Raw genomic sequence first — 57,671 nt, forward strand, 5'->3', positions numbered from 1 at the left:
TCCATCGACTGGGCGCGCGTGATGCGCGGCATGAATTCCATCGCAAAGGCCGTCACCCCGGCCTTGGCCAGCGCCGCAACGGCGGCATCGTTGCCATAGGGATCCATGATGGCGATGACCGCAGCGCCTGACTTGTAGCTTTTCAGCTCCGCATCCGTCGGCCGGCGCACCTTCAGCACCACGTCGGCCTTGGCCACATCGCCGGCCTCGCCGATCGAAGCGCCCGCCTTGGCGAACTCCTCATCGGGAATGCGCGATCGCGTGCCGGCACCGGCCTCCACAACCACTTCAAGACCCAGGCCGGCCAGCCGTTTCACCGTATCGGGCGAAGCCGCGACACGGGGTTCGCCCGAGCCGCCCTCGGCGGGAATGAAGATGATCTGGCTCACGCTTGGCTACCCCTCCCCGGCACGCGGCGCATCTGCGCGCCTGCCGTATCGTTCACATCTTACTACAATCCACAAAATGGGCAATTTGTCCACATATCTGATTGAGGGTACTTGTCCGCCAGTTGCCGATGCCATATCGATGGCCAAACGGCGGTTCTGGAGGTGTAAATGTCCAAGATCAATGGTGCGAAGCGGCTACGCTCGCGCGAGTGGTTCGACAATCCGGACAATCCCGGCATGACGGCGCTCTACCTCGAACGCTATCTGAACTATGGGCTGACCCGCGAAGAACTGCAGTCCGGAAAGCCGCTTATCGGCATCGCCCAGACGGGCTCGGACCTGTCACCTTGCAACCGGCATCATATCGAGCTCGCCAAGCGCGTGCGCGACGGCATTGTGGCCGCCGGCGGCGTGCCGCTGGAATTCCCGGTCCACCCGATCCAGGAGACAGGCAAGCGGCCCACCGCCGCGCTCGACCGCAACCTCGCCTATCTCGCTCTCGTCGAGTTGCTTTATGGCTATCCGCTGGATGGCGTCGTGCTGACCATCGGCTGCGACAAGACCACCCCGGCGCTGCTGATGGCCGCGGCCACCGTCAACATTCCAGCCATAGCGCTGTCCGTCGGCCCGATGCTGAACGGCTGGCACAAGGGCGAACGCACCGGCTCCGGCACGGTCGTGTGGAAGTCACGCGAAAGGCTGGCGGCAGGAGAGATCGACTACGACCAGTTCATGGACATCGTCGCTTCATCGGCGCCGTCCGTCGGCTACTGCAACACGATGGGCACGGCGACGACGATGAACTCGCTGGCCGAGGCGCTCGGCATGCAGTTGCCGGGCTCCGCCGCCATTCCAGCACCCTATCGCGAGCGCGGCCAGATCGCCTACCAAACCGGCAAGCGCATCGTCGACATGGTGCGCGAGGACTTGAAACCCTCCGACATCATGACGCGGGAAGCCTTCGAGAACGCCATCGTCGTCAATTCTGCCATCGGCGGCTCGACCAATGCGCCGATCCACCTCAACGCCATCGCGCGGCATCTCGGCGTGTCGCTGACCGTCGATGACTGGCAGAAGGTCGGTCACCACGTTCCGCTGATCGTAAATCTCCAGCCGGCCGGTGAATATCTCGGCGAGGACTATCATCATGCGGGCGGTGTGCCGGCCGTGGTGGCAGAGCTGATGAAGGCCGGCTTGCTGCCGCATCCTGGAGCCATGACCGTCAACGGCCGCACGATCGGCGACAATTGCGCCGCGGCGGAGAATCTCGACGGCAAGGTCATCCGTACCGTGGCCAATCCGCTCAGGAAGGAAGCCGGCTTCATCAACCTGAAAGGCAATCTGTTCGATTCCGCAATCATGAAGACGTCGGTCATCTCGCCGGAGTTTCGCGACCGCTATCTGTCAAATCCGCGAGACCCCGATGCCTTCGAGGGCGTCGCCGTCGTCTTCGACGGTCCGGAAGACTACCACCGTCGCATTGAGGATCCGTCACTCGGCCTGAACGAGAATACCATCCTGTTCATGCGCGGAGCCGGCCCTGTCGGTTATCCGGGCGGCGCCGAAGTCGTGAACATGCAGCCGCCGGCCTACCTGCTGAAGGCGGGCATCCACTCGCTGCCCTGCATCGGCGATGGCCGTCAGTCCGGCACTTCCGGCTCTCCATCGATCCTCAACGCCTCGCCCGAGGCGGCCGTCGGTGGTGGCCTTGCGCTGCTGCGTACGGGTGACCGGGTACGCATCGACCTGCGCAAGGGGACCGCCGACATCCTCGTGTCGGACGACGAGATCAAGCGCCGTCGCGTCGACCTGCAAAACAAGGGCGGCTATGCATATCCGAAGCATCAGACACCCTGGCAGGAGATCCAGCGGTCAATGGTTGACCAGTTGTCCGAGGGAATGGTTCTGAAGCCGGCGGTGAAGTACCAGAACATCGCCGTCACCAGCGGCCTGCCGCGCGACAATCATTAGAACAGTTCCTACTCTGCGTTCAAGATCGGTGCTCGATTGGCGAAGAACTGTGACTGATCTGGAATTAGGGCCTGAAGATGCGCTATGATTTGTATTCACGCGGGCGACGGAACTCCGGATCCGGTGCCGGCTTCTGCTCTGGGGTTTGACCGGAATGGCTTATCCTTTCACCGCGGCGATCCGCGGCTTGGATGACTGGATCGCGGGACCGGCCTCCCTGCTGGATGAACTTGCGCGCGTCAAATCCGGCAGCCGCGTGGTCGCGCGGGTCGCGGACGATGGGAGCGCGCTTGAAATCGAGCCGGCGACCAGCCGAAAGCCGTCAGCACCCCTGTTGATACCGATTTCTCCAGACACGCAGGCGCCGGCCGCATTGCGCACCGCGGTGAATGGAAAGGCGGTCCATCTCGGCATCCCGGCGAGCTGGGTGATCGCGCGCCGGATCGAACTGCCGATGGAGGCTGCCAGCCACGTCGAAGGCATCGTTACGTCGCGGATGGGCGCGCTTTCGCCATTGCCTGCTTCCGATATCTATTTCGGCCACCGGGTCCTCGGGATCAGCCGTGAGGCGCGGCAGATCACCGTCGCCGTCGCAATCGTTCCGAGGTCGCGTGTCGCTGCTGCCTTGGCCTGCCTGAACGTGGCCGAGGCCCGCCAGGTCGTGATCTCGGCGCCGTTTCCGGAAGGCGATGCCGTGGAAGTATTGACACAGCGGCAACGGGTCACCGGCACGCGTGGCCGGATAAAGTTTGTCCTTGCCGGAGTTCTGGGCGTAAGCCTAGTCGCTGCAGTCACGGCTCCGGCGGTGCGGCCGATGATCCAGAACAACTATGCCGAGCGCCGCGCCGCCGTCGAGATCCGGGCCGAGAAGGCGCGCCAGGCAATCGCGCTGGCGGCGACTCCGGACAAGGCTGAAACAGCGCCTGAGCAGGAGGCGCTGAATATCAAGGACGACGCGATAAGCGCGCTGGGAGCATTGGACGACCTGGCTCAGGTTTTGCCGACGCATTCCTATGCCATTGAGGTGTCCTTCGCCAATGGCCGCATGCGTCTCTCGGGCCGGACCAAGGACGTGCCCGAAGTACTGACCGCGCTGGAATCGTCGGGTCGCTTCGAAGACAGCAAGCTGGTCGGATCGGCCCTGCGCGGCGAGGATGGCGTTACCTCGGAGTTCGAGGTCGATACCCGCCCGCTCATCCGCACGGGAGGTTCGCTGCGATGAGGACGACACCCCTGTGGCGCGACACGCGGCTTCAATCCCTGGTCGTCATGGCCCTGCTGGTCGTCGGAGCTCTTGTACTCGTCGCCGATACGCTGCTGTCCTGGCGCGCGGAGGCGGGCGCGCTGGCGCTCTATGAGGAACGTACCGCCTTGCTCGAAAGCAAGGCGTCCACTTCCCCGGTTCCCCAAGGCGCGAACCAGGCTCTGGATCCCGGCGAGGGCAAGATTCTTCTCGATGCCCAAACCAGTGGGCTCGTCTCGGCCGAATTCCAGAGTCTGCTCTCCAACCGCGTTGAACGCGTGGGTGCCGTTATCCGGCGCGTCGATGTTCCCACAGACGGTGAGGTCGCCGATATAAGCGATCCTCAGTTGGAGTCTTTGGAACGCATTCGTTTAACTGCCGATATCGAGGTTATGGAGCAATCGCTGCCCGATCTCATGTACGCCATCGAGGCAAGCTCGCCCGTCATGGTCGTTGATAGCTTCAGGCTTCGGTTGAACCGAAACGTCGATCTGGGGGGGAATCAGACCTCGGGTTCCATGGATCGGCCGCTGTCGCTGAACGTCACGCTGTCGGCCTTCCGGGAGAAGGGACCCCAGTCATGATGACCATGCTGGGCGCGACAATGATGCTCGCCGCCATCGCGGCCTCTTCGAGCCTGTCCTTCGGCGCAGAAAAGCTATCGGTCAGGGAACGCCAGGTGAGCGACTATGCGGCGCTTCGGGATCGGCCCCTGTTCTCGCCGGACCGGACTGCCCCGATCGCGTTCGGTGCCCCCGAGCCGGAACCTATTGTCGTGCAGCCCGAGCCGGAACCCGAGCCCCCGCCTGCCGCGGCGCCCGAGTGGCAATTGGTTGGCATCGTGCGGTCGGAAAGGCTCAACAGCGCGACCTTCACCACCCCGGCCGAAATGGCGGCCTTCACGCTGCGCACGGGGGAAAGCCGGGAAGGTTGGACCCTGAAGGAAGTCGGCCAGTTCGAAGTCAAGCTCGATGGAGCGGGAGGACGCGCCTCGCTGCGGTTTTCGGATGAGGCAAGCGGTGAACAAATGTTGCCACCGGAGGAGCCGGTGCCCACGCCTTCAGGGGGTTGATCCAAATGGAGTGGTTGCACATTCCGAGCCTCCGGCAGGGATTAATGGAGCGAGTTTCTTTCACAGACAGCAATCAGGAACGAACGTCTCCAGTAGAGGCGTACAGTTAGGAAATTTGGCCTCCATGGTCTCCACGGCATTCGCATACAAGGCTTTGAATGGCGAGGGTCGTCTCGAACTCGGGCGGATCGATGCGTCCGATTCCGACGATGCCGTCCAGAAGCTCGGGGCGCGCGGGCTGATCCCGGTAAGTGTCGAACCGAGGCAGTCTGCATCGCGCGCACCGCTGTTTTCGACCCGGATACCGGCGTCGCAGGTCACGCGGCTGCTCTCCGACCTGTCGATCATGCTGAATGCGGGGATCCGGATCGACGAAGCGCTGGCGATCATGGAAAAGGAATTCGACAGCGGCAGGCTTCAGCCCGTGGTTGCCGGCATTCGCACCGACCTGGCGTCGGGCAACTCGTTCTCCAGAGCGCTGGAAGCCTGGCCCGCTCTGTTCCCGGCGTTCCAGGTCGCCATGGTTCGTGTCGCGGAGACCTCCGGCAAGTTACCCACCCTCCTGTCGCGCATCGTGCAGGAGCGCCAGCATTTCGAGGCATTGCGGGCCAAAGTCAGCGAGGCGCTGCGGTATCCGGCAGTCCTGTTTGCCGGCACGATCTGCGTACTGGTCTTCTTCCTGGTGGGGGTCGTTCCTCAGTTCGAACCGATGCTCATGCAGAGCGGCAAGAAGGACACGCTGATGGTGGTGATGTTCGCGGTCTCGAATTTCCTGCGCGCTTATGGGCTGGTCCTTTTGCTTGCGGCTTCGATACTCGTATTGCTGGGGTTCGTGGCGGCGCGGCGGGGCCTTCTCTGGGCATGGCTTTGGGGTTTCGCCAAGAAACTTCCGCTTTTGTCGGAGATACCGGGGAGCTATCGGACGGGGCGCTTCGCCCGTCTCCTGGGCATCATGGTCGAGACCGGCGTGGCGGTTCCTGTGGCTTTCAAGCTCATCAGCGATACCGTCGACCACGGCGAGGCCGCGCGGGCACGCGCGCAGCAGGCGTCCGACGCGCTGAGGCAGGGGAATAGGCTTGGCCATGCGCTTGAGATTCTTCAGCTTCCCCCGCTGGCGGTGCGCATGTTGAGGCTCGGCGAGCAAAGTGGCGAACTCGCAGGGCTGGCCTATCGTGTCGCCGACTTCTATGAAGTGCGGCTGGAGCGTTCGCTGTCCCGTATCGTCGGGCTTGTCGGCCCTGCGGCAGTGGCAACCATCAGTATCTTGATCGGTGGTATGATCGTGTCGATCATGTCCACCCTCATGTCATTCAACGACATGGTCCGCTAGGAGGCTGTTTGCATGAGCGTTCATTTCGCAGTTGGTCCCAATCTCATGCAGCGCAAGCGTGCCCGGCGCCGCGAGGCAGGCTTTACGCTGATCGAGATGCTGGTCGTGCTGGCCATCATCGGCCTGATCTCGGCGCTCGTCGGTCCTCGTGTTCTCGCGCAGTTGTCCGACTCGCGCGTGCGTGCGGCGAAGCTTCAGATCGAGGCGTTTTCCAGCGCGCTCGACATCTTCTACATCGATGTCGGCCGTTATCCGGTGCAGGCCGAGGGGCTGGGAGCGCTGGTGCGCAAGCCCTCGACCATCCAGGTCTGGAACGGGCCATACGTTCGCGGCGAGACCGTTCCGCTCGATCCGTGGGGCCATGAATACAGATACGCAAGCGACGGAAAGACGTTCAACATCACCACCGACGGGCCCGGTGGGCGCGGCTCCAATGTGTCCGCCCAGCCCTAAGGGCAACAGCAACCGCAAAAGGACGCAACGCGGTGTCGTGCTGCTCGACGTGGTCGCGGCGCTTGCGATCGTCGCTCTCGCGGCCTTCGTGCTGATGCCGCGCCCGCGTTCCAGCATCGGGGCTGCCGAGCTTTCTGGCGAGGCGGTTCGTGTCAGCGGGGAGTTCCGCAAGGGCAGAGCGAAGGCGCTGACCACGGGCAGCGTCGCCGACGTGAGGGTCGATCCGGGAAACAAACGCATCCAGGTGGATGGCGCCAATCCGATCTCGATCAGGGATGGGGTGGCCATGAACTGGGTCACGTCGGACCGGTGTCCCATACGAGGCGGAACCAGAGCCTTGCGCTTCCTTGCCGACGGACGGTCGTGTGGGGGCGTCATGACACTGTCCGCCAGCGGCCGGGAGATCGAACTGCGCGTCGACTGGTTGACCGGCCGCGTGGAAATGAGCCCGAAATGACAGGACGGCGCAGACGCGGCTTCACGCTGATCGAGGTTCTGGCCTCGCTTGCCGTCGCCGTGCTGCTGATCGTTCCGATCGCGCGCATGATCACGGGCACCGCAGGTGCGTTCGCGGGTCTGGAACGATCGACCGAACGCCGTGTCGGCATGCAGGCTGCCATGGCGGCGGCGATGACCCTTAACCCGTTGCGAACGGGCCGGCGCGTGATCGGAGGCTTCACGGTCATCGTGGAACCGTACCGCTTCGAACGCGGCACTGCCCTGGCTCGCGCCGGATGGCAGCTTTACTCCGTCACCGTTCGCAGCACCGACGGATCGGATGACGACGCGATGCAGACCGTGCGCCTCGGCAAGCGGCAATGACAAGGAAACGCAGCGCTCGGGCCGGCTTCACGCTGATCGAGGCATTGGCTTCGCTGGTGCTTGCGACGATGCTGTTTGGCGGGCTGGCACTCTACACCGGAACCTGGCTGCGCCAATGGCAGGGGATAATCGCCAGAGGCGGGCAGGAGGACACGGTGGCGGTGATTCTCGACCGGATGGTCGAGGATCTGGAGGCGGCGCAGCCCGGCTATTCCAACCCGGAGGGAGCCGCTGCGATCCGCTTCACCGGCCATGCCGACGAGGTCACCTTCGAGCGCCCGGCGCTCGGCTACGAGCCGCGTGCGGGACTTGATGACATCACCTATTCGATGGGTCGGGCCGGAGCCGACGAGGCCCTCATTCGTGCCCGCCGCGATCACAGGATGGGCGAGGGCGGGGAGGATCTTCCGCTGGTGCGAGGCGATCTGAAGCTTTCGTTCAGCTATGCCGGGCCGGACGGCGCGCTCAGCCCCGAATGGACAAGCACCAACCGCATGCCGTCACTCGTCCGTATCGAGATATCCGGCAGTTCTCCGCGTCCCTGGCGGCAATGGGCCTATGCGCGGTTACGCGTCGAGCTGCCCGCGCGTTGCGGCGCGGCCGAAGCGCTCGCGCCGTGTCTGCAGCGCTACGGCATCGGCTTCTGAACTCCGCAGGGCTGTACGATTGGCGCCGATAACAGGCTTGCAAAACAGCGTGGCATGCAGACGGCGCAAGGCTGCCGCTGGCTATCGACATTCGCGGGCTCTGTCGCAAATCGTTCTTTTGTTTTCGCGTCGCTGATCAGGCTGCCAGGATCTCGAACTGCTCGGCGATCGAGGGAGATGGATTGTAGGCAAACCTCGCCTGCTGTCTGCGCATCATGTGAACCATCTCCATGCCAGTGAGAATAACCTCGGCGGTCGCATTCACTTGAAGCCGAACATGGAGTGGATGCGGCGCTTGACGCGTCGATGGTTCTGTTCGATCCAATTATTGAGGTACTTGCTGTTGCGGATGTGAATCGGCTTCGGTGAACGTCGCGGGCGGTCCCGCAGACGGCTTTCAGCATCGCAGGAAATGACCGCCTCGCGGTTGGTTTGGCTGCCGTCGATGACAATGCGTTCCGGCCTGCCGTAACCCAGCGGCGACCGAAGGTCGTCTCGATTTCCTGCAATGCCTTGCTCGCCCGGTTGCGTCAACGCGACCTGCTGCGAGGCTTTGAGGAGCGAGCCATGCTCGCCCAGCGCGAGTAGGAGCCGCAACTGTTTCAGGTGGATCCTGGAAACGATCGAGTGGAGCGGTGGGGCCATGCCTGGGTTGAGTAAACGTTATACCGAGATCACATCTTCTCAGTTGTCGCGCGAGCGAATGCTGCAATACTCCGGCCGGCCAAGTCTCTGCGGCGATCACGATTAATGAGTTTCGCTGTTCAGGCCCAGATCCAAACAATCCCGAATGCGCTGGCCCGAATGCGCTGGTCTAAAAATATCAGGAGGAGAACGTAATGACAGTCAGCCGACGCTCATTGTTGAAGGCCGGCGCCGGAATCGCCGCCGCAGGGGTGGCCAGCAGCATATTGCAGCCGAGCATTGCCAATGCCGCGGACCCGCGCGTAGCCGATATCGTCGTTGTGGGTTGCGGCTCGGCGGGCCTCGGGGCCGCAGTCGCCGCCGCAGAGGCGGGCGCGTCGGTTATTGTCCTCGAGGCGCAACCGCACATCGGGGGACGTGGCATCGTCAGCTCAGGCAACATTCCCCTGGGAGGCGGAACCCCTGCCCAGATGGCGGCCGGCATCGCGGACTCGCCAGACCTCCTGTATCGCGACCTTACCGACTGGTCCATCGTCCAGGCGAACGGCTTTCCGAGCTACCGCTATAACGATCGCGAGCTGATCCGGGCATTTGCCGACGTCAACGTCGACCTTTACAACTTTCTGGTCCGCCATGGCGTCGTGTGGACGACATCCAGGCCCGACAATGTCGGCGGCAATGAGGTCGGCAACTCGGTGAACCGTATGATGCATACGGCGATCATGAACTACGTCTCGGTCCGGACCGGCTTGCCGGTAGCCGCGAGCCAACAGCGGACGACGTCTCAAGGGCCCGGCTTCATATATCCGCTGGAGGCCGCGGCAAAGGCGCGTGGCGTGAAGATCCTGCTGAATTACCGTTTGGAGTCACTGCTGCGGACGAAAGCGGGCGTGGTCGGGGTCGTAGCCTCCAATCAGGGCCGCCTCGTTAACATTCAGGCACGCAAGGGCGTAGTGATTGCGAGTGGCGGCGGAAACGGCAATGTGGAATACCGCCGACAGTTCGACCCACGGCTCACCGCGGAGTACTGCGGCGTCGCTGGCGAGCCCTATTCCTTCCAGGACGCCAGCGGCATACTCGCAGGGCTGAATGTCGGCGCGTCGCTCGCGGGCACGTACAACCAGACTGGAGAGTTCGGCACTAACATCACCAAGCCAACCGCCATCGGAACGCGGTACAACTACTCGTTCCTGCAGTGGGGGCCCAATAGCCCTGTCTTCCACCTTGCGAAAGCTTCGGGACTAGCCAACGTCAACAACCAGAACGTTATCCATGTAAACATGATCGGGAGGCGGTTCTACGACGAAACGGGAGGTCAATTCGGGACGAACAGCGCTGGCTCGGTCAACCCGTACACTCAGGGCAGCTACCTGAACGCCAAGAACATCACATACAACCCGCAAAACTGGATCAACGCCGCTCTGGCTGGAATCGGCGACGGCCACAACGGCGGTGGCCCGATCTGGGCCATCTTCGATGCAGATGCCGTGGCCCGCCAGAGATGGAATGTGGCGCCGCCCTTCGTCGATCCCGGTGGATTCTTCTTCCAGGCAAACACGCTGGAGGAACTCGCACAGAAGATCGTCATGCCGCATCAGCGGGTTCCGATGCCGGCAAGCAACCTGGTCGAAACGGTGACGCGGTACAACAGCTTTGTTGACGCGGGTGCCGACGCCGACTTCGGCAAACCGACACCCCAATACAAGATCCAACGGGGCCCCTTCTATGCCGCCTGGTCGACGCCGGTGATCCACGACGCCCGGTCCGGCCTGCGCATCAACGGCTCAAGCCAGGTCCTCGACTATGCCTCTCAGGTGATTCCCGGCCTCTACGCCGCCGGCGAAGCTGCTGGCGGATTCAGTCAGCACGGGAACGGTCGAGCTCTCTCTCAGGGCATCATCGCAGGAAGGCACGCAGCCTCCAGTTCGTATTAGCAGGACTACAGCTCTCAACAATAGTCCCGCCAGGCCTCTCGGTCCGGCGGGACTACCTGTTCCTCGGACCCGAGGCCAGTGATTCCAGCACCGGCGGCATGAAGAACTTGGCCATGCGCGCGACACAGGCCTGCGCGATGCGCTGGCCGGTGGCCACCGGGCCGGTGAAGCTGATCGCGTTGACGCGTTTGTCGTCCAGCAGCACCTGGCCCACTTCGGAGCCGCGGCCCATCACCAGGTTGAACACCCCGCTGGCAGGCCCGCGCGGTGCAGGATGTCGGCGATGGCCCAGGCGCTGCCGTATACGAGATCGGCGGGCTTGAGCACCACGGCGTTGCCGCAGGCCAAGGCCGGGGCGATCTTCCAGGCGGGGATCGCGATGGGGAAGTTCCAGGGCGTGATCAGGCCCACGACGCCTACGGGCTCGCGGGTGACTTCCACGCCGACGCCGGGCGTACGGAAGGCACCACGTCGCCGCCGACACGCAGCGCTTCGCCGGCAAAGAACTTGAAGATGTTGCCGGCCCGTGCCACCTCGCCGATGGCCTCGGGCAGGGTCTTGCCTCCCTCGCGGGCGAGCAGGTCGCCCAGTTCGGCCTTGCGCGCCAGGATCCAGGCGCCGGCGGCGTCGAGGATGTCGAAGCGCTGCTGCGGGGTGGACAGGCCCCAGGCGGACTGGGCCTGGGTGGCTGCGGCGATGGCCTGCCTGGCTTGGGCCGCCTCGGCTTGCGCGAACTCGCCAATGACGTCGCGCGTGTCCGAGGGGTTGATGTTGCGCGAGACGCGAGGGCCTTCGACCCACTCGCCGCCGATCAGGTTGTTGAACATAGTGTGCTTGCTTCCTAAAGGCTGGCTTCGAGCATCGCTTCGTAACCGGTGTCGGATGCCACGCGCGGGTTGGTCAGGTGGCTGTGGTCCTTCAAGGCGCCCGGACGATGTCGGGGAACATCGCGCGCCACGCCCAGTTGGGCCAAGCCCGTCGGCAAGCCGAGCCGCTCGGTCATGGCGCGCACGGACGGCCCCCCTCGGCCCCGCTGGCCAGGTCCATCGCCTTGCCCATGCGGCACCCTGGCGGATACAGCGCTGACCGGCGCGGTCGCGCCGACCTGATGCTCAGGACTGGCGATGGACCAATTCGTCGATCAGCAGTTTGGCGGCGGGCGGAACCCACGCCCCCTTGCGGGTGACGAGCTCATAGGCCTCGCTTCGCGACGCCAGGGCCAGCGGCAGGATGCGCGTCATCTGCCGGTGCGCGAAGAACTGCGCGACTTCGATCGACACCAGGGCCACGAAGGACGGGTTGGCCTGCAGCAGCGCCAGCGTCGCAAAAGCGGAGGTCGTCTCGAGCAGGTGCTGCGGGAACCGGATCCCGCAATCGCGGTATTCGCGTTCGAGCAAGAGCCGCATCGGCATGTTCGCGCGGTATACCACCCATCGGTATGGCGCCAGCTCCTGCAGGGTGAGCTTCTTCGCGTGCCGGAGCGGATGGCCGACGTTCGCGATCACCGCGAGCGTTTCATCCTGGAGCTTCACGCTGTCGTAGACCTGCGGCGCCTGGCTGATGGTCGTGCGGCAGATCGCCAGGTCGAGCCGGCCGGCTTCGAGCTGGGCCAGCAGGGCGGCGCTGGTGTCCTCGACGATCTCGACGGACAAGTCGGCCTGCCGCGCAACGAGCGCGGAGATGGCATCGGTGAGCAGCGGCACCGCGCCCATGATGACGCCGGCCGCCACCCGCCCGCCCTGGCCACGCATGATTCCGACGATCTCGTCGCGCAGGTGCGCGAGATCCGTCTGGATCAGGCGCGCATAGCGGATCACGCAATGGCCGACGGCATTGGGCTCCAGGCCCCGGTTGGTGCGAACGAACAGCGGCGTGCCGAAGGTCGTCTCGATTTCCTGCAATGCCTTGCTCGCGCCCGGTTGCGTCAACGCGACCTGCTGCGAGGCCTTCAGGAGCGAGCCGTGCTCGCCCAGCGCGACCAGGAGCCGCAGCTGTTTCAGGTGGAGCCTGGAAATGATCGAGTGGAGCGGTGGGGTCATGCCTGGATTGCGTAAATGTTATATCGAGATCATATCGACCGCAAGCATTTCAAATGAAGATCATTGGCGGTTTCGCCACCGAACAGCGGGACCCGCGTGGGGCCAACCCAGCCGCTGTACCAACAGCGCGTCGGCGAACCAGGACCCGCCAGTGCGTGGAAGGCCTCGGCGCTCGACGGCCGCGAAGGTGCCGATCGTCGTTCCGACAGTGCCGTGGGTCGCAGCAAGATGCGTAAGCTCGTCTGCCAAGTCGGCCGCCGTCTCGTCATCCCGGGCAAGCCCCAGGGCATCGAGAACTCCGACGACGCTCGCCTCGTCAGAAGATCCTCCGCGGGCCGAGTTGCCAGCCAGCGCCAAGCCAATTCGGCCGGCGGGACCGACGTCGTCTCCAGGTCGCGTCAGCAGAACGGCATCACGAAGTGCCGCTTCATCGTCTACACCCCCCATCTGCCGCGCCGTTACCGCCACCGCAGAAAGTTTTTTGACGAAAACTGCTCGTTTTTCAATTTCTCCTGACCAAGGATGACCACATTTGATTAGCATATGCGGTCAAAATCAGTCAAAATAATTCCAATGGAGCCAAACAATGGGAAATCGCCCACCAAAAATGACAAACGATTGGGCTTGCTGGATGGATTCATGATATTTGCGGCAGATCGCTCGCCGTGATTCAGGCGAGCGCGTTTGCGACGCCGTGCGGAGATACAAACGTGGCTAGGAATGTCCGAAAATCAGCGGTGGAGGACATGGCGCCCTCGGCGTCCGCCGGGTCACGGGAAGACGATGGCGGGCGCGGACGGGTCGATTTGATTCCGGCCAAGCGTCATGCCTTCATCCTCGAATGCCTTAAACGGCAAGGAGCCGTAGGCGTTCAGGAGCTTATCGATCTCATCGGCGCATCGCCTTCGACGATCCGGCGCGACCTCGAGATGCTTGAACGGCAGGGAGCACTGGAGCGAACGCATGGCGGTGCGATGCTTCAGCGCACGGAACTCGCCACCTTCGAGCCGGATCTCGCCACCGCGGCGCATTTCGCCAGGGCTGAGAAAGAGGCCATAGGTGCCGCCATGATGTCGGAACTCCGCGCCGGCCAAAGCGTCATTTTCGACGCAAGCACGACCGTGCTGGAAGTCGCCCGCGCCATCGCCGCGGCGCCTATTCCGCTTACCGCCGTTACCAACAGCCTCGCGATCGCGCAGATACTTGCAACCGTGCCGGAAGTACGCCTCGTCATGCTTGGAGGCACCTGCAAGCCAGGCTCACTGACCCTGGTCGGCCAGCCCGGCGAGAATTTCCTGCGAACCATCCACGCCGATGTGGCCATTCTTGGGACCCATGCCATCACCGGAGACATGCTCACGGAGACCTCGCTAGAGGTTGCGGCGATGAAGCAGGCGATGATCGCGGCGGCGCGCCGTGTCGTCGTGCTTGCGGACAATTCGAAGTTCACTGCCCCCAATTTCTGCACCATCTGCCGTCTGGCCGATATCCACCAGATCATTACCGACGAGGGCATCGATCAAGCTCACCTCACCAATCTTCGGACGCTCGATGTGAACGTCCGCGTCGTGCGCGTCAGCCGTCCAGGTTCTTCAGTTGAGCGCTCTTGAGGGCGTGGATATCCGGGTCGTAGCCGATGACCTGACCGGCGCCCTGGACAGCGCGGTTTCCTTCGCATCGCCCGGCCACGGCATTGGGGTGAGCTGGCGACTGGACGGTCCGTTTTCGGAGCGCATGGCTGTCGATGTCGCCACACGAGAGGGCGCCGAGGCGACGGCCGTCGCCAGGCACCGGGCGCTCGCGCCATGGCTCGCCGCCGGACAGCTGAGTTTCAAGAAGATCGACAGCCTTTTGCGCGGTCACGTCATCGCCGAAATAGAAGCCTGCATCGTCGAGGGGACATACCAGCGCGTTGTGCTGGCGCCTGCTTTCCCGTTTCAGGGGCGCGTTACGCGCGTCGGACGCCAATGGCGGCTCGATCGCCCCGAAATGGTAGGTCCCGACCTCCTCGCCGACCTCGGCCAGCGCTTTTCGGTCGGGCGTTCAACACCGGGGGCACGGTCGGCTCATTTCATCACCCTCTACGACGCCGAAACGGACACGGACCTGGACAAGATCGTCGCAACGGCCGGAATGCCGGAGGCACGGATCTTGTGGGTCGGTACAGGCGGCTTGGCGGCGGCACTCGCCCGGCACATGAAAGCACCGCAGAAGCCTGCTCTTGCGTTATCCGGGCCGTTCCTTGGCCTTGTCGGCACAAATCACGAGATCACGGCGGGACAGGTGGCCGTCTTTGCCGCCGGGCATGCGGATGCGCATATCGTCGTCGAACGCGACATCGACAAAGCGAAAAAGCGCTTGGCGGAGCGTATGATGCAAGGCGCGCCATCAATTGTCAGCGTCGCTGCATCGGGTGATCGCCACGCGGTGGCGGATCATATCGGCAAGGTGTTTGCCTCGCTTCTCGAAGGTTTGCCAAGGCCCGGCACGTTGCTCGTCACTGGCGGCGAAACATTGCGGTCGGTGTGCGACAGCCTAGGCGCCGTCGAACTCACGGTCGAAAGCGAGATCGAGCCGGGGCTGCCGGTTTCCGTCATCAAAGGCGGCGTTTTCGAGGGGCTGGCCACGATTTCGAAATCGGGCGCGTTCGGCGACAGCGCCCTGCTCTGCAGGCTTGCCGCTCTCGCGCGTCCCTGATCAAAACGATCGCCGGCGAAGCCGCGGTACATCCGCCTTGCCGGTCAAATAGCGTCAAAAAGCACTGCGAAGCCGGGTGTGGTCGAGAATTCAGCCCGCAAAGGGAGAGACGCGAGCCCGATCAGCCGTGAAGTTTGATTGCGAACGATCGCGAAAGAAAACTATTGCGCATATATGGCCAGAAGGATTAGAAGATGATCACAATTGACCGATATGGGGTGTTTATGTCTGGTCCAAGGCTCGGCATCACTATGGGTGATCCCGCGGGCATCGGCCCCGAGATCATCGCGAAGGCATGCGCACGGCTGAAACCGCGCCTGGCCGACGGGTCACTGTCGCTTCTCATCATCGGCAGCGCCACCGCGATGCGCGCGATGGAGTCCATTTCAGGACGTATCGAGCGGGAAGAACCGTCGGCTTCGGCCGCCAGACCTTTTCCGCCGGTGGCCATTCTTGAGGCCGGACCAGAGCGGACCCCCATAGAGACAGGCGTCATGTCGGCCGAAGGCGGGCGCCTTGCCTACCTGGCCATCGAAAAGGCTGTTCGCCTGGCCCAGGCCGGCTCGATTGCGGGTATCGTTACGGCCCCCCTCAACAAGGAAGCGCTCAACCTGGCCGGCTATCACTATGCCGGCCATACCGACATGCTGGCAGAACTGACGGGCGCCCGCGATTCCGTGATGATGCTTGCCCATGGCGACTTTCGCGTCAGCCATGTCTCGACCCATGTGGCGCTGGCTCAAGTTCCCTCGAAACTGACCGGACCTCGTTTGCGCCGGGTTATCAAGTTGACTGTCGAGGCATTGCAGGGCCTCGGCATTGCGCATCCGCGCATTGCGATTGCCGCGCTCAACCCGCACGCTGGCGAAGGCGGCATTTTCGGTCGTGAGGACATCGACATCACGACCCCGGTCGTCGCCTCTTACACATCGCCCGATTTCACCGTGGTTGGACCTGTTCCGGGCGACACGGTCTTCGTCAAGCTACGTGCGCGTCAGTATGATGCGGTGGTCGCGATGTATCACGATCAGGGCCATGTTCCGGTGAAGCTGCTCGGCTTCAATGTCGATCCCGCGACCGGTGAATGGAAAGCGCTCTCCGGTGTCAATGTGACGCTCGGCCTTCCGATCATTCGTACCTCCGTCGACCACGGCACGGCCTTCGACATCGCCGGCAAGGGCATCGCCAACGAGGACAGCCTGGTCGAGGCGATCGAGTTCGCCGTCCAGATGGCCGCGGCAAAATCCAAACCTTAGGCGCCGGCACGCCTGCAACGCACGAAGAAGCGGATCGAACCATGGCTGTAGAGAAGTCCCATCTCATGCTGATCGACGGCAGATTTGTCACCGGCGAAGCCGGCACGCGCCCGGTGATCAACCCGGCCAACGGCAAGGCTTTTGTCGACGTGCCCGAGGCAAGTCCGGATCAGGCTCGCCAGGCGATAGAGGCAGCCCGTAAGGCGCAGAAAGCCTGGGGGCTCAAATCACCCCTCGCTCGTGCGGCGATCATGAAGCGGATCGCGGTCTTGATCCGGCAGAACGCCCGACATCTGGCCGAGGTGGTCGTCAGGGAACAAGGCAAGCCGATCAATGAGGCCATGGGTGAAGTCGGCGGTGCGGCCGAGTTCTTCGACTACTACGCCGAGTTTGCCCGCCGCATTCAAGGTGAGATCCTGCCATCCGACTACGCGGGAGAGCAGGTCTGGATCCAGCGCGTACCCGTAGGCGTCGTCGCCGCCATCATTCCCTGGAATTACCCGAGCGCCCTGGTCAGCCGAAAGGTGGCGCCCGCCATGATCGCCGGCGACACCATCGTCCTCAAACCGCATGAAGACACGCCGCTTTCGGCGCTCGAAATGGCTCGCATCTTTGTGGAAGCGGGCGTGCCGGACGGCGTCGTCAACATCATAACAGGACGAGGCGAAACCATAGGCGAGGTGCTGTGCACGGAACCCGGCGTCGACCTCATCACCATGACCGGAAGCGTGCCGACCGGCAAGCGCATCATGGCGAATGCTTCGCGCAACCTGACGCCCGTTTCGCTGGAGCTTGGCGGCAAGGCGCCCTTCATCGTCCTGGCCGATGCCGATCTCGACCTGGCGGTGCGGTCGGCGGCCACCTCGCGCTACATGAATTGCGGGCAGGTCTGCATATGCAACGAACGCACGCTCGTCCACCGTTCGATTTACGATCAGTTCGTCACGCGCTTCGTGGAGTTCTCGAAGTCGCTGGTCGTCGGTGATCCGATGCAGGCGAATACCGATATCGGTCCCAAAGTCAGCCGTGAGGAATTGGAAAAGGTCGAGGTGGTCCTGGCGGAAGCCGTCGCGGGCGGCGCGAAGCTGGCTCTGGCCGGCGGACGCCCGGCCAAGGCGCCGATCGACGGTGGCTACTGGCTCAATCCGACCGTATTGACCGACGTGACGCCCGACATGCCGATCATGACGCGGGAAATCTTCGGCCCGGTCGTGCCGATCATGCCCTTCGACACCTTCGAGGAGGCAGTCAGCATCACCAATGCCAGTCGCTATGGCCTGTCGGCCTATCTTTTCACCAACGATCTGGGTCGCGTCATGAACGCCGTCAACGAGGTCTCGTTTGGCGAAATCTATGTGAACCGGATCGGGCCAGAAATGCTGCAGGGCTTCCATGTCGGCTTCCGCGAGAGCGGATTGGGCGGTGACGACGGCGTACACGGGCTCGAGAGCTACATGCGCAAGAAGACGGTCTACGTGAATTACTCGGGTGCCGCCACGGCGGCATTGATGCCTTACGGGCGCTGAACAGCGCCCAGCCAGTACGACCAGCCAGGTCGCTACCCGGCCAAAATGGCCGTTTCATCTCATCGGGAGGAATAAAATGCACTATCGTGGATTCATGGCGGCGGCTTTGGCCGTGGCATTGTCGGGGTTGGCCGCATCTTCGGCGATCGCCGACGACACCATTCCACCGGAAGCAAAGGCGTTGCTTGAGCCGTTGCCTCTATCGCCGAGAGGCCAACCCGTTCCGGGCTTCCCGGACGGTCCACCGGCGGTGTCGCCAGACGTGCTGAAATTCTCCGATGCCGACCTTGCAAAGCTGAAGACCGGAAAGTTCACCGCCGGGCTGGTGATGCACACCATGGATGCCGGCTGGCCTCAATTGCAGGTGGCCGGGATCTCGAACACGCTCAAGGATTTTGGCATCGAGGTTGTCGGAACCACCGACGCCAAGTTCCAGCCCGGCCAGCAGATCAGTGATCTCGAGCAGATGATCGCACGCAAGCCGGATGTGATCTTCTCGATCCCGATCGATCCGAAGTCCGAATCCGAAGCCTACAAGAAGGCGGCGGCAGCCGGCATCAAGCTGGTTTTCATGGACAACGTTCCGGTCGATATGGCGCCGGGCAAGGACTATGTGTCCGTTGTCGCTTCCGACAATGAGAAGAACGCCTATTTCGCCGCGCAGGAACTTGTCGGGGCCATTGGCGGCAAGGGCGAGGTCGGCATCATCACGCTGGTCTATGACTACTACTACTCTGTCGCGGCCCGCAAGGTCGGCGCACTCAAGGCATTCGGCGAACACCCCGACATCAAGGTCGCGGACGTCGGTACCTTCACCGCGCCTGAGAAGGCCTACGAGGTCGCCACCGCCATGTTGACGGCACATCCCGACATGAAGGGCATCTTCGTTGCCTGGGACACGCCCGCGCAGCAGGTCGTGGCCGCGGCCAAGACACTCGGCCGCGACATCGTCATCACCACGAATGACATTGCCGCAGACAGCGCGCTGAACGTTGCACGTGGCGAGTTTCTGGCCGTGGGTGCGCAACGCCCCTATGACCAGGGTGTCGCGGAGGCCAAGGCGGCCGCGCTTGCTCTGCTTGGACATGACGTCCCGCCGTATATTTCGGTACCGACATTGCGCGTCAAGAAGCTCGACCTTCTCAGTGCCCTCAAGCAGGTCACCAAGGAAGATGCGCCGGCTTCGGTGGTGAAAATCTGCAACGGCGAGTGCTTCTAGAGCAGTTCACCGTTTCACGGAAACGGCGAACCGCTCTATCTCTTTGTTTTTGCGCAATTCCAGACGGAAAACCGTACACACTTTTCCTGGAATTGCTCTGGCTCCTTCTTTCGCCGGCGGGCCGCAGCAGTCCGCCGGCGCTCCCCGAGCGATCGAGAAATCGTCATGGCCGAAGCGAAAACTTCAACGTCCCAGCGCCCTATCGTAACGATGCAACGCATCGGCAAGTCGTTTGGCGCGAACCGCGTGCTGTCGGACATTTCGTTCGAGGTCAAGGCCGGCGAAACGCATGCACTGCTCGGCGAAAACGGTGCGGGCAAGTCGACGCTCATGAAGATCCTCATGGGCGCGTATCGGACGGACGAAGGCCGGATTCTGTTCGACGGCGAGGACGTCACCGCCCTGTCGCTTCGAGAGAGGATCGATCGCGGAATCGCAATGATCTTCCAGGAGCTGAGCGTCTTGCCGAACCGTTCGGTTGCCGAAAACCTGTTTATCCTTCGCGAGCCGCTCGCCTTCGGCCGACGTGTCGATGCCAGAAAAATGCTGCGCGAGGCCCGGGCTCTGATCGAGCGATTTGCCTTCTCGCTCGATGCCTCGGCACGTGTGGGCGACCTGGCGTTCGCTCAGCGCCAGATGGTCGAGATTCTCAAAGCGATCTCGCGGGGCGCCAAGCTGCTCGTAATGGACGAGCCGACTTCGTCCCTGACCATCCATGAGGAGGAAACGCTTTTTCGGACAATCGGTCAGCTCAAGCAGAACGGAATCGGTATCGTCTACATCAGCCATCGCATGGCCGATGTGCTGCAGCTTTCGGATCGCATCTCGATTATCAAGGATGGGCGACTGGTCGGCCCGCTCGATCCGGAGAAGACGTCCATCGAGGATATCGCGTCGTTGATGTCCCGGCCCAAGGTCGAAACAGCTTCCCCAGCCGCAGCCGCGCCAGCAAATCGTCAACCGGCGACGCCCGCCGGGATGCCGGCTCTTGAGGTCCGTGACCTTGCCACCTCGCGCAAACTGTCCGGCGTGTCGTTCTCGATCGACCCGGGCGAGATCGTCGGCCTTGCCGGGCTTGTCGGCAGTGGCCGCTCGACCCTGGGCAAGGCTTTGTTCGGCATCCTTCCGGATGTAACCGGCCACATCGCCGTCGGGAGCGACCCCGTCCAGCCGGGCAGTGTGAGCAGGGCCATCGCTGCCGGTATCGCGCTTGTTCCCGAAGACCGTCGGCTCGAAGGTCTTGTGGGTGGGCGCTCGATCGAGGAGAACCTCGCGCTCCCCCGCCTTTCCGAGTTCTCGCTGGCGGGTCCGTTCGGGCCGATGGCGAAGGCCCGGATAACGGCTCTGTTCAGACAATACCGGGACGATCTCAGTATCCTGTGCCGCGGTCCCTTACAGAAAGCCCAGGAGCTTTCGGGCGGCAATCAGCAGAAGATCGTCTTCGCCAAATGGCTGGCCATGAAGCCGAAGCTGTTGATCCTCGACGAACCAACCTCCGGCGTCGACATCAATGCCAAGCGCGATATGCGCGACCTTGTGCGCCGCACGGCCGGCGAAGGCGTCGCCGTGCTGCTTATTTCTTCGGAACTCGAAGAACTCCTGGATTTGTCCGATCGCATTCTGGTCATGGCGCAAGGGCGGATCACGCGCAGCATCGATCGCGCGGACGACGAGACAAAACTTCGCGCGTTGCTGCAGGCCGAGGCGGCCAGACAAGCCAGTACGCGCGCCCAGGGAGTTGCAGCATGAAACCGTCCCCTATGCCCTCGCACGCAAATGCGATAAATTTTTTCCGCGATCACATCACCTATGTGATCTTCCTGGCGATAACCCTCTACTTCGTCCTGTTTGCTCCACACTTCGCGTCTGTGTCGACCGCAAGCGCGGTTCTGCGAATCACAGCCATCGTTTCGGCAATGGCGATCGGCATGACATTCGTCATCATCTGCGGCGAAATCGACCTGTCGGTAGGATCGGTTGCGAGTTTTTCAGGGATGATCGGAGCGCTGCTGCTCGGCCAGGATGTTCCCACCTATGTGGCAGCTCTTCTGGTGCTGGCCGCCGGCGCAGCGATCGGGGCCACCTCGGGCATCCTTGTTACGAAAATACGCATTCCATCGTTTCTTGTGACCCTTGGCATGCTGTCGATCTTTTCCGGCCTGGCGCTGACGATCACCGGCACCCGGCCGGTGTCGATCGTCGACGATGATTTCTCGAACCTGTTCTGGAACGGCAGTTTTCTGGGCGTGCAGGCGCCAATCTGGTGGACGATCGTCCTAACTTCCGTCGGCTATTATCTTCTGCACCAGATGCCCTTCGGCAGGCGTGTTTATGCGACTGGTGGAAACCCTGTAGCCGCCCGCTTTTCCGGGGTGCGGACGGACAGCGTCAAGATCTTCGCCTTTGTGCTGTCCGGCATGATGGCATCCCTTGCAGGCATGATGCTCGCGGCCCGCTCCACCGCCGGCAATCCCAGCCTGGGGGCGGGTCTCGAACTCGACGTCATCGCGGCCGTGATCATAGGCGGGACAAGTCTCTTCGGCGGCTATGGATCGATCGTCGGTTCTGTCGTCGGAGCAATCTTCATAGGAATTCTCGGATTCGGTCTTCTCGTGCTCGGTCTTTCGACCAGCATCCAGGAGGTGATCAAGGGCGCTATCATCATCATTGCCGTCTCGTTGAACCGGCGTTGAAGCAGAACAGTTCCATGATCCGGCGAAACGCGCGCGTTCCACGCGTTGACTGATGAAATCGCGCCGTGCCCACCTGAGATTTCTCCACCGGCTTCACGGCCCGCTCGGCGCCTGCGCTAACCAGCTTCGTTGGCCAGGTGGTCCTTCATGAGGTCACCATAGGGTTCAACATCGAATGCGGTTGGAAAATTCTCGGGCTTATAGGCCGGGATCGCCGCCTTCCGATCCAGAACCGACTGATGGACCAGCGGCCGCCGTCCCTGTCGCTCGATCGTGCGCGGCTCGGCTTGCGGTAGGTAGAAGCCGAGGACCGATTTTCGCTTCCATTCACGCCATTTGACGGACTTTGGGATCCACTCGAGCGGCTTCCAGCCCACGGTCATTGAATCATGCACGATCCCCAACGGATCGGGGCTGACGAACGTCATCGTCCCCTCGCCCTTCCCTTCCCCGAAGACAAGCCGCTCCAGCATGCGGGAATTGGTCTGCAATCCAAATGCTTTGGCCTGATCAACCATCCAGTCGAGCGGAAATTTGGATATGGCGCTTTCCTCTTCAGGATAGCCACCGCCGACATCGGAATGAGATCCGGCGAACCAGACTTGTTTGATATCCTGCTCTTTTGCCGGCGCAATCTTGTCGAAAGGATTTTCGACGAATGGCTGCGGCTCGACCCACCGGTTCAGCCGGAACATGCGACGATGCTCATCGATCGCAATTGCATGTCGAAAGACTTCGACGCTCGGGTTGGTCCTCGTATGCGGCAGTGTGAGGAGCTGTGGCAGAAGCCGGTCGCTTCGCGGCACGATGATCGACGCCACGGTGTCCCAAACACCAAGAAATCTGATGCGCGCGTCCCGGGCTCCTGAAACCTTGGAAAAGTGCCAGGCAACGCTAAGGTCGTGCTCATCGCTGGCTTGCTTGTAAGAGCTTACGGCATACTCGACGATGTTGAGTTGGTCCGGATGCAGCAGGCCGATCATGTGGATCAAGCCCGCAACGGCGCGGGCTGTATAGGCTCCGCGGCTGAAGCCAAAGAGGAAGATTGCGTCCCCTTCGACGTAGTGCCTGCAGATGAAGGCGTAGGCGCCGGCGATTTCGGCGTCGAGACCATATCCAGTTGCGAGCTCGAACACGGATTTCGCGTTCTGGCGCCATCGCGTCCAGGCATCGCTGGCACCGATGGTTCCTATGCCGGCGTCGTAATAGACGCGCTGCTCCTCATTCTTCTTCAGGATGCGGAACAACTTCAAGACGTTCGAGAGATTGCGCTCGATCTGGTTTCCCGTTCCATCGCAGCAGACAACGATGTTTTTGCCAGTCCGCTTCAACACCACCGCCTCTGACGGTCCAGTTCAGACCAACCAATTTTGACCCAAGCTGTGGATCACATCAACAGGCATCTGACGACGGATACCGATGAGAATGTAGGCGGCGCCGTCGGCGTGGTTCCGGTAGCGAAAGAAGAGGGCTTCAATCAAAGAAGCCCGTATCCTCTTCCCTGAGATACTTCCTGGCTGCTTCGGCGTCGATATCGAGGCCCAGGCCCGGCGCTTCCAGCAGGTCCACCATGCTGTCCTTCACGATCTGCGACGGCAGGCCGATCACGAGATCCTCCCACCAGGGGTCGGAGGCGCTGGGATATTCGAAGGCGATGTAGTTGGCGGGCAAGGTGGCGCAAACGTTGATCAGGGCGCCGAGGCCCAGCAGGCCGTTCGCGGTGCCGTGCGGCGCCATCAGGATCGAGTGCATGTAGGCATGCTCGGCGACCCATTTGAGCTCGGCAATGCCGCCGATATCGGCAGGATCTGGGCCGATGACGCGCACGGCCTGCGTCTCGATCAGCTCCTTGAAATTGTGCCGCAAGTAGATCTGCTCACCGGTATGGATCGGCGTCGAGGTGGAGGTTGTCAGCTCCCGATAGGCCTGCGGATTGACCCACGGCACATAGTCGCCGGTCAGCATGTCCTCGAGCCACATCAAATTGTACTTCTCCACCGCGCGAGCGAACTTGATCGCGTCGGGCAGCATCCAGCCCGGGCCGCAGTCGAGCGCCAGGCTGACCTTGTCGCCCAGCACTTCCTTCATGGCGATCACGCAGTCGAGCATGTGGTTGAAACCGCGCTCGCTGATCACGCCCTGATCCATGGCACCGTGATAGCCGGCCTTCTTCTGCGTCGCGCCATAATGGAAGTCCTCGATGCTGTCCTTCATGTTCGAGTGGAACGAGATTCCTTGCTTGACCATGAAGAAGTTCTGCGGCTGCTCCATCATCCATTTGACGTCGGCCGCATAATCCTCCGGCCGGTCGCCCGCGCGTTTCCGGCGGATCGAGCCGTTATAGACGCGCACCTTGTCGCGCACCTTGCCGCCGAGCAGTTTGTAGGCCGGCACGCCAGCGGCCTTGCCGGCAATGTCCCACAGCGCATGCTCGATCGCGGAGACGGCGGCGCCATAGGGCTTGAACGAACCTCGCTGGCGGATCTTCAGCATCACCCGCTCGACGTCGGTCGGATCCTCGCCGATCAGCGCCTCGCGGAAATGCAGCACAAAGGGCTTGAGATAGGTCTTTGTGAACTCGACCTCGCCAAGGCCATGGAGGCCCTCGTCAGTGACGACGCGAACGATGGGATGCCGCCCGATGACGGCGCAGCGCAGGTCGGTGATCTTCATGGCACAGTCCTATTTCACAGACGAGAAAGCTGTCGGTGTGAGCAGCTGGCTGGCGATATTGGCAACGATCTGCCCGTCACGCTCAGACTCGTCCCGGGCCCTGTGCCATGCCGGATCGGTGACGAAAGCCGCCCATTTCGCCTCACGCTCGGCCAGCGATTCCCAGGCGAGGAAATAGGTAAGGCGATTGCTGTTTTCGCCGATCGCCGTGGTGAAAAACCCGGCTTGGCGGATGCCATGCCTCTCCCAGATGGCCAGCGTCTGGTCGGAAAAGCGCTTGAGCAAAGCCGGCAGCCTGCCCGGCAGGCAGTCATAGATACGCAGTTCGTAGATCATGGTTTCGTCCGTCTCTTTCTTCGCCTCTCCCTCGGAGAGGTCGACACGAATGGTCGGTCGTTGGCCCTGTGAGCTTGAGGAATGAGGGCTGGGGGTCTGGGCTAACTCCAGGTCCGGTCCCAGCTATATTCATTGTCCCAATGCTCGGTGGATTGCCAGATGCCGGTGACACCCGGCTGCAGATGCTGCGAGATCACCTCGTCTACGACGTCGTCGATCCCCAGACCCGGCTTGTCCGGAACAGTGATGAACCCGTCCTGCACGAGCGGCTTGGGAAGGCCGGTGACGATATCGTCCCACCAGTCGACATCGGCGGAGTGGTATTCGAGCGCCATGAAATTCTCGGTCGCGGTCGCGACATGGGCCGCGGCCATCGCAGCGATTGGACTTTCGGCCATGTGGATGGCCATGGCGACGCCGTGATCCTGCGCCATGTCGCCGATCTTCTTGGTCTCCAGGATGCCCCCGCTGGTGAGCAGGTCCGGGTGGATAATGGAGAGGCCACCGCTCTTGAGCAGCGGTTCGAACCCCTCCTTGAGGTAAATGTCCTCGCCGGTGCAGATGGGCACCGTGGTGGCGTCCTGCAACTGCCGGTACTGCTCGGTGTACTGCCAGGGGATTACATCCTCGAGCCAGGCCGGCACGTATTTTTCAATTCGCCTGGCGAGCCGAATGCCGTTCTGGAGTGAGATGTGGCCGACGTGGTCGATAGCGAGCGGGATCTCCATGCCGATGACCTCGCGAACCTCGGCAATGTACTGCTCGAGCAGGTCGAGGCCCTTGTCGGAAAAGTGGAGGCCGGTAAACGGGTGGGCGACATTATGCAGGTCGTAGGCCGCGTTGCGGGCGCGCCGCTCATCAACGGCCTTGAGTGGGCCGCGGGCAGGATGAACGCGATAGCCTTCCAGTGAGCCGGCAGGAGACACGACCGCGCCGGGCACATCCGCGATCTGCATCAGCCCCAGATCCATCTTGAGGAAGGTGAAGCCGAGCTCCATGCGCTGCTTGAGACGTTTGCCGGTCTCTGTGCCGCTCGGCACGGTTGCATCGGTATCGCAATAGAGGCGCACCTTCTCCCGAAACCGGCCGCCGAGCATCTGGTAGATCGGAACGCCATAGGCCTTGCCGGCGAGATCCCACAGCGCGATTTCGACCGCCGAGACGCCGCCGCCTTGCCGGCCGTGCCCGCCGAACTGCTTGATCCGGCGAAACAGGCGATCGATGTTGCAGGGATTCTCGCCAAGCAACCGGCTCTTCAGCATCAGCGCGTAGGTGGCGCTGGCCCCGTCGCGCACCTCGCCAAGCCCGACGATGCCCTGGTTGGTGTAGATCTTGAGCAGCGCCGTTGTGAACGGTGCGCCGACGATTTCAGCCACCCGCATGTCGGTGATGCGAAGATCGGACGGCTTGGAGTTCATGTTCACCCGATCAAGGGCTTCGTCGGCTCCACCGGTCTTGGGCATCACTTATCCTCGTTTTGGTAGGCGGGCTTTTCGGCGGCATGCAGCCCCGACATGAGGCGACATGCGTCAGCCCAGCTCAATCTCGTGGGCTTGCAGGTACTCGCGGTCCATCTCGATGCCGAGACCGGGCTTCGACGTCAGTTTCAGGCTGCCGTTCGAAACGTCGAGCGGTGTGTCGATGAGATGATCGTATTTACCCAGGTTCCACTCCGACGTCTCGAGCTTGTAGAAGTTAGGAACTGTCATCATCACCTGCGCCCCCGCCACCACGTTGATCGGCCCCGCGGCGTCATGCGGCGAGACCGGGACGTAGTAGGCTTCGCACAGGGCAGAGATCTTCTTGAGTTCGGTAATGCCGCCGGTCCAGGTGACGTCAGGCATGATGTAGTCAGCGAGCTTGTTTTCGAGCACCGGCACGAAGTCCCACTTGGTGTGGCCGCGTTCGCCCCACGAGATGGCGGCGCTGACCTTCTCACGCACCTGCTTGAGGGCATTGAGGCTCTCGGGCGGGCAAGGCTCCTCGAACCAGTCGATCTGGCCGGCTTCCTCGAGGCTTCGGCAGAGGCGAATGGCGGTCGGAACGTCGAAACGGCCGTGCGCATCGATGAGGATATCGACATCAGGGCCCGCCGTTTCGCGGATCAGAGCCGTGAGTTCGGCCGCTTCGCGCTCGTCCTTGCGAGTCATGCTGCCATCGAGGTAGCCGTCCCGCTGTTCGCGCGACACGCCATCGGCGCCACGTCCCTGATGCGGGAAAGGATCAAACTTGAGCGCAGTGTGTCCGGACTCGACGATGTCCCGAATTTCGCGGACCACCGCCTCCTTGCTGGTAAATTTGGACTGGTTGGGATGGGTGTAGAGCGCGATTTCATCGCGCACCGGCCCGCCCAGCAGCTCGTAGATCGGCTTGCCCAAAACTTTGCCCCGGATGTCCCAGAGAGCTATGTCGATGGCGCTCACGCATTCGACCGCGGCGCCGCGGCTGCCCATATAGGTGAAGCTGCGGAAAATCTTGTGCCAGAGATGCTCGATCCGGGCCGGGTCCTCGCCGGTCACGGCGGCGCCGATCTGCCGCAGGATCGTGCAGAGCGCGCGGTTGGCGAGCTTGGTGGTGGTCGTGATCTCTCCCCAGCCGCTCACCCCCTCGTCGGTCGTCACTTCGACGAACAGGTACTCTCCCCAATAGGACGCATCGGACTTGATCAGCCACGGCCGAATGCTCGTAATTTTCATGTCAGCTACCTCTGTCTGATCGTCGGGCTAGCGATGTTCTGGAACGGGCATTCTATCCGGCCCGAGCGGCGTTGCGCGCACGCATATGTTCGAGGATGTGCCGGCCGGAGCCCTCGACATGGCGAGCAACGAGTTCGGCCGCCTTGTCGGCGTCTCCGGCTTTTACGAACGCGATGAGCTCGCGGTGCTCGCGAATGATCGCGGCACGCCGGGCAAGCGTGAAATTGAAACGCCGGCTCACGGCTCGCAGCACTTCACGATGCTTCCACCAAAGCTCGGCGGCATGGCGGTTGTAATGCCGCTGGTACATCACGGTGTGGAAGGCGGTATCCAGCTCGCTGTGCCTGAACGTATCGGCGAAGTTGTTCTCTTCAATCAGGTCCTGGAGACGTTGGAGTTCGGCGATGTCCTCGCCGGTGGCCATATTCACAAACCATCGCGTCAGAGCCGGCTCGATCAGAACGCCGATCTCATAAATGTCGCGGACAAACTCCTGATCGATAGGCCGGACGCGCGCCCCGCGGTTGGGGAGAAAGGTGACAAAGCCTTCGCCGCGCAACAGCTGCAAGGCTTCGCGCACGGGGTTGGTCGAGGTGCCGTGGCGCCGGGCGAGATCAGTGACCACGAGCCGTTCGTTGGCGGCAAGCCGTCCCTCGATGATGTCTTCCCTGATCAGCTCATAAAGCGAGGCGCCTTCGCTGGACGCCCCTATGGGGTCAATCCCCACCGGTGGCTTGGCTTTGAAATCGTTTGGTTCGGCCAAGGCCGGCTCCCCTGGATTAATACACACCCTTTCCGATTAACACGCAAAGTTTCGATAAACAATGTACGATCTAACGCGTTGACAGGCAATTCATGATCTGAAAACGTACAAGGCTCCCGAACGGGTACACAGATACAAAGACGTCCTGCGATCAAACGAGCAAGACCGCTTTGCCTCGCCGCAAAGCGGCATGGGAGAACCAGGGAGGATACCTATGACGAGGATTATACTCGGCAGTGCGGTCCTGCGCGGCACTGTCGCCAGCGTTTTGGCGGCATCACTGATGTCCACATCGGCGCTGGGCGCGCCGCCGGTCGACCTCAGCAAGTGGTCGCCGGAATATGTCCGCGCCATTGCGGGCACACAGGATTTCGACACGGCGGCCGATTGTGCCAAGGTCACCCCGCTGGACTACAAGGGGCGACTGACCTTCTGGTATCAGGGCGTTTTCGAGGGCGACCCCGACCTCCTGCGCCAATACTACAAGGAATTCTTCGAAACCTTCCGCAAGACCTATCCAAACATCCAGCTCGAGGAACAAGCCCTCACCTATAACGATCTTCTCGACAAGTTCCGCACCGCGCTCCTCGGCAATGCCGCGCCGATGGCGGTCCGCTTGCAAATCCTGGGTGGTACCGAATTCGCTTCAAAAGGCTATCTGCAGCCGCTGAAGCCCGAGGACGTGGGCTATTCGACCGAGGACTTCTGGCCCGGCGCCATGAAGGCCGTGACCTGGGACGGGGTGACCTACGGCATTCCAACCAACAACGAAACGATGGCGTTCATCTGGAACGCCGACATCTTCAAACGCGCCGGCCTCGATCCGGACAAGCCACCGGCAACCTGGGACGACGTCATCAAGTATTCCAAGCAGATCCACGACAAGCTCGGCATTGCCGGGTATGGCCTCGTGGCTCGCAAGAATGCCGGCAATACGCCGTATCGCTTCATGCCGCAGCTATGGGCCTATGGTGGCGGCGTCTTCGATGAAGCGGCGGCAAACCCGACCTATGAGCAGGTCGAGCTGGACAGCCCGCAGAGCAAGGCGGCGCTGCAGGCTTCCTACGACATGTATGTTCGCGACAAGTCGGTTCCGGTTTCGGCACTCACCAACCAGCAGGCCGATAACCAGCCCCTGTTCGTCGCCGGCCAACTCGGCATGATGATCTCGCACCCCTCCGACTACAATGTCATGCTCGACCTGCAGAAGAAGGCGACGGGCACCGACAAGGACAAGGCGCAGACCGTCATAGACAACATGCGCTACGGCCTGATCCCGGCCGGGCCCGACGGCAAGCGCGCCGTCGTGTTCGGCGGCTCGAACATCCACATCCTGAAGCCCGAATATGTCGAAGGCGGCAAGGTAGACGAGCCGGCGGCGAAGGCTATCATCTGCATGTGGACGAGCCCTGAATGGTCGCTGAAGATGGCCTATGCCGGATCGAATCCCGGCAACCTGAACGGCTTCAAGACCAAATGGATGAAGGAACGTCTGGACAACATCAAATTCCTCGATGTCACGACCTCGATGCTGCCATACGGCATCCCGTTCCCGGCGCTGCCGCAGGCCCCGGAGATCATGAACATCATCGTCCCGGACATGCTGCAGAATGCTCTGACCGGAGCGATGACCGTCGACCAGGCGGCGGACGACGCGGCCCAGAAGGTGAAAGACCTGATGGGCGGGCTCTAGCCTGCGCCTGACCCACGACCTGACCGGCTGCGCTGACAGCGCAGCCGGTTCGTTCCGAAGAAACAAGGGCATACCATCGTGACGATCGTGACCGGCAAGGCCGAGGCGCGCCGAAAATTGCAACCCGGCAGGTCCGGTGCGCTGCGGAATATCTGGGAGCATCGCGCCGACTACGCGTACGTGCTGCCCGCGATCGCCGTGATGCTCATCGTCATCGCCTATCCGATCTACTACACGATCGAGCTGTCGTTCTATAAGACGCCGCCCGGCTTGCAGCTTCGTGACAAGACCTTCATCGGCTTCGACAACTACACGGCCATCCTCACCAGCGAGGTGTTCTGGAAAGTCACCTGGAACACGCTGATCTGGACATTCGGGTCCACCTTCATCTCCTTTGTCCTGGGGTTTGCCACTGCGCTGGCACTCCACCGCGACTTTATCGGCCGCGGTGTGCTGCGCGCTATCCTGATCATTCCCTGGGTCATCAGCGCGGTCGCCGCCTCCTATATCTGGAAGTGGATCTACCATTCGGATTTCGGCATCATCGGCGCAGTGCTGGTCGGCCTCGGATTGGCCGACCGACCGCCGAATTTCATCGACAACGTCAGCACGGTTCTCCCCTCGCTGATCGTCGTCAATATCTGGCGCGAGTTTCCGTTCGCCATGATCATGATGATGGCGGGCCTGCAGACAGTCCCCGAGCAGTTGCTGCTCGCCGCGAAAGTTGACGGAGCCAATGCCTGGCAGCGCTTCTGGCACGTCACCTTCCCGCATCTGCGCAACGTCTCGGTGGTGACGATCCTGCTGCTGGCAGTGGCCAACTTCAATTCCTTCATCATCCCCTGGATCATGACCGGCGGCGGGCCGTCGAACGCATCGCATATCTGGATCACCCATATTTACGAACTCGCCTTCGGCCGGCAGCGCTGGGGCGTGGCATCGGCCTATTCGGTGCTCCTGTTCATCATCCTGATGACGCTGGGCTACTTCTACGTCCGTGCGCTGAGCGGCAACGAGCGGAAGGAGGGCGGCGTATGAGCGCGATTGCCGAGACGGTCTCCCGAGGCCAGACCCGTCGCCGTATGCGCGTCGACGGATGGCGGTGGGCCGGGCGCATCTTCCTCGTTTTCATGCTGCTTTATACGGCGTTGCCGATGATCTGGATGCTGATCACCTCGATCAAATCGGGGTTCGCGGCGACGCAATTCCCGCCGCAATGGTGGCCGGACGAGCCGACCCTCGCCAGCTATCAGAAATTGCTCGATCCGCAGAACAGCGTCGGCCAGGACTTCCTCCGCTTCTTCTGGAACAGCCTGTTCGTGTCGACCGTCACGACAATCCTTTCCGTGATCGTGGCTGTCCCCGCGGCCTACGCTTTTTCGCGCTTCAGTTTCCCCGGACGGAACTTCCTGTTCTTCGCCGTTTTGCTGCGCAACATGTTCCCGGCAGTGATCTTTCTCGTGCCGCTCTTCATCCTGATGCGCGCGATCGGCCTGGTGAACACGCACGGCTCGCTCATTCTCACCTATCTGACGTTCGGGCTGCCGCTGGCGATCTGGCTGCTCAAGGGCTTCTACGACAACATCCCGGTGCAACTCGAGCAAGCGGCGCGCATCGACGGCGCAACGCGGTTCCAGGCCTTCATCCTGATCGTGATGCCGCTCTCGACGCCCGGGATCATCGCCACCGCGATCTATTCCTTCATCGGCGCCTGGAACGAATACATCTACGCCTACACCTTCCTTTCCAAGAACGAGCAATTGACGCTGCCGGTCGGCATCCAGCGCTTCTTCTCGGAAAACACGACGGACTTTCCGGGCCTGATGGCGGCCAGCTTCATGATGAGCGTGCCCGTCGTGGTGCTGTTCCTCGTCCTGCAACGATACTTCGTACGCGCCCTTACAGAAGGCGCGGTCAAGCATTAGGGAGTTGCCAATGGCCCACGTGGTCCTCAAAGATCTCGTCAAGACCTATGGCGGCTTCAAAGCTGTCAACGATGTTTCGCTGACGGTCAATGACGGCGAGTTCGTTGCGCTGGTCGGCCCGTCAGGCTGCGGCAAGACAACCACGCTCAATCTCGTCGCGGGGCTGACCTCGATCACATCGGGCGACATCGTCATCGGAGACCGGGTGGTCAATGATCTCGACCCCAAGGACCGGGACATCGCAATGGTGTTCCAGAACTACGCGCTGTACCCGCAGAAATCGGTCTACAAGAACCTGGCGTTCCCGCTGCAGATGCGCAAACTCTCCAGGGACGAGATCGACAAGAAGGTCAGGGAAGCGGCGCGCGTTCTCGACATGACGCACCTGCTCGAGCGCAAACCGCGGGAACTTTCGGGCGGGCAGCAGCAGCGCGTCGCCCTTGGCCGTGCCCTCGTCCGCGACCCCGCTGTGTTCCTCATGGACGAGCCGCTCTCCAACCTCGACGCCAAACTGCGCGTGCAGATGCGATCCGAGATCAAGCGCTTCCACCAGGACCTCAAGGCAACGATCATCTACGTGACGCACGACCAGCTCGAAGCCGTGACCATGGCCGACAAGATGGCGGTGATGAATGGCGGCTATCTGCAGCAATACGATTCACCGGCGCAGGTCTTTGCCCATCCGGTCAACATGTTCGTCGCCAGCTTTATCGGCAGCCCGGCGATGAGTCTCATTCCGCTGGAGGCTTCGACGGCAAACGGCAGCACCGCGCTGACCAGCGCGGAAGGCTGGACGCTTGAGCTGTCGCAACTCAACGCGCGCAAGGTCCAGGGAGCGACCACCAAGAAGGTCGTGCTCGGCGCGCGGCACTCGACGATCAAGCTGCACAAAAGCGCGGTCCCGGGCGCCATTCCGGCCAAGGCCTATACGGTGGAGCCGACCGGAGACGTCACCTTCGTGCAAGCATTCCTGTCGGGCGCCATCGTCAACATCAGCGTGTCGCCCAACGTCGCCGTCAAACCTGATGAGCGGATCTGGCTCGAGTTCGACCAGGAGCGGATGCATCTGTTCGACGGCGAAACTGAAATGGCCCTCAAGGCCGATTGAGACAGGGGATGCGCGTGGAACGCGGGCGTGTATGACCAAGAACCTGAAGATCACCGCGATCAAGCCCTACCCGGTATGGGTGGGAACGCGCAACCAGATGCTCGTCAAGGTCGAGACCGACCAGGGTATCTTCGGCTGGGGCGAGAGCGGCTTGAGCGGTCGCGAGAAAGCCGTGGCGGGCGCGGTCGAGCACTATCGCGAGTTTCTCATCGGCCGCGACCCGATGCAGATCGGCCTGATCTGGCAGGAGGTTTACCGCAGTCAGTACTTCGAAGGAGGCCGGGTCCTGCAGGCGGCGATTTCCGCCATCGACATCGCCCTTCATGACATCAAAGGCAAGGCGCTGGGGGTGCCCGTCTACGAGCTGCTTGGCGGCAAGCAGCGCGACCGCGTGCCCACCTTCGCCTCGACCGGAGACGAGGCCGAGGGCGATGTTGCGATCGAACGCGCCCGCGAACTGCGCGCGCAGGGCTGGCAGGCAATCCGCTTCTTCCCCATCGGACAAAGCAGCAAGGACGTCTTCGAGCCGCGTGAATCGATCGGCCCTACGGCGAGCATGCTGAACAAAGCGCGCGAGGCGCTGGGCGATGAGGTGGTGCTCGGCGTCGATTATCATCACCGGCTGTCGGTGGCCGAGGCGGCGAGCTTCTGCAGCAAGCTCGGCCGCGGCGTGCTTGATTTCCTCGAGGAGCCGATACGGGCCGAGACACCAGAGGCGTACGAGTCCCTTCGTACGATGACCGACATCCCCTTTGCCATCGGCGAGGAATTTGCCAGCAAGTGGCAGTTCCTGCCTTACATCGAGCGCGGCATCCACCAGTTCAACCGGCTCGATGTCTGCAATGTCGGCGGGCTCACCGAGGCGATGAAAGTCGCTGGCTGGAGCGAGGCGCACTATGTGGACCTGATGCCACACAATCCCCTTGGCCCGGTGTGCACGGCCGCAACCGTGCATCTCGCCGCCGCGGTGCCCAACTTTGCGTGGCTAGAAACCAGGATCCCCGAAAGGAAGCTGGGTTTCGACAATTCCGACTTTTTCCCCGTACAGCCAAGGCTCGACGGGCCCGATTATCCGGTCAGCGACCTGCCGGGGCTCGGCGTCGAGGTCAATGAAGCGGCGGTCCAGGCGCAGAGTTTCCGTTTCTGGGAAGCGCCACATCTCAAGCGCCGCGACGGCTCTGTCACCAACTGGTAATTCAATTTCAACCGGAGTCCGAAAATGACGCATACTCCCGATATCACGCGGCCGCCCAAGGACCTGATCGACGCGCTAAGGGAGATCGGCGCCGCCACGGTCGCGGGCACACTTGGCCATATGGGCTTTCGCAATCCGCACATGGTCGGCCCGGTGCCGCAGAACCATGGGAAGTCGATCGTCGGGCCGGCACTGACATTGCAGTTCATGCCGCAGAGACCGGACCTCTTCACCGAGGGAGAATATGCCGATCCGGAGACGCAACTTCACAGACATGTGCTCTACCATGCGCAGGAGGGCGACGTGGTCGTCGTCGACGCGCGCGGCGACATGAGCTCCGGTGTCTTCGGCGATATGATGTCGACCTATTTCAAGGGCAGAGGCGGTGCGGGCATTGTCATCGATGGGTGCATGCGCGACCGGCCCAATGTCGAAAAGCTCGACCTGCCTCTTTGGCTGCGCGGCTGGACGCCAAATTATCATGTGCAGACCAGCATCTATCCCAATGCGGTCAACGTTCCGATTGCCTGCGGCGGTGTCACGGTGATCCCCGGCGACATCATCGTCGCCGATGACGACGGGGTGGTGGTGCTTCCCGTCGCAATGGCCCCGAAGGTCATCGAAGAATCCCAGAAGCATCACGATTGGGAGGAATTCTCACGAATGAAACTCATGGGGGGCGCGCCGTTGCAACGCTACTATCCACTCCACCCAAGCGCGAACGACGAGTACGAGGCTTGGCGGAAAGCCAACGCCAAACCTTGATAGACAGGATGAACTGACAGTCGCCAGCGCGCGTCAGCCATTCCCCCTAATTTATCCTGGCGCCGCGCTGTGCGTCGAACAGGTGCGCCTTGCGCATCATCGTCTCCAGCCCGATCTCCTGATCAGGTTTGAATGGCGGCCGATCCCGGCTCTCCGCCCGCTCGTTGACCTAAGCTGGGTTTAATCCCTGGCCAATCCAGACCTGTCCCTGCCGAAAGCTGGCGGCTTTTGCATCGGGAGATACCTGACCGCGCTGGTGGCGACACATTACCGTAACGGAAGCGGTCCTATCATTCATTCGGTGATTTTGGGCGAGGGTCGGGGATCGTCGGCCGGGACCGTCAAAATTAGGGGACCTGATATGGCCACGCAGCTTTGTCACATAGAGACAGCATTCTCGGGAACGGGCTCGGCAATGGCTCCAAAGTTCGCGGAATCATGCGCTTGGGCGAATGCACGAGGCGTAACGATCTATCAGCGTTCAAAAACGGTATGGATCGCGGCCGGCGGCTATCGAGGCCGCGATTTGAAAGTAAAGGGACGGTCGCCTGCCACCGCGCTCGCACTATGGATTGAGGCTGTCCAGTACAGAGGTTCGACATGAGGCTGACCAACGAGGCGTCCAAGGCACGCAAGGAGATCAGCATCCATCGTATCGCCGCCCTGATACCAGCTTAGGATATCGCAGGCCGTCGCCGAAAATCGATCCCCGGCCGAGCTTTGTCCATGCGATCAGCCCGGCCGCTTTGGTCGAGCTGGTTCATCATGAGCCCGCGAGCGCCAGCATGACGCTCGCCCAAGTGCGGAACGCACCTGGCTCAACATCAAGCGGACGCCCGGAGCTGAAAATTTTACGCGGCCGCGCCTGGCGCCGCGGCTCCGGTCGCGTAAAAATGCTTCTGTCGAAGCTCGAATCAACTCCGCCATCATGTTTTCTCCAGAAGAAACGCCCATATAAAAGCAGGTTGGCGGGCCGTTGCCATTCGGGCAGACACCGCTGGCGTTGCGGCGGTGATCCGAACCCGCCAAAACGGATGGCGCGCCCTGCCGGACGGTTTGATATCGCGGTCAACACGTAGGGAGAAACACGCGATCGGGTTGCGCTCGGCATGTGTTGATGGTTTGTTGCCGGTCAGCGGAGAACGAGTGATGCGAGAATCCATCGGTCAAGACGAATACGGGTCGACCAGCCCCTTCGATCCGGATGACCTGCCGAATTTGAATGCGATCGGTCCGGCGATGGGCAGCGGCAATGACTTCGAGAGATACGCGGTCGCCGTCATAATCGTGTTCGGCGCCCTGATCATAGGCGGGCTGATGGCCGCGTCGATGACCTTCGGCCACCGCAACGGTTTCCTGTTCGCGCTCGGCGGCGCCACATCGGCCTGGATATCGGGAAACGCGCTTCTGCTCGACCGGCCGCGCATCTACGCACTGTTCGTCGGCATCGCGGCCCTGATGCTGATCGCATCCACCGTCACGCTGATTTCGTGACGGCTTGATCGTCAATTAGAGCGGTCGTTTCACGGAAACTCAGGTCGCCCTGTCTTTTCGTTTTCGGTGCGATTGCGGACGCGGGTTCACGCGCTTGCGGAGTGCGCCAGTCCCATCAGTAGCCGAGCGCCTCGCCGGAAGCGGCGCGGCTGTCGATGGCGCCATTGTAGCGCGCGCCGCCACCCTTCCCGATTTCCGCAAGGCTCTTGCCGCCGACCAGGATGCCCGCCGCCTGGCCCCAGGTCTTGTCGCTGAGATCGAGGTGATAACCCATGCCGGCCAGCAACCTTTCGGTGTCCGGCGACAGGCCGAACGGCTCGATGTAGACCGTGTCGGGCAGCCATTGATGATGGATGCGCGGCGCGTCGATCGCCTCCTGGATGTTCATGCCGTGGTCGATGACGTTGACGATGGCTTCCAGCGTAATGGTGATGATGCGCGAACCGCCGGGGCTGCCGATGACCATGAACGGCTTGCCGTCCTTGGCCACCACGGTCGGGCTCATCGACGACAGCGGCGTCTTCTTCGGCTGGATGGCGTTGGCCTCGCCCTGGACCAGGCCGTAGAGGTTGGGCACGCCGGGCTTCTGGGTGAAATCGTCCATCTCGTTGTTGAGCAGGATACCGGTTCCGTCGGCGACGACGCCGGCGCCAAACGAGCCGTTGAGCGTGTAGGTGACCGCGACCGCGTTGCCGTCCTTGTCGATGATCGAATAATGCGTCGTCTCCTTGCTCTCGCCGAACCCCTTCGGCATCAGGTCCTGAGACACGCCGGCCCGGAACGGATCGATCTTGTCGCGGATGTCCTTGGCGTAGGCCTTGTCCAGCAGTTTCGAGACCGGATTGTCGACGAAATCGGGATCTCCGAGCGCCGAATTGCGGTCGACATAGGCGTGGCGCATGGCCTCGACCATGACATGCACGGTCTCGGCCGAACCGGCGCCAAGATAGGACAGCGGATAGCCTTCCAGCACGTTGAGGATTTCACAGATGATGACGCCGCCGGAGCTGGGCGGCGGCGAGGAAATGATCTCGTAGCCGCGATAGGAACAGGTCACCGGCTTGAGCTCGCGCACCGCATATTGTTCGAAATCGCCCTTGGCCAGGATACCGCCCTTGGCGCCGCTTGCCTTGACGATGGCATCGGCGATGGCGCCCTTGTAGAAGGCGTCGGGGCCTTTTTCGGAAATCGCCGAGAGCGACGCGGCTAGGTCGGGTTGGACCAGCCGCTCGCCGATGCCATAGGGCTTGCCATCCGGCTTCAGGAATATGGCCGCCGCGGCGGGATCCTTCGCCAGCCTGTCGGCACCTCCGGCAAACGAGGCGGCGTCACCCTGATTGAGGATGAACCCGTCCTTGGCATAGCGAATGGCCGGCGCCATGAGGTCCTGCCGGGACAAGGTGCCGTATTTTTCGCGCGCCATCTCGAAACCGGCGACGGAGCCCGGCACGCCGACGGCGAGGTAGCCGTCGAGGCTGGCGCCTTTCACCGGTTTGCCGTCCTTGTCGAGATACATGGTCTTGGTCGCGGCCAGCGGCGCACGTTCGCGGAAATCGAGGAAGGTCGACTTGCCGTCCTTGAAGCGGACAGTCATGAAGCCGCCGCCGCCGATATTGCCGGCATTGGGATAGACGACGGCGAGCGCATAACCAACGGCGACCGCCGCATCGACGGCGTTGCCGCCCTTCTTCAGGACTTCGACGCCCACCTCCGACGCCAGATGCTGCGCGGTGACAACCATGCCGTTCTCGCCTTTGGCAGGCGCTGGCGAGGCGGCGAAGGCGGCCGCCCATGGCGCGAAAGCGATTGTGAAGGAGAGGCTGACGGCGATCAGCGTGCGGCGAGTGATATGCATGGCGAGGCTCCTGGCGGGGGACGCCTAGGAAACCGTGTTGGGGTGATCGAGTCCACTAACAATTGAGGGAGCACGAGAAAGAGCCCCACCCGGATTGCCATCCGACCTCTTCCCTAGTCTAGTGGAGAGGAGGCTGTCAGCGCTCGCGCCAGTCTCTTCTCCCCAGCGGGGAGAAGGTGGCCGCGAAGCGACCGGATGAGGGGCGGGCTCGGCCTCAGACAATGCCACCGCTGCCGCCGGCAACGGCCGGGCGTTCCGCCGCGACCTTGGCGCGGTAGCCTGCCGCCCGGTAAGCGGCGACCGGATCGATGGCGCCGCCGGTGTTCAGCCGCGCCATGGCCAAGATCGGCTCGACATCGGTGCGGTAGGCTGATTTTAGCGTCTGCGTTGCCATCAGCGCGTCATTGCCGTCCTGAAAAGCTTCAAGCGCCTTGCGGTCGACCAGCAGCGCCTGCGCGTAGGCGCGCTGCACCTCGACCGCGGACAGCATCAGGCTCTCGATCGGATCGGTGACGTTGTGGCTCTGGTCGAGCATATGGGCCGGATCGAAGCCGTCGGCGCCGGACAGTTCGGCGTCGACCAGTTCGTTGAAGACCAGGAACAGCCGGTAGGGGTCGATCGAACCGGCATCGAGGTCGTCGTCGCCATATTTCGAATCGTTGAAGTGGAAGCCGCCGAGTTTCCTGAACTGGATCAGCCGCGACACGATCATCTCGATGTTGACGTTGGGCGCGTGGTGGCCGAGGTCGACCAGGCAGAACGCCTTGTCGCCGAGTTCCTTGGCAATAATGTAATTGGTGCCCCAATCCTGCACGACGGTGGAATAGAAGGCAGGCTCGTATATCTTGTGTTCGGTAAACAGCTTCCAGTCAGCGGGCAGCCCGACATAGACCTCTTTCATGGCATCGAGATAGCGCTCGAACGCCTTGGCGAAGTTGACCTGGCCGGGGAAGTTCGAGCCGTCGCCGATCCACACCGTCAGCGCCTTCGACCCAAGCGTCTTGCCGATCTCGATGCATTCAAGATTGTGCTCGACCGCTTGCCGGCGCGTTCCGGCATCGGCATGCGAGAGCGAGCCGAATTTGTAGGACAGCTTTTGGTCCCTGGCGTCGGAGAACGTATTGGAGTTCATGGCGTCGAAGCCGAGGCCGAAACGCGAGGCCGCCTGCTTCAGCCGGTTCGGGTCGGCCTTGTCCCAGGGAATGTGCAGCGACACCGTCGGTGTCGCCTGCGTCAATTGCTTGATGACGGCGCAATCCTCGATCTTGTCGAAGATGTCGCGCGGTTCGCCGGCGCCGGGGAAACGGGCAAAGCGCGTGCCGCCGGTACCGACACCCCAGGAGGGGATCGCCACCGCGAATTTCTCGACCTTGTCTCGGATCGCGTCGATGGCGATGCCGCGACGGTCGAGCCGTTCGCCGAGCGAGGCGTAGTCACGCTCGAGGTCGGCCTTGCGCGCGGCGTTGTTTTTTTCGACGACGTCAGCCGAGATGATGGTTTCGGACACTGCTGTTCCTCCCAGATTTCGTTCGGCTGGCGCTGCCCCTCATCCGCCTGCCGGCACCTTCTCCCCGTGAACGGGGAGAAGGAAGGCCTAGCGCGTAAAGCTTTGCGCGTTACCGGCGTCGACATTGACGATGTTGCCGGTCGACTTGGCCGACATGTCGGAGGCGAAGAAATAGATCGCTTCGGCGATGTCCTCGGGAAACACCGAGCGCTTCAGCATCGAGCGCGAGCGGTAATGTTCCTCGAGGTCGTCGGTCGACATCTTGTAGGCGGCGGCGCGCTGTTCCTTCCACTCGCCGGACCAGATCTTGGAACCGCGCAGTACGGCGTCCGGATTGACGACGTTGACCCTGATCTGCGCCTCCGCGCCCTCAAGCGCCAAGCAGCGGGCGAGATGAATCTCGGCGGCCTTGGCGGTGCAATAGGCGGCAGCGTTCGGCGAGGCGGCAAGGCCGTTCTTGGAGGCGACGAAAACGACGTTGCCGCCGATCTTCTGCACCCTGAACAGCCGGAACGCTTCCCGCGAGACCAGGAAATATCCCGTCGACAGGATGTCCATGTTCTTGTTCCACAGCGCCAGCGTCGTGTCCTCGATCGGCGCCGAGGAGGCGAGGCCCGCGTTGGAGACCAGAATATCAATGCCGCCGAACTCGACCGCCGTTTCGGCAAAGCCGGCGACGACCTGATCCTCCGACGTGACGTTGATGACCACGGGGCGGACAAAATCCTTGCCATAGGCCTTGGCCAGTTCGTCGTTGGCGCTGGCAAGTGCTGTCTCGTCGATGTCGGCGAGCACCACGCAGGCGCCTTCGCGCAGCAGCCGGCTCGCCGTCGCGCGGCCGATGCCGCCCGCGCCGCCAGTGACGAGCGCGATCTTGCCGGCAAGAGCCTTGGGCTTCGGCATGCGCTGCAGCTTCAGATCCTCGAGCAGCCAGTATTCGATGTCGAAGGCTTCCTGCGCAGGCAGGCCGACATAGGAGGAGACGGTCGAGGCGCCACGCATGACGTTGATGGCGTTGACGTAGAACTCCCCCGAAATGCGCGCCGTGGCCTTGTCGCCGGCGAAGGTGAACATGCCGACGCCGGGCATCAGATAGACCACGGCATTGGGATCGCGGATGGCGGGCGAGTCCGCATGCTTGCAGCTGTCATAATAGGCCTGGTAGCCTACGCGGTATTCGGCAATGTCGTCGGCCAGCCGCGCGATGACGGCATCGACATCGGGCTTGGCCGGATCGAACTCGATGACCAGCGGCCGGATCTTGGTGCGCAGGAAATGGTCCGGGCATGAGGTGCCGAGTGCCGCCAGCGGGCGCAGATCCCTGGAATTGACGAATTCGAGCACGGCGGCGGAATCGTCGAAATGGCCGAGCTTATGGCTCTTTTCCGAGATCAGGCCGCGGATCCTCGGCATCAGCTTCGCGGCGATGGCGCGGCGTTCGGCGGGGTCGAGCGACTTGACCGCTTCGCCACCGAAAATGGCGACACCCTCGGAACGCCGCTCGAACCACTCGATCGCCTGGTTGATCACCGAGATCGTCGTTTCGTAGCATTCCTTCGGGCTGTCGCCCCATGTGAACAGGCCGTGGCTTTCCAGGATGACGCCCTTGGCGGCTGGATGGTCGAGGCAGAATTTCTCCAGCCACAGGCCAAGTTCGAAGCCCGGCCGCTTCCACGGCAGCCAGCCTATGGCGTCGCCGAAGATTTCCTTCGTCAGGGCCTTGGAATCTTTGGCGGCAGCGATGGCGATGATGGCGTCGGGATGCATGTGATCGACATAGGGCTTCGGCACGTAGGCATGCAGCGGTGTGTCGATCGAGGCCGCGCGCGGATTGAGATTGAAGGTGCAGTGGGGCAGATAACCCACCATCTCGTCTTCATGCTCGACGCCGCGATAAAGGCCTTTGAGGGCTCGCAATTTGTCCATGTAGAGCGTGGCAAAACCATCAAGCTTGATCGAAGCGCTGTCGCCGCCGGAGCCCTTCACCCACAGCACTTCCACGTCCTGTCCGGTGAGCGGATCCTGTTGCCGGATTTTCGACGATGTGTTGCCGCCGCCGTAATTGGTGACACGCTTGTCGGAGCCGAGCGTGTTCGAACGATAGACCAGAAGCTCGGGATCGCTCATCCCCCTTACCTTCGCATCATCCCAAAGATTGGCGAGGCGCGAGCCGGAGCGCTTGTCGAGCATGGGTAATCCTCCCTTGAAGCGCGGACGGTGCGCTCCTCTTTTCGTCGGGAATGTCTACGCAAGGCGGGGCTTTGTCAATCACAAACGATCAACATCAATCATATTGCACTGCACAATGAAATTATATGATCGGAAATGATTGACACTGCGCGATTTCTAATGCCAGATGGCCATGCAGGGAGGAACCATGCACGAAAAAGAGCGCCACAGGATCATTCTGTCCGCCGTCCAGGAAAAGCCTGTGGTGACGGTGCAGGAAATGGTCGACCTGACGGAGTCGTCCGAGGCGACGATCCGGCGCGATATCGCGGCCCTGCACGTGCAAAAGCGACTGCGCCGGGTGCGCGGCGGCGCCGAGGCGATCACGCCGCCACAGTTCATCGGCCTTGCCGGCCGGCCTTTTTCCGTCAACGAGACGCTCAACGCCGCGCAGAAGCGGGCGATAGCGCGGGAAGCGGTGGAGCTCTGCAAGGACGGCGAGCCGATCATCATCAACGGCGGCACCACCACCTTCCAGATGGTGCATTTCCTGACCGGCCGCCGCATGCCGATCTTCACCAATTCCTTCCCGATCGCCGAAAGCCTGCTCAAGCACTCCAAGAACACGGTGATGCTGTCCGGCGGCACCATCTACCGCGAGCAGAACATCATCCTGTCGCCCTTCGACAATGACGTGACGCGCAATTTCTACGCGCGCCGCATGTTCATGGGCGCCCAGGGGCTCGGGCCGCTCGGCCTGATGGAAGGCGATCCGCTGTTGATCCAGGCGGAGCAGAAGTTGATCGACCAGGCCGACGAGCTGGTGGTGCTGGTCGATTCCTCGAAATTCCGCAAACGCTCCAGCCTGATCCTGTGCGGCCTGTCGCGCATCGCCACCGTCATCACCGACGACGGCATCGAGGACCGCGAGGCAAAGATGCTCGAAACAGCGGGGGTAACGCTGATCGTCGCCCGCAAGTCGGCAAAGGAAGAATCTTCGCTGCAAGCCTGAGACACCCTCACGCCCGCAGCGGCGATGGAATGCAACGCTCAAGGGAGGAATATTCGATGAGCTTTCTGAAGAAACTGATGGTTACGGCGGCCTTTTCCGCCGCCATGGTCGTGAATGCCGCCTATGCCGAGAACGTCAAGATCGCGCTGGTGGTGAAGTCGCTCGGCAACGGCTTCTTCGACGCCGCCAACAAGGGCGCCGAAGAGGCGGCCAAGGAACTGGGCGATGTCGACATCATCTACACCGGCCCGACCAAGGCGACCGCCGAAGCGCAAATCGAGGTGGTCAATTCACTGATCGCGCAAAAGGTCAACGCTATCGCCATCTCGGCCAATGACGCCGACGCGCTGGTGCCGGTGCTGAAGAAGGCCATGGAGCGCGGCATCACCGTCATCTCCTGGGATTCGGGCGTCGCCAAGGAAGGCCGCCAGCTTCACCTGAACCCGTCCGACACCGGCCTGATCGGCGAGACCATCATCAAGCTCGCCGCCGACTATTTGCCGGAGGGCGGCGACGTCGCCATCCTGTCGGCCTCCTCGACCGCGACCAACCAGAATGCCTGGATCGACGCGGCCAAGAAGGTGCTGCCGGAGAAATTCCCGAAGATCAAGCTCGTCGCCACCGTCTATGGCGACGACGATTCGGCCAAGAGCACCGACGAAGCCAAGGGCCTCTTGAAGTCCTATCCGAACCTGAAGGCGATCATCGCGCCGACCACCGTCGGCGTCGTCGCCGCTGCCCAGGTCGTCACCGATGAGAAGCTGATCGGCAAGGTCAACGTCACCGGCCTCGCGCTGCCGTCGGAGTTCAAGAAGTTCATCGACAACGGCGCTTCACAGGCCGTGGCTCTTTGGAACCCGATCGATCTCGGTTACTCCGCCGTCTACCTCGCCCACGATCTGGCGGTGAAGAAGGAAGAGGCCAAGCCCGGTGCGACGCTGTCGATCGGCCGCGTCGGCAAGGTCACGCTCGACGACACCAATTCGGCTGCGATGGCTCCGCCCTTCCAGTTCGACAAGACCAACATCGAGAAGTTCTCCAAGATCTACTGATCCGGAGCTTCAAGCTGACGCGGCGGGGTTCACGCCCCGCCGCAACTTCAAACGCACCTTGTTTCAGGGCTTGATACGACCATGGACACGACAGCCCAACACGGCACGGTGAAGGATGGGCCCCAGGCCTCCACGCCACGCCTGACGCTGTCCGGCATCTCGAAGAGCTTTCCCGGCGTGCGCGCGCTGCACAATGTCAGCCTCTCGCTCTATCCGGGCCAGGTGACGGCGCTGATCGGCGAGAACGGCGCCGGCAAGTCGACGCTGGTCAAGATCATGACCGGCATCTACCAGCCCGATGCGGGCACGATCAGCATAGACGGGCAGGACGTCACCCTGCCCAGCGCGCACGCCGCCTTCGGCCACGGCGTTACCGCCATCCATCAGGAAACCGTGCTGTTCGACGATCTGACGGTCGCCGAAAACATCTTTCTCGGCCATGCGCCGCGCACCCGCTTTGGCACCATCGACTGGCGCACCATGCGCAGAAATGCGCGCGAAGTGCTCGACACCATGCATGCCCGCCATATCGACGCCGATGCAAGGCTGAAGGACCTCGGCATTGCCAACAAGCATCTCGTTGCCGTGGCGCGGGCCATGTCGATCGACGCGCGGATCGTCATCATGGACGAACCGACGGCCGCCCTTTCGATGAAGGAGATCGAAGAGCTCTTTTTGCTGATCGAGTTCCTCAAGAGCGAAGGCAAGGCGATCCTGTTCATCAGCCACAAGTTCGACGAGATCTACCGCATCGCCGACCGCTACACCGTGTTCCGCGACGGCGAGATGGTCGGCGAAGGGCTGATCAAGGATGCCGCCCAGAGCCAGATCGTGCGCATGATGGTGGGCCGTGCGGTCGATCACATCTTTCCACAGCGCAAGGCCGAGATCGGCGCGCCGGTGCTGTCGGTCTCCGGCCTGTCGCACCCCACCGAATTCAACGACATCGGTTTCGAGCTGCACAAGGGCGAGATTCTCGGCTTCTACGGCCTTGTCGGCGCCGGCCGCAGCGAGGTGATGCAGGCGATTTCAGGGATCACCCGCACCTCCGGCGGCACGATCACGCTGGACGGCAAGACGATCGCGCCGAAATCGGCGGCGGATTCGATCGAGGCCGGCATCGTCTACGTGCCCGAGGAGCGCGGCAAGCAAGGCGTGGTGATCGGCCTGCCCATCTTCCAGAATGTTTCTCTCCCGTCGCTGGCACGCACCTCCAAATCCGGCGTGCTGCGGCTGGCGGAGGAGTTTTCGCTCGCCCGCTCCTACACCGAGCGGCTCGACCTCAGGGCCTCCTCGCTCAGCCAGGATGTCGGCACGCTGTCGGGCGGCAACCAGCAGAAGGTCGTGATTGCCAAATGGCTGGCGACCGCCCCCAAAGTCATCATCCTGGACGAGCCGACCAAGGGCATCGACATCGGCTCCAAAGCCGCCGTGCACGGCTTCATGGCCGAGCTGGTGGCGCAAGGCCTGTCGGTTATCATGGTGTCGTCGGAGCTGCCCGAAATCCTCGGCATGTCCGACCGCGTCGTCGTCATGCGCGAGGGCCTTGTCGCGGCCGTCTACGACAACAACGGACTGGACGCCGAGACGCTGGTCCGGACGGCGGCGGGGATCGCGGCATGAAAACTTTGCTGAAATATCGCGAAATCTGGTTGCTGGCGGCCATCGTCGTGCTGATCGGGCTGATCTCGACGCGTTTTCCCGCCTTCGCCGACCCCGGCAATTTGCGCCAGGTGTTCAACGACACCTCGATCCTGATGATCCTGGCGCTCGGGCAGATGGTGGTCATCCTGACCCGTTCGATCGACCTGTCGATGGCATCGAACCTCTGCTTCACCGGCATGGTGGTGGCGATGCTGAACGCCGCTCACCCGGCGATCCCGATCCCGCTGCTGATCGTCATTGCCCTGGTCGTCGGCCTGGTGCTCGGCGCCATCAACGGCCTTCTGGTGTGGCGGCTGAACATCCCCTCGATCGTGGTGACATTGGGCACGCTGACCATCTATCGCGGCGCCACCTTCGTCATCTCCGGCGGCGCCTGGGTCAATGCCGACAAGATGAGCCCCGAGTTCATCGGCTTCCAACGCGCGGCCTTACTCGGCATTCCGGTGCTGTCCTGGATCGCCATTCTGGTCATCGCGCTGTTCTTCATCCTGATGACGCGCACCGCGCTCGGCCGCTCGATCTATGCCATCGGCGTCAATCCTACGGCGTCGGTTTATGCCGGCATCGATGTCGGGCGGACGAAATTCATCGTCTTCTGCATCTCCGGCATGATCGGCGGGCTCGCCGGCTATCTCTGGATCTCACGCTACGTGATCGCCTCGGTCGAGGTCGCCAATGGCTACGAGCTCAACATCATCGCCGCTTGCGTCATCGGCGGCATCTCGATTGCCGGCGGCATCGGTTCGGTCGGGGGCGCGGTGTTGGGGGCGCTGTTCCTGGGCATCATCTCCAACGCGCTGCCGGTCATCAACATCTCGCCCTTCTGGCAGATGGCGATTTCGGGCAGCGCCATCATCCTCGCCGTCGTGCTCAACGCGCGCGGCGAACGCCAGCAGGGCCGCATCATCCTGAGAAAAATGGAGGCGGCATGAGCGACGTCCCTGCCCCGCGCCACATTCCGGACCGGCTCGACAAGCCGTTTCGTTCGGCGATCTTTTCCTGGGAAGCGCTGCTGGTCGTGGTGGCCCTCGCCATCTTCGCCATCAACAGCTTCGCCTCGCCCTATTTCCTCGACCCTTATTCGCTGTCGGACCTGACCTTCAACTTCACCGAGAAGGGCCTGATCGCCTTCGCCATGGCGCTGCTGATCATTTCGGGCGAGATCGACCTGTCGGTCGCCGCCATCATCGCGCTGGCCTCGACCATGATGGGCATGGCGGTGCAGGCCGGCGCCGGAACGCCGGTGCTGGTGGCGATCGGCATCGTCGTCGGGCTCGGCTGCGGGGCCTTCAACGGCCTTCTGGTCACGAGGCTTGGCCTGCCCTCGATCGTCGTCACCATCGGCACGATGAGCCTGTTTCGAGGCATCGCCTTCATCATCCTCGGCGACCAGGCCTACAAGGGTTATCCCGAGAGCTTCGCCTTCTTTGGCCAGGGTTATGTCTGGTGGGTGGTGTCGTTCGAGCTGGTGCTCTTTCTCATCGCCGCCGTCGCCTACTGGTTCGCGCTGCACCGCACGAGTTTCGGCCGCCGCGTCTTCGCCATCGGCAACAATCCGGTCGCGGCACAGTTTTCCGGCGTGCGTGTCGGCCGCATCAAGTTCATCCTGTTCTGCCTGACCGGGCTGATGTCCGGCATCGCCTCTGTGCTGATCACCTCCCGGCTCGGTTCGACCCGTCCCTCGATCGCGCAGGGCTATGAGCTGGAAGTCATCACCATGGTGGTGCTTGGCGGCGTCAGCATCCTTGGCGGCGCAGGCAGCATTGTCGGCGTCGTGCTCGCCGCCTTCATCATGGGGCTGGTGACCTTCGGGCTCGGCCTGCTCAACGTGCCCGGCATCGTCATGTCGATCTTCATCGGCCTGCTCCTGATCATCGTCATCGCGCTGCCGATCGTCTGGCGGCGGCTGCGCGGGGGACGCTGATGGCCGAAAAATACGCGTTCAAGATGATGCTCAAGCCCGGCATGAAGGCGGAATATAAGAAGCGTTACGACGAGATATGGCCATCGCTGGTCGCGCTGTTGAAGCAGGCCGGGGTTTCCGACTATTCCATCCATCTCGACGAGGAGACCAACATCCTGTTCGGCGTGCTGTGGCGGCGGGACGACCATGGCATGGCCGACCTGCCGAAGCATCCGGTGATGCAGCGCTGGTGGGCAGACATGGCCGACCTCATGGAGACCAGGCCTGACAATGAGCCGGTGGCCGTGCCCCTGGAAACCATGTTCCACATGGCATGAGTGCCCCGCGCCACATCGCCGTCATCGACATCGGCAAGACCAACGCCAAGGTGGCGCTGGTCGACCTCGCCACGCTGCGCGAGGTCGCGCTGCGCCGAGTGGCGAACGCGCCGGTGCGGCAAGCCCGCTACCCGCATCACGACGTCGAGGCGCTGTGGGCCTTCATCCTCGACAGTCTTGCCGATCTCAACCGCGAACAGACCATCGACGCCGTTTCGATCACTACCCATGGCGCGACGGGCGCTCTGGTTGAGGCCTCCGGCGAACTGGTGTTGCCCGTGCTCGACTACGAATTCGACGGCCCGGAGGAACTCGCGGCCGAGTATGACGCGATCCGTCCGCCCTTCGCTGAAACCGGCACGCCGCGGCTGCCGCTCGGCCTCAATCTCGGCGCGCAATTCTTCTGGCAGCAGAAGCGCTTTCCGACGGAATTCGCCAGGGCAACGGCGATGTTGATGTATCCCCAATATTGGGCGCTGCGGCTGACCGGCATCGCCGCCAACGAGGTGACCTCGCTCGGCTGCCACACCGATCTGTGGAACCCGTGGAAAGCGGATTTCTCGGCGATGATCGACCGCCTCGGTTGGCGCGCGTTGATGGCGCCGGTGCGGCCGGCAAGGGACCGGCTCGGCCCGCTCCTGCCGGCGCTTGCCGAGCGAACGGGGCTCGATCCGCGGACGCCTGTGTTCTGCGGCCTGCACGATTCCAACGCCTCGCTGTTGCCGCATCTTCTCGCCGACGCGCCGCCTTTCAGCGTCGTCTCGACCGGCACCTGGGTGGTGTCGATGTCGGTCAGCGGCAGATCGGTGGCGCTCGACCCGGCGCGTGATACGCTGGTCAACGTCAACGCGCTGGGCGATCCCGTGCCATCGGCGCGCTTCATGGGCGGCCGCGAATTTTCCGTGCTGACGGATGATCAGCCGGAGAACTGGACCGAAGACGATGTCGGGGCCGTGCTGGCAAAAAGGACGCTGCTGCTGCCATCGACACAACAGGGGTCGGGACCGTTCCCGCATCATGCGGCGGCGTGGCTCAACGCTGACGGCATGAATAGCGGCCAGCGCTTTGCCGCCATCTCTTTCTATCTGGCGCTGATGTCGGCGACCTGCCTCGATCTGATCGGCGCCGACGGCCCGACCATTGTCGAAGGCCCTTTCGCCCGCAACCGGCTCTTTGTCGGCATGCTGGCGGCGGCGACCGCCAGAAGCGTCGTCGCCTCCGAAGCCGCGACCGGCACCAGCATCGGCGCCGCGTTGCTGGCATCGGACAAGGCTGAGGCGCATGGCAAGGGCTTGAGACAAGAACCGCCGGTCGACCCCGCCTTGACGGATTATGCAAGCACCTGGCGTGCGGCGGTCGAAGGGCGGGGCTAACTACGGATCCGCTTGCCTAATCTTCATAGACCAGCCCCTGTGGATCGATTTCGGGCTTTCGGCCGGCGACGAGGTCGGCGAGGAATTTGCCCGAGCCGCAGGCCATGGTCCATCCGACATGGCCGTGGCCGGTGTCGAGATAGAGATTTTTGTAGCGGGCCCGGCCGATGACCGGCACGGAATTGGGCATCATCGGCCGCAGGCCCGCCCAGAACATGGCCTTCTTCTCGTCGAAGGCGCCAGGGAAAAGATCCTTGCCGGTGCTGATGATGGTGTTGAAGTCAGCGGGCTTGAAGCTTCGGTCAAAGCCGGTGAACTCGGCCGTCGAGGACATCCGCAAGCGGTTGCCCAGCCTGGAATAGCCGATCAGCCGGTCCTCGTCGGCGCCACCCATAGTCGGCCCCTTGCTTTCGTCCTCCAGGGGGATCGTCGCGGTATAGCCTTTCACCGGATAAACCGGCAGGTCGATGCCGTAGCGGCGGCCGAGTAGGCCGCTTTCCGGGCCCATTGCGATGACAACCGCATCGCCGGCCACCGGGCCTGACGAGGTGATGACGGCCCGCACCCTGTCGCCTTCGATATCGAAACCTTCGACCGTGGTGCCGAACCGGAACTCGGCGCCAAGCCTCTCGGTCGCATAGGCGGCGAGCCTGTCGACAAACAGTTTGGAATCGCCAGTCTGGTCAGTGGGCGAATAAACCCCGCCGGCTATCTTGTCCTTCACCCCGGCAAGCCCCGGCTCCAGTTCGACCAGCCGGTCGCGCCCGACGATCTCGATCGGCAAGCCATGCTCGGCAAGATAGCGATAATTGTCGGTCCCGGTGTCGAGACTCTTCTGCGAGCGGAAGAAGTAGAGGATGCCCTTCTTGCGCTCGTCATAGTGGATGCCGGTCGCCTCCGACAGCGCATTGATGCAGTCGCGCGAATAGAGCGCGAGCCGCAGCTTGATGTCGGTGTTGGCGCGCAGGCGCGCCACCGTGCACTGGCGCAGGAAGCGCAGGCTCCAGGCGAGAAAATAGGGATCGAAGCGCAGTCGCACCTTGATGCCGAGATCGTGGTTGTAGAGCCCGCGCAGGAAGGTCTTCAGCGCCGCCGGGGAAGCCCAGGCGGTGGCATCGCCCGGCGACACCAGCCCGGCATTCGACTGGCTGGTGCCCCGCGCCGGCGCCGGATGACGCTCGATGACGGTGACCTCATGGCCGTCGCTCGCCAGATAGTAGGCGGCCGCCGTGCCGACGACGCCGGCCCCGAGCACCGTTATCTTCATGTCGTCCCCCCAAAAAAGGTCGAACCGGGCAGCGCGCTTCCGCACCCTCCGCGAACGCTTCCATAGCGCTTCGCGGAGCGGCTTGCGAGCCCTTGGGAAAACCCGCTCAACCGCGTGCGGAATTCTTCCCCGTCAGGATACGCTCCCAGGCGAGCGCATCTGCAACGATCTGGTCGAGATCGTCGCGTTGCGGCGTCCAGCCGAGTTCCGTCCGGGCGAGATCGGAATTGGCAACCACCGCGGCGGCGTCACCGGGGCGGCGCTCGCCCGTCCTGACCTCGAAATCATGGCCGAAGGCGCGGCGCACGCTCTCGATCACCTCCAGCACCGAGTAGCCGTGGCTGTAGCCGCAATTGGCGACGAGGCTCGCGCCCCCGGCGCGCAGCCGCTCAAGGGCCAGGCGATGCGCCGCGGCCAGGTCGCTGACATGGATATAATCGCGCATGCAGGTGCCGTCGGGCGTCGGATAATCGGTGCCGTACACCTGCATGAACGGCCGCTTGCCGAGCGCCGTCTCGCAAGCGACCTTGATCAGATGCGTGGCGCCCGGCGTCGACTGGCCGGTGCGCCCCCTGGGATCGGCGCCCGCGACGTTGAAATAGCGCAGCGCCGTGTAGCGCAGGCCATGCGCGATCGCCGCATCGCGCAGCATCCATTCGCTCATCAGCTTGGAGAGGCCGTAGGGCGATTCCGGCGCCAGGCGGGCATCCTCGCGCACCGGTTCCAGCCCAGCGCCGCCATAGACGGCGGCTGTCGAGGAGAAGATGAAGTTCGGCACGCCCTCGCGCACCGCCGTTTCGATCAGCGTGCGCGTCTTGCAGGTGTTGTTCTCGTAGTAGCCGAGCGGATCGGCGACGGATTCGGGAACGACGATCGAGCCGGCAAAATGGATGATCGCATCGACATTGTTGTCGCGGATGATGGAGCCGACCAATTCCTTGTCGGCGACATCGCCGACGACCAGCTTTGCCTCCGGTGCCACCGCCCATTCGAAACCGGTCGAAAGCCGGTCGAGAACGACCACGCTTTCGCCCGCATCCAGCAATTCCCAGACCATATGGCTGCCGATATAACCGGCGCCGCCCGTCACCAAAACCGTCATTCCGCGTCCTCGCATTCAAGATCTATCGGAAACTGTCTCAATATCGCTCTACTGGAAAGCCCGCCCCATGACCAATAAAACCCTGCGTAACCGACTTGGCCGGCATATGGCATCATGCCGAAACAAAAGCGCCCTACAGGCCGTTATCGCCAGGAAATAGGCCATGATCCGCCCCTCGTTAGGAACAGGTGCGGGGCGTGGCATTTTGACCAAAACGGGCCGGTGGACGGCCAATCGGGCAATGATTATGATCCAGCGCAAAACTGGGAAGCCGACATGAATTATCAGCGGTTCTTCGAGGACGCGATCGACCAGCTCCATGCGGAACGACGCTACCGCGTCTTTGCCGACCTCGAGCGCATAGCGGGCAAATTTCCGCGTGCCATCTGGCGCGCCAACGGCCGCGCAGAGGAAATCACCGTCTGGTGCTCCAACGACTATCTCGGCATGGGCCAGCACCCGGATGTCATCGCAGCGTTTCAGAACGCGGCGGGCCGGATGGGTTCGGGCGCCGGCGGCACCCGCAACATCTCCGGCACCAGCAATCCGCTGGTCGAACTCGAGCATGAGCTCGCCGACCTGCACGACAAGGAAGCCGCGCTGGTCTTCACCTCCGGTTTTGTCTCCAACGAGGCCTCGATCTCGACCATCGCGCGGCTTTTGCCCAACTGCCTGATCATCTCGGACGAGTTGAACCATGCCTCGATGATCGAAGGCGTGCGGCGCTCGGGCGCGGAAAAGAAGATTTTTCGCCACAACGATGTCGCGCACCTGGAAAGCCTGCTGCAGGCGGCGGGCCGCGAACGCGCCAAGCTGATCGTGTTCGAGAGCGTCTATTCGATGGATGGCGATATCGCGCCGATCAGAGAGATCGTCGACCTCGCCGAGCGCTATAACGCCATGACCTATATCGACGAGGTCCACGCCGTGGGCATGTACGGTCCGCGCGGCGGCGGCATCACCGAGCGGGAAGGCCTCGCCGACCGCATCGACATCATCGAGGGCACGCTCGCCAAGGCTTTCGGCACGCTGGGCGGCTACATCACCGGCACGAGCGCTGTCATCGACGCCGTGCGCTCCTATGCGCCGGGCTTCATCTTCACCACCGCGCTGCCGCCGGCCATCGCCGCCGCTGCCACCACCTCGATCCGTCATCTCAAGCGCTCGCAGGCCGAGCGTGACGCCCAGCAGCAGCAGGCGACGCGGACCAAGCAGATCCTCTCCGCCGCCGGCCTCCCGGTGATGGACTCGGCGACCCACATCGTGCCAGTGCTGGTTGGCGACCCCGAGCTTTGCAAGATGGCAAGCGACCGGCTGCTCGGCGTGCACGGCATCTACATCCAGCCGATCAACTATCCGACCGTGCCGCGCGGCACGGAGCGGCTGCGCATCACGCCGACGCCGTTCCATTCGGATGCGCTGATCGCCGAGCTGCAGGACGCCCTGGTCGAGACCTGGGACGCGCTCGGCATTTCCTATGGTTCAGCAGGACGACCTTCCGTGGCCAAGACCGACCGGATCATTCCCCTGCTGGTGCCCAAGTCAGGCGGCTGAAACCCGTTTGAAACTCCACTCCGGCGGCCGTCTGGGGCGCCGGAGCGACTTTCAATTCGGGCGTCATCAACCTCTCAAACAGTCGTCATCCACTTCGCCAGCCTGTGCGCCGCCTCCTCGAGCTGGTCGAGGCGGCGGTGGAAGCACAGCCTGAGGAAGGCTTCGCCGCCTGGGCCAAAGGCCGTGCCCGGCGCCAGGCCGACATTGGCCTTGTCGACGATCTCGAAGGCGGCGCTGCGCGAATCGGTGATGCCGTCCACCCTGAAGAACAGGTAGAAAGCACCTTGCGGCACGGTGAACCGGGCGCGGTCGGTGGCGCCGAGAATGCCGCAGACCAGATCGCGCGCCTTCCTAGCCCTCTCCACCTGTTCGGCGACGAAGACATCGCCTTCATCGAGCGCCGCGACCGCGCCGCGCTGCATGAACTGGGCGACACCTGAATTCGAATACTGGATCAGGTTCTCGAACACCTGCTGCAAACTCGGATGGGTCTTGATCCATCCGACGCGCCAGCCGGTCATCGCCCAGTTCTTGGAGAAGCTGTTCACGAACAGGATGCGGTCCTCTGCGGTCGCGATGTCGAGGAAGGACGGCGCGCGGCCTTGGCCATAGTGGAACAGCGAATAGATCTCGTCCGCGATGATCCAAAGGCCATTTGCCCGGGCGAGATCGAGAATGGCGCGCAAAGTCTCGTGGTCGGCGGTCCAGCCGGTCGGATTGGACGGCGTGTTGATGAACAACGCCCTGGTCTTGGGCGTGATGGCGGCCGCGATCTTCTCGACATCGCACGACCAGCCATTGCCGGATTGATCGAGCGTGACCGGCACCGGCACGGCACCGGCGATGGCGGCGGCGGCGTCGAAATTCGGCCAGGCGGGCGACAGATAGATCACCTCGTCGCCGGCACCGGCGAGCGCGTCGAGCGCAAGCTGGATCGCATGCATGCCCGAGCCGGTGACGATGAATTCGTCCTCGGCGAAGTGTTTGCCGAAATGCCTGTGGTAATAGCGGGCAAGCGCCTGCCTCAGATCGGGGATGCCCCTCTGCCAGGTGTAGAACGTCTCGCCACCGGCCAGCGCTTTCGACGCGGCATCGGTGATGAAGGACGGCGTCGGCAGATCGCCCTCGCCGGCCCAGAGCGGGATCAAGCCGTCGCGCAGCCTGCCATAGTTGACGACGGCGACGATACCGCTTTCGGGCGCAGCCAAGGCCTCGGGGCGCAGGTTCTGGATCAGGGTCATGGGCAGGTCCGTTCGAACAGGGATAGCATGCCGGCTGTTCTACTACGGGCGAAAGCAAAAAACCCCGGCCGTGAACGACCGGGGTTTTGGTCCAGAAGAACCTGATGTCTCTATCTCCTGGCAAGCAGATCGCGGATTTCGGTCAGAAGCTGCACATCGGCAGGCGGCGGCGCGGCGGCAGGCGCGGGCTTTTCGGCCTCCAGGCGCCTGCGCAGGTTGTTCACCGCCTTGACCATCAAGAAGATGATGAATGCGAGGATGAGAAAGTTCAGCACGACCGTGATGAAGCTGCCATAGGCGAAGACGGCGCCCTCTTTCTTTGCCTCCGCCAGCGTGCCCGAGTGGACGTTCGAGGACAGTCCGAAGAAGTAGTTGTTGAAGTCCAACCCGCCGAAAATCGCGCCCACGATCGGCATGATGATGTCGTTGACAAGGGAATCGACGATCCTGCCGAAAGCAGCGCCGATGATGACGCCGACGGCCAGGTCCATCACATTGCCCTTGGAAATGAATTCCTGGAATTCTTTCAGCATTTCGACCCTCCTTGCCATGATCGGCCGCGTTCTCCAGCGCCGGCCAAGCCCACAATAGCAAAAACCTCCGGTTGCAAAACCGGAAAAAGGGCCAAGGCACCGGTTTGTTTTTACCCGCATCATCAGACGTCCATGCGCCGAACGCCGCGATGGACTCAGCTTCCAAGCTGTGGTTGCGTGCGGTGAGCGGGCGTCGAGCCGGCCAGGGAGGAAGCGCGAGCCGTGCAGGGCTTGTTCATCGTTGTCATCGCGATCGCTTATGTGACGCTTCTGTTCGCCATCGCCAGCCTTGGCGACCGCCGCTCGGCCAGCTCCGGGCCCGGTCGCGCACGTCCGTTCATCTACGCGCTCAGCCTGGCCATCTATTGCACCTCCTGGACGTTTTTCGGTTCTGTCGGCCTGTCTTCCGAGCGCGGCCTGGAGTTCCTCGGCATCTATACCGGCCCGGTGCTGGTGTTCGTGTTCGGTTTTCCCTTGCTCAACCGTCTCGTGCGGCTGGCCAAGACCGAGAAGATCACCTCGATCGCCGACTTCCTCGGCGCGCGCTATGGCAAGAGCTTCACCGTGGCCGCCATCGCCACGCTGATCGCGACCATCGGCGCGGTGCCCTATATCGCGCTGCAGCTGAAGGCGATCTCCGGTTCCGTCAGCCTGATGGTCGAGCATTACACCGGCTCGCCGCCGTCGTTCGATCCTTTCGTCAGCGACATCTCGCTGGTGGTCGCCATGCTGCTGGCGCTGTTCGCGGTGCTGTTCGGCACGCGCCACGCCGACGCCACCGAGCACCAGGACGGGCTGGTGCTGGCGGTGGCGGTCGAAACCGTGGTCAAGCTTGCCGCCTTCCTGGCGATCGGCCTGATGGTCACTTTCCTGATCTTCGGCGGGCCCGGCGACATGTTCGGCAAGCTGGCCGAAAACGGCCAGGTGCGGCAGGCGATGAGCTATTCGACGTCACTCGCCACCTGGCTGGTGCTGACCTGCCTGAGTGGCTTCGCCATCATCCTTCTGCCCCGGCAATTCTACGTCACCATCGTCGAGAACCGCAGCGAGGCGGAACTGCGCACCGCGACATGGGTGTTTCCGCTCTATCTGGTGACGATCAACCTGTTCGTGCTGCCGATCGCCTTCGCCGGACTGTCGCTGGTCGGCACGAAGACGAGCAGCGACCTTTATGTGCTGTCGCTGCCCTTGTTCGGCGGTCACGATTTCCTGGCCATGGCTGCCTTCATCGGCGGCCTGTCGGCGGCCACCGCCATGGTCATCGTCGAGAGCGTGGCGCTGTCGATCATGATCTCCAACGACCTCATCATCCCGCTGTTCGTGCGGCGGCTGCTGAGGACAACGTCTTCCGAAAACGAGGACTGGTCGACGCTCATCCTCAACGTGCGGCGGGCATCGATCTTCATCATGCTTTTCATCGCCTTCCTCTACTATCGCGAGAGCACCGACAGCGCGCGGCTGTCGTCGATCGGCCTGATGTCGTTCGCGGCGATCGCGCAATTCGCGCCGGCCCTGATCGGCGGGCTGATCTGGCGCGGCGCCAATGGCAGGGGCGCGGCCCTCGGCATGGTCGCCGGCATCCTGATCTGGGGCTACACGCTGCTGTTGCCGTCGCTCGTCGCGCCCGAAACCGGCATATTGGTGCATGGCCTGTTCGGCTTCGAGGCGCTGCGGCCGCAGGCGCTGTTCGGCACCGTCGCGGAGCCGTTGAACCACGGCGTGCTGTGGAGCCTGTCGATCAACGCACTGTTTTTCGTGCTGGGCTCGCTGTCGCGCGCCGCGGTGCCGCTGGAGCGCATCCAGGCGTCGATCTTCGTGCCGCGCGAAGCCGGGCCGATGCCCAGCCTGCGCCGTTTCCGCACCGCCGTCACCGTCAACGACCTGAAGGACACCATCGCGCGCTATCTCGGCGTGCAGCGCACCGAGCGGTCGTTCCAGTCCTTCGAAAAGACCACCAACGTCATCCTGCATGGCAATGAGCAAGCCAGCATGGACGTCATCCGCTTTTCCGAGCAGCTTTTGGCCAGCGCCGTCGGCTCTTCGTCGGCGCGGCTGATCCTGTCGCTGCTGTTTCGCCGCCACGACCGCGAATCCAGGGATGCCTTCCGGCTGCTCGACGACGCCACGGAAGCGTTGCAACACAACCGCGACCTGTTGCAGATCGCGCTCGACCAGATGGAACAGGGCATCACCGTCTTCGACCGGGATTTCCGGCTGATCTGCTGGAACCGCCAGTACCGCGAGCTGTTCGACCTGCCCGACGACATGGGCCAGGTCGGCGTCTCGCTCGACCAGATCCTGCGCCATCTGGCGGAGCGCGGCGATATCCCGACCGACCAGCGGGTGACGATGCTCAACCGGCTGACCAGCTTCGTCAGCCCCTGGCAGATGGAACTGAAGACCAGCGGCCGGATCCTGGAGCTGCGCTCCAACCCGATGCCGGACGGCGGCATCGTCGCCACCTATGCCGACATTTCCGGCCGCGTCGAGCAGGACCTGGCGCTGAAGCGGGCGAA

49 protein-coding genes and 3 pseudogenes (1 of these 52 running past the window's edge) are annotated in these 57,671 nt (G+C 62.7%); 33 read left to right on the forward strand and 19 right to left on the reverse strand.

Features of this window, described 5'->3' with window-relative positions; genetic code table 11:
- A pseudogene (locus LB541_RS08625) lies at positions 1 to 389 on the reverse strand (NAD(P)(+) transhydrogenase (Re/Si-specific) subunit alpha); the annotation flags it as partial.
- 168 nt (positions 390 to 557) lie between these two features.
- On the opposite strand from LB541_RS08625, the gene LB541_RS08630 reads away from it, so the two are divergent.
- From LB541_RS08630 to LB541_RS08670, 9 genes are all read left to right on the forward strand, one after another.
- Positions 558 to 2,360, forward strand: a complete 1,803-nt coding sequence (locus tag LB541_RS08630) for an IlvD/Edd family dehydratase (RefSeq protein WP_140560836.1) — start codon at positions 558 to 560, stop codon at positions 2,358 to 2,360.
- A 187-nt stretch (positions 2,361 to 2,547) separates the two neighbouring features.
- Positions 2,548 to 3,582, forward strand: coding sequence for a PilN domain-containing protein (locus LB541_RS08635; RefSeq protein ID WP_140658542.1), 1,035 nt, complete (start codon positions 2,548 to 2,550; stop codon positions 3,580 to 3,582).
- Positions 3,579 to 4,187, forward strand: coding sequence for a type II secretion system protein GspM (gene gspM, locus LB541_RS08640; RefSeq protein ID WP_140629480.1), 609 nt, complete (start codon positions 3,579 to 3,581; stop codon positions 4,185 to 4,187). The genes LB541_RS08635 and gspM overlap by 4 nt, the downstream gene beginning before the upstream one ends.
- Entirely contained in the window at positions 4,184 to 4,675 is a 492-nt protein-coding gene (locus LB541_RS08645; RefSeq protein ID WP_140496494.1) for a hypothetical protein, read from the forward strand. The genes gspM and LB541_RS08645 overlap by 4 nt, the downstream gene beginning before the upstream one ends.
- A 124-nt stretch (positions 4,676 to 4,799) precedes the next feature.
- Positions 4,800 to 6,005, forward strand: a complete 1,206-nt coding sequence (locus LB541_RS08650; protein ID WP_181173509.1) for a type II secretion system F family protein — start codon at positions 4,800 to 4,802, stop codon at positions 6,003 to 6,005.
- Positions 6,006 to 6,017: 12 nt separating this feature from the next.
- Positions 6,018 to 6,458 (forward strand): type II secretion system major pseudopilin GspG, encoded by a 441-nt coding sequence (gspG, locus tag LB541_RS08655; RefSeq protein ID WP_140496499.1) that lies wholly within the window; start codon positions 6,018 to 6,020, stop codon positions 6,456 to 6,458.
- A 37-nt stretch (positions 6,459 to 6,495) separates the two neighbouring features.
- Positions 6,496 to 6,915: a hypothetical protein gene (locus LB541_RS08660; RefSeq protein ID WP_140557696.1), complete on the forward strand. Its 420-nt coding sequence runs from the start codon at positions 6,496 to 6,498 to the stop codon at positions 6,913 to 6,915.
- On the forward strand, positions 6,912 to 7,280 hold the full coding sequence (locus tag LB541_RS08665; RefSeq protein ID WP_140524045.1) for a type II secretion system protein J: 369 nt from the start codon (positions 6,912 to 6,914) through the stop codon (positions 7,278 to 7,280). Before LB541_RS08660 ends, LB541_RS08665 begins: the two co-directional genes overlap by 4 nt.
- Positions 7,277 to 7,927 carry a type II secretion system protein J gene (locus LB541_RS08670; protein ID WP_140496507.1) on the forward strand — a complete coding sequence of 217 codons (651 nt, stop codon included), beginning with the start codon at positions 7,277 to 7,279 and terminating at the stop codon, positions 7,925 to 7,927. The genes LB541_RS08665 and LB541_RS08670 overlap by 4 nt, the downstream gene beginning before the upstream one ends.
- 136 nt (positions 7,928 to 8,063) lie before the next feature.
- Here the strand turns inward: LB541_RS08670 and LB541_RS08675 are convergent.
- A pseudogene (locus tag LB541_RS08675) lies at positions 8,064 to 8,398 on the reverse strand (DDE-type integrase/transposase/recombinase); the annotation flags it as partial.
- 368 nt (positions 8,399 to 8,766) lie between these two features.
- Between LB541_RS08675 and LB541_RS08680 the strand changes: the two are divergent.
- Complete coding sequence (locus LB541_RS08680; RefSeq protein WP_224618183.1) at positions 8,767 to 10,506, forward strand: FAD-dependent oxidoreductase; 1,740 nt, start codon at positions 8,767 to 8,769, stop codon at positions 10,504 to 10,506.
- A 103-nt stretch (positions 10,507 to 10,609) separates the two neighbouring features.
- Here LB541_RS08680 and LB541_RS08685 read toward each other — a convergent pair.
- The 4 genes and pseudogenes from LB541_RS08685 to LB541_RS28685 form a co-directional block, all read right to left on the reverse strand.
- Positions 10,610 to 11,333, reverse strand: a pseudogene (locus LB541_RS08685) (aldehyde dehydrogenase family protein); the annotation flags it as partial.
- Positions 11,334 to 11,347: 14 nt separating this feature from the next.
- Positions 11,348 to 11,518, reverse strand: a complete 171-nt coding sequence (locus tag LB541_RS08690) for an iron-containing alcohol dehydrogenase (RefSeq protein WP_140557690.1) — start codon at positions 11,516 to 11,518, stop codon at positions 11,348 to 11,350.
- Between the two features lie 100 nt (positions 11,519 to 11,618).
- Entirely contained in the window at positions 11,619 to 12,545 is a 927-nt protein-coding gene (locus LB541_RS08695) for a LysR family transcriptional regulator (protein WP_140496511.1), read from the reverse strand.
- A 60-nt stretch (positions 12,546 to 12,605) separates the two neighbouring features.
- Complete coding sequence (locus LB541_RS28685) at positions 12,606 to 13,088, reverse strand: DUF1403 family protein (RefSeq protein WP_224618184.1); 483 nt, start codon at positions 13,086 to 13,088, stop codon at positions 12,606 to 12,608.
- Positions 13,089 to 13,255: 167 nt separating this feature from the next.
- Between LB541_RS28685 and LB541_RS08705 the strand changes: the two genes are divergently transcribed.
- The 7 genes from LB541_RS08705 to LB541_RS08735 all read left to right on the forward strand — a co-directional run bounded on the left by LB541_RS08705 (position 13,256) and on the right by LB541_RS08735 (position 21,936).
- The gene (locus tag LB541_RS08705; protein ID WP_318012601.1) at positions 13,256 to 14,155 is read left to right on the forward strand and encodes a DeoR/GlpR family DNA-binding transcription regulator; all 900 of its coding nucleotides are present in this window, start codon (positions 13,256 to 13,258) and stop codon (positions 14,153 to 14,155) included.
- Positions 14,142 to 15,242 carry a four-carbon acid sugar kinase family protein gene (locus tag LB541_RS08710; RefSeq protein WP_140524039.1) on the forward strand — a complete coding sequence of 367 codons (1,101 nt, stop codon included), beginning with the start codon at positions 14,142 to 14,144 and terminating at the stop codon, positions 15,240 to 15,242. Before LB541_RS08705 ends, LB541_RS08710 begins: the two co-directional genes overlap by 14 nt.
- A 224-nt stretch (positions 15,243 to 15,466) precedes the next feature.
- On the forward strand, positions 15,467 to 16,498 hold the full coding sequence (pdxA, locus tag LB541_RS08715) for a 4-hydroxythreonine-4-phosphate dehydrogenase PdxA (protein WP_140630157.1): 1,032 nt from the start codon (positions 15,467 to 15,469) through the stop codon (positions 16,496 to 16,498).
- A 41-nt stretch (positions 16,499 to 16,539) separates the two neighbouring features.
- Positions 16,540 to 18,024, forward strand: a complete 1,485-nt coding sequence (aldA, locus tag LB541_RS08720; protein WP_140629491.1) for an aldehyde dehydrogenase — start codon at positions 16,540 to 16,542, stop codon at positions 18,022 to 18,024.
- A 76-nt stretch (positions 18,025 to 18,100) separates the two neighbouring features.
- Positions 18,101 to 19,243: a substrate-binding domain-containing protein gene (locus LB541_RS08725; protein WP_140729596.1), complete on the forward strand. Its 1,143-nt coding sequence runs from the start codon at positions 18,101 to 18,103 to the stop codon at positions 19,241 to 19,243.
- A gap of 165 nt (positions 19,244 to 19,408) precedes the next feature.
- Complete coding sequence (locus LB541_RS08730; RefSeq protein WP_140557681.1) at positions 19,409 to 20,992, forward strand: sugar ABC transporter ATP-binding protein; 1,584 nt, start codon at positions 19,409 to 19,411, stop codon at positions 20,990 to 20,992.
- On the forward strand, positions 20,989 to 21,936 hold the full coding sequence (locus tag LB541_RS08735) for an ABC transporter permease (protein WP_181167353.1): 948 nt from the start codon (positions 20,989 to 20,991) through the stop codon (positions 21,934 to 21,936). The genes LB541_RS08730 and LB541_RS08735 overlap by 4 nt, the downstream gene beginning before the upstream one ends.
- Before the next feature lie 116 nt (positions 21,937 to 22,052).
- On the opposite strand, the gene LB541_RS08740 is transcribed toward LB541_RS08735, so the two are convergent.
- The 6 genes from LB541_RS08740 to LB541_RS08765 form a co-directional block, all read right to left on the reverse strand.
- Positions 22,053 to 23,267, reverse strand: coding sequence for a DUF2235 domain-containing protein (locus tag LB541_RS08740; RefSeq protein ID WP_224618185.1), 1,215 nt, complete (start codon positions 23,265 to 23,267; stop codon positions 22,053 to 22,055).
- Positions 23,268 to 23,409: 142 nt separating this feature from the next.
- Positions 23,410 to 24,609 carry a mandelate racemase/muconate lactonizing enzyme family protein gene (locus LB541_RS08745; RefSeq protein WP_224618186.1) on the reverse strand — a complete coding sequence of 400 codons (1,200 nt, stop codon included), beginning with the start codon at positions 24,607 to 24,609 and terminating at the stop codon, positions 23,410 to 23,412.
- Between the two features lie 9 nt (positions 24,610 to 24,618).
- On the reverse strand, positions 24,619 to 24,945 hold the full coding sequence (locus LB541_RS08750; protein ID WP_140496531.1) for an NIPSNAP family protein: 327 nt from the start codon (positions 24,943 to 24,945) through the stop codon (positions 24,619 to 24,621).
- 101 nt (positions 24,946 to 25,046) lie between these two features.
- Positions 25,047 to 26,408 (reverse strand): mandelate racemase/muconate lactonizing enzyme family protein, encoded by a 1,362-nt coding sequence (locus tag LB541_RS08755; RefSeq protein ID WP_224618187.1) that lies wholly within the window; start codon positions 26,406 to 26,408, stop codon positions 25,047 to 25,049.
- A 66-nt stretch (positions 26,409 to 26,474) separates the two neighbouring features.
- Positions 26,475 to 27,641, reverse strand: a complete 1,167-nt coding sequence (locus LB541_RS08760) for a mandelate racemase/muconate lactonizing enzyme family protein (protein ID WP_140513313.1) — start codon at positions 27,639 to 27,641, stop codon at positions 26,475 to 26,477.
- A 52-nt stretch (positions 27,642 to 27,693) separates the two neighbouring features.
- Complete coding sequence (locus LB541_RS08765; RefSeq protein ID WP_140496537.1) at positions 27,694 to 28,404, reverse strand: GntR family transcriptional regulator; 711 nt, start codon at positions 28,402 to 28,404, stop codon at positions 27,694 to 27,696.
- Positions 28,405 to 28,618: 214 nt separating this feature from the next.
- On the opposite strand from LB541_RS08765, the gene LB541_RS08770 reads away from it, so the two are divergent.
- The 7 genes from LB541_RS08770 (at position 28,619) to LB541_RS08800 (ending at position 36,584) form a co-directional block, all read left to right on the forward strand.
- Positions 28,619 to 30,097: an ABC transporter substrate-binding protein gene (locus LB541_RS08770; RefSeq protein WP_140496539.1), complete on the forward strand. Its 1,479-nt coding sequence runs from the start codon at positions 28,619 to 28,621 to the stop codon at positions 30,095 to 30,097.
- A 78-nt stretch (positions 30,098 to 30,175) separates the two neighbouring features.
- The gene (locus LB541_RS08775; RefSeq protein WP_140557668.1) at positions 30,176 to 31,135 is read left to right on the forward strand and encodes a carbohydrate ABC transporter permease; all 960 of its coding nucleotides are present in this window, start codon (positions 30,176 to 30,178) and stop codon (positions 31,133 to 31,135) included.
- The gene (locus LB541_RS08780) at positions 31,132 to 32,022 is read left to right on the forward strand and encodes a carbohydrate ABC transporter permease (RefSeq protein WP_140496543.1); all 891 of its coding nucleotides are present in this window, start codon (positions 31,132 to 31,134) and stop codon (positions 32,020 to 32,022) included. Before LB541_RS08775 ends, LB541_RS08780 begins: the two co-directional genes overlap by 4 nt.
- A gap of 10 nt (positions 32,023 to 32,032) precedes the next feature.
- Positions 32,033 to 33,130: an ABC transporter ATP-binding protein gene (locus LB541_RS08785; RefSeq protein ID WP_140496545.1), complete on the forward strand. Its 1,098-nt coding sequence runs from the start codon at positions 32,033 to 32,035 to the stop codon at positions 33,128 to 33,130.
- A gap of 31 nt (positions 33,131 to 33,161) precedes the next feature.
- Positions 33,162 to 34,325 carry a mandelate racemase/muconate lactonizing enzyme family protein gene (locus LB541_RS08790; RefSeq protein WP_140496547.1) on the forward strand — a complete coding sequence of 388 codons (1,164 nt, stop codon included), beginning with the start codon at positions 33,162 to 33,164 and terminating at the stop codon, positions 34,323 to 34,325.
- Positions 34,326 to 34,349: 24 nt separating this feature from the next.
- Positions 34,350 to 35,090: a ribonuclease activity regulator RraA gene (locus LB541_RS08795; protein WP_140496549.1), complete on the forward strand. Its 741-nt coding sequence runs from the start codon at positions 34,350 to 34,352 to the stop codon at positions 35,088 to 35,090.
- A 1,149-nt stretch (positions 35,091 to 36,239) separates the two neighbouring features.
- On the forward strand, positions 36,240 to 36,584 hold the full coding sequence (locus LB541_RS08800; RefSeq protein ID WP_140496551.1) for a hypothetical protein: 345 nt from the start codon (positions 36,240 to 36,242) through the stop codon (positions 36,582 to 36,584).
- A 115-nt stretch (positions 36,585 to 36,699) separates the two neighbouring features.
- Here LB541_RS08800 and ggt read toward each other — a convergent pair whose 3' ends face one another.
- The 3 genes from ggt to LB541_RS08815 form a co-directional block, all read right to left on the reverse strand.
- Positions 36,700 to 38,439 (reverse strand): gamma-glutamyltransferase, encoded by a 1,740-nt coding sequence (gene ggt / locus LB541_RS08805; protein WP_140496553.1) that lies wholly within the window; start codon positions 38,437 to 38,439, stop codon positions 36,700 to 36,702.
- Between the two features lie 214 nt (positions 38,440 to 38,653).
- The gene (gene rhaI / locus LB541_RS08810; protein ID WP_140564775.1) at positions 38,654 to 39,946 is read right to left on the reverse strand and encodes an L-rhamnose catabolism isomerase; all 1,293 of its coding nucleotides are present in this window, start codon (positions 39,944 to 39,946) and stop codon (positions 38,654 to 38,656) included.
- Between the two features lie 87 nt (positions 39,947 to 40,033).
- Entirely contained in the window at positions 40,034 to 42,136 is a 2,103-nt protein-coding gene (locus LB541_RS08815) for a bifunctional rhamnulose-1-phosphate aldolase/short-chain dehydrogenase (protein WP_140624786.1), read from the reverse strand.
- Between the two features lie 187 nt (positions 42,137 to 42,323).
- Between LB541_RS08815 and LB541_RS08820 the strand changes: the two genes are divergently transcribed.
- The 7 genes from LB541_RS08820 (at position 42,324) to LB541_RS08850 (ending at position 49,458) form a co-directional block, all read left to right on the forward strand.
- Positions 42,324 to 43,127, forward strand: coding sequence for a DeoR/GlpR family DNA-binding transcription regulator (locus LB541_RS08820; protein WP_140496559.1), 804 nt, complete (start codon positions 42,324 to 42,326; stop codon positions 43,125 to 43,127).
- Between the two features lie 56 nt (positions 43,128 to 43,183).
- Positions 43,184 to 44,179 (forward strand): rhamnose ABC transporter substrate-binding protein, encoded by a 996-nt coding sequence (rhaS, locus tag LB541_RS08825; RefSeq protein ID WP_140496561.1) that lies wholly within the window; start codon positions 43,184 to 43,186, stop codon positions 44,177 to 44,179.
- A gap of 81 nt (positions 44,180 to 44,260) precedes the next feature.
- Entirely contained in the window at positions 44,261 to 45,802 is a 1,542-nt protein-coding gene (locus LB541_RS08830) for a sugar ABC transporter ATP-binding protein (RefSeq protein ID WP_140564778.1), read from the forward strand.
- On the forward strand, positions 45,799 to 46,776 hold the full coding sequence (locus LB541_RS08835) for an ABC transporter permease (RefSeq protein ID WP_140564780.1): 978 nt from the start codon (positions 45,799 to 45,801) through the stop codon (positions 46,774 to 46,776). The genes LB541_RS08830 and LB541_RS08835 overlap by 4 nt, the downstream gene beginning before the upstream one ends.
- Positions 46,773 to 47,768 carry an ABC transporter permease gene (locus tag LB541_RS08840; protein ID WP_140564781.1) on the forward strand — a complete coding sequence of 332 codons (996 nt, stop codon included), beginning with the start codon at positions 46,773 to 46,775 and terminating at the stop codon, positions 47,766 to 47,768. Before LB541_RS08835 ends, LB541_RS08840 begins: the two co-directional genes overlap by 4 nt.
- Positions 47,768 to 48,085, forward strand: coding sequence for an L-rhamnose mutarotase (locus LB541_RS08845; RefSeq protein WP_224618188.1), 318 nt, complete (start codon positions 47,768 to 47,770; stop codon positions 48,083 to 48,085). Before LB541_RS08840 ends, LB541_RS08845 begins: the two co-directional genes overlap by 1 nt.
- Positions 48,082 to 49,458 (forward strand): FGGY-family carbohydrate kinase, encoded by a 1,377-nt coding sequence (locus LB541_RS08850; protein ID WP_224618189.1) that lies wholly within the window; start codon positions 48,082 to 48,084, stop codon positions 49,456 to 49,458. Before LB541_RS08845 ends, LB541_RS08850 begins: the two co-directional genes overlap by 4 nt.
- A 16-nt stretch (positions 49,459 to 49,474) precedes the next feature.
- Here the strand turns inward: LB541_RS08850 and LB541_RS08855 are convergent, their stop codons facing one another.
- On the reverse strand, positions 49,475 to 50,725 hold the full coding sequence (locus LB541_RS08855) for a D-amino acid dehydrogenase (protein ID WP_140496573.1): 1,251 nt from the start codon (positions 50,723 to 50,725) through the stop codon (positions 49,475 to 49,477).
- A gap of 106 nt (positions 50,726 to 50,831) precedes the next feature.
- Positions 50,832 to 51,827 (reverse strand): UDP-glucose 4-epimerase GalE, encoded by a 996-nt coding sequence (gene galE, locus LB541_RS08860; protein WP_140496575.1) that lies wholly within the window; start codon positions 51,825 to 51,827, stop codon positions 50,832 to 50,834.
- A gap of 276 nt (positions 51,828 to 52,103) precedes the next feature.
- Here galE and hemA point away from each other — a divergent pair, with 276 nt between their 5' ends.
- Positions 52,104 to 53,381 carry a 5-aminolevulinate synthase gene (gene hemA / locus LB541_RS08865; protein ID WP_140523996.1) on the forward strand — a complete coding sequence of 426 codons (1,278 nt, stop codon included), beginning with the start codon at positions 52,104 to 52,106 and terminating at the stop codon, positions 53,379 to 53,381.
- A 74-nt stretch (positions 53,382 to 53,455) separates the two neighbouring features.
- Here the strand turns inward: hemA and LB541_RS08870 are convergent, their stop codons facing one another.
- Together LB541_RS08870 and mscL are read right to left on the reverse strand one after the other, a co-directional pair.
- Complete coding sequence (locus LB541_RS08870; protein ID WP_140580376.1) at positions 53,456 to 54,622, reverse strand: pyridoxal phosphate-dependent aminotransferase; 1,167 nt, start codon at positions 54,620 to 54,622, stop codon at positions 53,456 to 53,458.
- A gap of 110 nt (positions 54,623 to 54,732) precedes the next feature.
- Entirely contained in the window at positions 54,733 to 55,155 is a 423-nt protein-coding gene (gene mscL / locus LB541_RS08875) for a large conductance mechanosensitive channel protein MscL (protein ID WP_140496583.1), read from the reverse strand.
- Between the two features lie 222 nt (positions 55,156 to 55,377).
- Here mscL and LB541_RS08880 point away from each other — a divergent pair, with 222 nt between their 5' ends.
- Positions 55,378 to 57,671: the 5' portion of a NahK/ErcS family hybrid sensor histidine kinase/response regulator gene (locus tag LB541_RS08880; RefSeq protein WP_224618190.1), read on the forward strand. Its footprint extends 1,213 nt past the window's final position; 2,294 of the gene's 3,507 nt are visible here — the first part of the coding sequence; the start codon lies at positions 55,378 to 55,380; its stop codon lies off the right edge, out of view.

This window comes from Mesorhizobium sp. BR1-1-15, from assembly GCF_020165475.1.
Classification (GTDB): Bacteria; Pseudomonadota; Alphaproteobacteria; order Rhizobiales; family Rhizobiaceae; genus Mesorhizobium.

What these genes read in the sequence shown, in the direction of transcription:
- LB541_RS08855 (WP_140496573.1), bottom strand. Translation starts at nt 50,725, where the DNA reads ATGAAGATAACGGTGCTCGGGGCCGGCGTCGTCGGCACGGCGGCCGCC.
- LB541_RS08790 (WP_140496547.1), top strand. Translation starts at nt 33,162, where the DNA reads ATGACCAAGAACCTGAAGATCACCGCGATCAAGCCCTACCCGGTATGG.
- LB541_RS08830 (WP_140564778.1), top strand. Translation starts at nt 44,261, where the DNA reads ATGGACACGACAGCCCAACACGGCACGGTGAAGGATGGGCCCCAGGCC.
- LB541_RS08725 (WP_140729596.1), top strand. Translation starts at nt 18,101, where the DNA reads ATGCACTATCGTGGATTCATGGCGGCGGCTTTGGCCGTGGCATTGTCG.
- LB541_RS08680 (WP_224618183.1), top strand. Translation starts at nt 8,767, where the DNA reads ATGACAGTCAGCCGACGCTCATTGTTGAAGGCCGGCGCCGGAATCGCC.
- LB541_RS08755 (WP_224618187.1), bottom strand. Translation starts at nt 26,408, where the DNA reads ATGCCCAAGACCGGTGGAGCCGACGAAGCCCTTGATCGGGTGAACATG.
- LB541_RS08760 (WP_140513313.1), bottom strand. Translation starts at nt 27,641, where the DNA reads ATGAAAATTACGAGCATTCGGCCGTGGCTGATCAAGTCCGATGCGTCC.
- pdxA (WP_140630157.1), top strand. Translation starts at nt 15,467, where the DNA reads ATGTCTGGTCCAAGGCTCGGCATCACTATGGGTGATCCCGCGGGCATC.
- LB541_RS08670 (WP_140496507.1), top strand. Translation starts at nt 7,277, where the DNA reads ATGACAAGGAAACGCAGCGCTCGGGCCGGCTTCACGCTGATCGAGGCA.
- LB541_RS08665 (WP_140524045.1), top strand. Translation starts at nt 6,912, where the DNA reads ATGACAGGACGGCGCAGACGCGGCTTCACGCTGATCGAGGTTCTGGCC.
- hemA (WP_140523996.1), top strand. Translation starts at nt 52,104, where the DNA reads ATGAATTATCAGCGGTTCTTCGAGGACGCGATCGACCAGCTCCATGCG.
- aldA (WP_140629491.1), top strand. Translation starts at nt 16,540, where the DNA reads ATGGCTGTAGAGAAGTCCCATCTCATGCTGATCGACGGCAGATTTGTC.
- LB541_RS08645 (WP_140496494.1), top strand. Translation starts at nt 4,184, where the DNA reads ATGATGACCATGCTGGGCGCGACAATGATGCTCGCCGCCATCGCGGCC.
- LB541_RS08845 (WP_224618188.1), top strand. Translation starts at nt 47,768, where the DNA reads ATGGCCGAAAAATACGCGTTCAAGATGATGCTCAAGCCCGGCATGAAG.
- LB541_RS08735 (WP_181167353.1), top strand. Translation starts at nt 20,989, where the DNA reads ATGAAACCGTCCCCTATGCCCTCGCACGCAAATGCGATAAATTTTTTC.
- rhaS (WP_140496561.1), top strand. Translation starts at nt 43,184, where the DNA reads ATGAGCTTTCTGAAGAAACTGATGGTTACGGCGGCCTTTTCCGCCGCC.
- LB541_RS08815 (WP_140624786.1), bottom strand. Translation starts at nt 42,136, where the DNA reads ATGCTCGACAAGCGCTCCGGCTCGCGCCTCGCCAATCTTTGGGATGAT.
- LB541_RS08800 (WP_140496551.1), top strand. Translation starts at nt 36,240, where the DNA reads ATGCGAGAATCCATCGGTCAAGACGAATACGGGTCGACCAGCCCCTTC.
- mscL (WP_140496583.1), bottom strand. Translation starts at nt 55,155, where the DNA reads ATGCTGAAAGAATTCCAGGAATTCATTTCCAAGGGCAATGTGATGGAC.
- galE (WP_140496575.1), bottom strand. Translation starts at nt 51,827, where the DNA reads ATGACGGTTTTGGTGACGGGCGGCGCCGGTTATATCGGCAGCCATATG.
- LB541_RS08795 (WP_140496549.1), top strand. Translation starts at nt 34,350, where the DNA reads ATGACGCATACTCCCGATATCACGCGGCCGCCCAAGGACCTGATCGAC.
- LB541_RS08630 (WP_140560836.1), top strand. Translation starts at nt 558, where the DNA reads ATGTCCAAGATCAATGGTGCGAAGCGGCTACGCTCGCGCGAGTGGTTC.
- gspG (WP_140496499.1), top strand. Translation starts at nt 6,018, where the DNA reads ATGAGCGTTCATTTCGCAGTTGGTCCCAATCTCATGCAGCGCAAGCGT.
- ggt (WP_140496553.1), bottom strand. Translation starts at nt 38,439, where the DNA reads ATGCATATCACTCGCCGCACGCTGATCGCCGTCAGCCTCTCCTTCACA.
- LB541_RS08650 (WP_181173509.1), top strand. Translation starts at nt 4,800, where the DNA reads ATGGTCTCCACGGCATTCGCATACAAGGCTTTGAATGGCGAGGGTCGT.
- LB541_RS28685 (WP_224618184.1), bottom strand. Translation starts at nt 13,088, where the DNA reads ATGCTAATCAAATGTGGTCATCCTTGGTCAGGAGAAATTGAAAAACGA.
- LB541_RS08870 (WP_140580376.1), bottom strand. Translation starts at nt 54,622, where the DNA reads ATGACCCTGATCCAGAACCTGCGCCCCGAGGCCTTGGCTGCGCCCGAA.
- LB541_RS08695 (WP_140496511.1), bottom strand. Translation starts at nt 12,545, where the DNA reads ATGACCCCACCGCTCCACTCGATCATTTCCAGGCTCCACCTGAAACAG.
- LB541_RS08745 (WP_224618186.1), bottom strand. Translation starts at nt 24,609, where the DNA reads ATGAAGATCACCGACCTGCGCTGCGCCGTCATCGGGCGGCATCCCATC.
- LB541_RS08820 (WP_140496559.1), top strand. Translation starts at nt 42,324, where the DNA reads ATGCACGAAAAAGAGCGCCACAGGATCATTCTGTCCGCCGTCCAGGAA.
- gspM (WP_140629480.1), top strand. Translation starts at nt 3,579, where the DNA reads ATGAGGACGACACCCCTGTGGCGCGACACGCGGCTTCAATCCCTGGTC.
- LB541_RS08840 (WP_140564781.1), top strand. Translation starts at nt 46,773, where the DNA reads ATGAGCGACGTCCCTGCCCCGCGCCACATTCCGGACCGGCTCGACAAG.
- LB541_RS08780 (WP_140496543.1), top strand. Translation starts at nt 31,132, where the DNA reads ATGAGCGCGATTGCCGAGACGGTCTCCCGAGGCCAGACCCGTCGCCGT.
- LB541_RS08730 (WP_140557681.1), top strand. Translation starts at nt 19,409, where the DNA reads ATGGCCGAAGCGAAAACTTCAACGTCCCAGCGCCCTATCGTAACGATG.
- LB541_RS08835 (WP_140564780.1), top strand. Translation starts at nt 45,799, where the DNA reads ATGAAAACTTTGCTGAAATATCGCGAAATCTGGTTGCTGGCGGCCATC.
- LB541_RS08750 (WP_140496531.1), bottom strand. Translation starts at nt 24,945, where the DNA reads ATGATCTACGAACTGCGTATCTATGACTGCCTGCCGGGCAGGCTGCCG.
- LB541_RS08785 (WP_140496545.1), top strand. Translation starts at nt 32,033, where the DNA reads ATGGCCCACGTGGTCCTCAAAGATCTCGTCAAGACCTATGGCGGCTTC.
- LB541_RS08770 (WP_140496539.1), top strand. Translation starts at nt 28,619, where the DNA reads ATGACGAGGATTATACTCGGCAGTGCGGTCCTGCGCGGCACTGTCGCC.
- LB541_RS08850 (WP_224618189.1), top strand. Translation starts at nt 48,082, where the DNA reads ATGAGTGCCCCGCGCCACATCGCCGTCATCGACATCGGCAAGACCAAC.